At 29.5% G+C, this 53,361-nt stretch carries 83 protein-coding genes and 1 tRNA gene (1 of these 84 running past the window's edge); 74 read left to right on the top strand and 10 right to left on the bottom strand.

What is annotated here, in order from left to right; genetic code table 11:
* Window positions 1–122, top strand: the 3' portion of a protein-coding gene (locus tag ABID14_RS01310; RefSeq protein ID WP_354366642.1) for a helix-turn-helix transcriptional regulator. 97 nt of this gene lie to the left of the window's left edge; the window shows 122 of its 219 coding nt (coding positions 98–219); the start codon falls outside the window, past its left edge; its stop codon occupies window positions 120–122.
* A 167-nt stretch (window positions 123–289) separates the two neighbouring features.
* On the opposite strand, the gene ABID14_RS01305 is transcribed toward ABID14_RS01310, so the two are convergent.
* Complete coding sequence (locus ABID14_RS01305; protein ID WP_354366641.1) at window positions 290–724, bottom strand: hypothetical protein; 435 nt, start codon at window positions 722–724, stop codon at window positions 290–292.
* 73 nt (window positions 725–797) lie between these two features.
* On the opposite strand from ABID14_RS01305, the gene ABID14_RS01300 reads away from it, so the two are divergent.
* Both ABID14_RS01300 and ABID14_RS01295 read left to right on the top strand, forming a co-directional pair.
* Window positions 798–980 (top strand): helix-turn-helix transcriptional regulator, encoded by a 183-nt coding sequence (locus tag ABID14_RS01300; RefSeq protein WP_354366640.1) that lies wholly within the window; start codon window positions 798–800, stop codon window positions 978–980.
* Window positions 981–1,123: 143 nt separating this feature from the next.
* The gene (locus ABID14_RS01295) at window positions 1,124–1,375 is read left to right on the top strand and encodes a hypothetical protein (protein WP_354366639.1); all 252 of its coding nucleotides are present in this window, start codon (window positions 1,124–1,126) and stop codon (window positions 1,373–1,375) included.
* On the opposite strand, the gene ABID14_RS01290 is transcribed toward ABID14_RS01295, so the two are convergent.
* Window positions 1,346–1,591: a hypothetical protein gene (locus ABID14_RS01290; RefSeq protein WP_354366638.1), complete on the bottom strand. Its 246-nt coding sequence runs from the start codon at window positions 1,589–1,591 to the stop codon at window positions 1,346–1,348. The genes ABID14_RS01295 and ABID14_RS01290 overlap by 30 nt on opposite strands.
* Window positions 1,592–1,752: 161 nt before the next feature.
* Window positions 1,753–2,082: a DUF6173 family protein gene (locus ABID14_RS01285; RefSeq protein WP_354366637.1), complete on the bottom strand. Its 330-nt coding sequence runs from the start codon at window positions 2,080–2,082 to the stop codon at window positions 1,753–1,755.
* An 81-nt stretch (window positions 2,083–2,163) separates the two neighbouring features.
* Here ABID14_RS01285 and ABID14_RS01280 point away from each other — a divergent pair, with 81 nt between their 5' ends.
* Entirely contained in the window at window positions 2,164–2,298 is a 135-nt protein-coding gene (locus tag ABID14_RS01280; RefSeq protein WP_354366636.1) for a hypothetical protein, read from the top strand.
* Here ABID14_RS01280 and ABID14_RS01275 read toward each other — a convergent pair.
* Window positions 2,282–2,557, bottom strand: coding sequence for a hypothetical protein (locus tag ABID14_RS01275; protein ID WP_354366635.1), 276 nt, complete (start codon window positions 2,555–2,557; stop codon window positions 2,282–2,284). The two genes, ABID14_RS01280 and ABID14_RS01275, sit on opposite strands and share 17 nt — an antisense overlap.
* Before the next feature lie 86 nt (window positions 2,558–2,643).
* On the opposite strand from ABID14_RS01275, the gene ABID14_RS01270 reads away from it, so the two are divergent.
* Together ABID14_RS01270 and ABID14_RS01265 are read left to right on the top strand one after the other, a co-directional pair.
* Window positions 2,644–2,835, top strand: coding sequence for a hypothetical protein (locus tag ABID14_RS01270; protein WP_354366634.1), 192 nt, complete (start codon window positions 2,644–2,646; stop codon window positions 2,833–2,835).
* Window positions 2,836–2,875: 40 nt separating this feature from the next.
* Window positions 2,876–3,067 (top strand): hypothetical protein, encoded by a 192-nt coding sequence (locus tag ABID14_RS01265; RefSeq protein WP_354366633.1) that lies wholly within the window; start codon window positions 2,876–2,878, stop codon window positions 3,065–3,067.
* Here ABID14_RS01265 and ABID14_RS01260 read toward each other — a convergent pair.
* Window positions 3,064–3,300 carry a hypothetical protein gene (locus tag ABID14_RS01260; RefSeq protein ID WP_354366632.1) on the bottom strand — a complete coding sequence of 79 codons (237 nt, stop codon included), beginning with the start codon at window positions 3,298–3,300 and terminating at the stop codon, window positions 3,064–3,066. The genes ABID14_RS01265 and ABID14_RS01260 overlap by 4 nt on opposite strands.
* Window positions 3,301–3,505: 205 nt before the next feature.
* Window positions 3,506–3,667: a hypothetical protein gene (locus tag ABID14_RS01255; RefSeq protein WP_354366631.1), complete on the bottom strand. Its 162-nt coding sequence runs from the start codon at window positions 3,665–3,667 to the stop codon at window positions 3,506–3,508.
* 236 nt (window positions 3,668–3,903) lie between these two features.
* On the opposite strand from ABID14_RS01255, the gene ABID14_RS01250 reads away from it, so the two are divergent.
* Together ABID14_RS01250 and ABID14_RS01245 are read left to right on the top strand one after the other, a co-directional pair.
* Window positions 3,904–4,101 (top strand): helix-turn-helix domain-containing protein, encoded by a 198-nt coding sequence (locus tag ABID14_RS01250; RefSeq protein ID WP_354366630.1) that lies wholly within the window; start codon window positions 3,904–3,906, stop codon window positions 4,099–4,101.
* A 56-nt stretch (window positions 4,102–4,157) separates the two neighbouring features.
* A complete protein-coding gene (locus ABID14_RS01245; protein ID WP_354366629.1) occupies window positions 4,158–4,496 on the top strand; it encodes a hypothetical protein in 339 nt (112 codons plus the stop codon).
* A 2-nt stretch (window positions 4,497–4,498) separates the two neighbouring features.
* Here ABID14_RS01245 and ABID14_RS01240 read toward each other — a convergent pair whose 3' ends face one another.
* Window positions 4,499–4,711: a hypothetical protein gene (locus ABID14_RS01240; RefSeq protein WP_354366628.1), complete on the bottom strand. Its 213-nt coding sequence runs from the start codon at window positions 4,709–4,711 to the stop codon at window positions 4,499–4,501.
* Between the two features lie 154 nt (window positions 4,712–4,865).
* Here ABID14_RS01240 and ABID14_RS01235 point away from each other — a divergent pair, with 154 nt between their 5' ends.
* From ABID14_RS01235 to ABID14_RS00985, 51 genes are all read left to right on the top strand, one after another.
* Complete coding sequence (locus tag ABID14_RS01235; RefSeq protein WP_354366627.1) at window positions 4,866–5,027, top strand: hypothetical protein; 162 nt, start codon at window positions 4,866–4,868, stop codon at window positions 5,025–5,027.
* Entirely contained in the window at window positions 5,027–5,227 is a 201-nt protein-coding gene (locus tag ABID14_RS01230) for a MerR family transcriptional regulator (RefSeq protein WP_354366626.1), read from the top strand. Before ABID14_RS01235 ends, ABID14_RS01230 begins: the two co-directional genes overlap by 1 nt.
* Window positions 5,224–5,397, top strand: coding sequence for a hypothetical protein (locus tag ABID14_RS01225; protein WP_354366785.1), 174 nt, complete (start codon window positions 5,224–5,226; stop codon window positions 5,395–5,397). Before ABID14_RS01230 ends, ABID14_RS01225 begins: the two co-directional genes overlap by 4 nt.
* Before the next feature lie 79 nt (window positions 5,398–5,476).
* Complete coding sequence (locus ABID14_RS01220) at window positions 5,477–5,728, top strand: hypothetical protein (RefSeq protein WP_354366625.1); 252 nt, start codon at window positions 5,477–5,479, stop codon at window positions 5,726–5,728.
* A gap of 66 nt (window positions 5,729–5,794) precedes the next feature.
* On the top strand, window positions 5,795–6,034 hold the full coding sequence (locus ABID14_RS01215; protein WP_354366624.1) for a hypothetical protein: 240 nt from the start codon (window positions 5,795–5,797) through the stop codon (window positions 6,032–6,034).
* Entirely contained in the window at window positions 6,031–6,291 is a 261-nt protein-coding gene (locus ABID14_RS01210) for a hypothetical protein (RefSeq protein WP_354366623.1), read from the top strand. Before ABID14_RS01215 ends, ABID14_RS01210 begins: the two co-directional genes overlap by 4 nt.
* Window positions 6,291–6,761: a siphovirus Gp157 family protein gene (locus ABID14_RS01205; RefSeq protein ID WP_354366622.1), complete on the top strand. Its 471-nt coding sequence runs from the start codon at window positions 6,291–6,293 to the stop codon at window positions 6,759–6,761. The genes ABID14_RS01210 and ABID14_RS01205 overlap by 1 nt, the downstream gene beginning before the upstream one ends.
* A 10-nt stretch (window positions 6,762–6,771) precedes the next feature.
* Window positions 6,772–7,614, top strand: a complete 843-nt coding sequence (bet, locus tag ABID14_RS01200; RefSeq protein WP_354366621.1) for a phage recombination protein Bet — start codon at window positions 6,772–6,774, stop codon at window positions 7,612–7,614.
* 57 nt (window positions 7,615–7,671) lie between these two features.
* Window positions 7,672–8,514 carry a DUF4373 domain-containing protein gene (locus ABID14_RS01195; RefSeq protein WP_354366620.1) on the top strand — a complete coding sequence of 281 codons (843 nt, stop codon included), beginning with the start codon at window positions 7,672–7,674 and terminating at the stop codon, window positions 8,512–8,514.
* Window positions 8,514–8,879, top strand: coding sequence for a RusA family crossover junction endodeoxyribonuclease (locus ABID14_RS01190; RefSeq protein WP_354366619.1), 366 nt, complete (start codon window positions 8,514–8,516; stop codon window positions 8,877–8,879). The genes ABID14_RS01195 and ABID14_RS01190 overlap by 1 nt, the downstream gene beginning before the upstream one ends.
* 53 nt (window positions 8,880–8,932) lie before the next feature.
* The gene (locus ABID14_RS01185) at window positions 8,933–9,283 is read left to right on the top strand and encodes a MazG-like family protein (RefSeq protein ID WP_354366618.1); all 351 of its coding nucleotides are present in this window, start codon (window positions 8,933–8,935) and stop codon (window positions 9,281–9,283) included.
* Between the two features lie 15 nt (window positions 9,284–9,298).
* Window positions 9,299–9,457, top strand: a complete 159-nt coding sequence (locus ABID14_RS01180) for a hypothetical protein (RefSeq protein ID WP_354366617.1) — start codon at window positions 9,299–9,301, stop codon at window positions 9,455–9,457.
* A gap of 131 nt (window positions 9,458–9,588) precedes the next feature.
* The gene (locus ABID14_RS01175) at window positions 9,589–9,984 is read left to right on the top strand and encodes a hypothetical protein (protein WP_354366616.1); all 396 of its coding nucleotides are present in this window, start codon (window positions 9,589–9,591) and stop codon (window positions 9,982–9,984) included.
* Window positions 9,985–10,074: 90 nt separating this feature from the next.
* Window positions 10,075–10,410, top strand: coding sequence for a type II toxin-antitoxin system RelE/ParE family toxin (locus ABID14_RS01170; RefSeq protein WP_354366615.1), 336 nt, complete (start codon window positions 10,075–10,077; stop codon window positions 10,408–10,410).
* Complete coding sequence (locus ABID14_RS01165; RefSeq protein ID WP_354366614.1) at window positions 10,403–11,479, top strand: HigA family addiction module antitoxin; 1,077 nt, start codon at window positions 10,403–10,405, stop codon at window positions 11,477–11,479. The genes ABID14_RS01170 and ABID14_RS01165 overlap by 8 nt, the downstream gene beginning before the upstream one ends.
* 150 nt (window positions 11,480–11,629) lie before the next feature.
* On the top strand, window positions 11,630–12,094 hold the full coding sequence (locus ABID14_RS01160; RefSeq protein ID WP_354366613.1) for a terminase small subunit: 465 nt from the start codon (window positions 11,630–11,632) through the stop codon (window positions 12,092–12,094).
* A complete protein-coding gene (locus ABID14_RS01155) occupies window positions 12,084–13,337 on the top strand; it encodes a PBSX family phage terminase large subunit (RefSeq protein WP_354366612.1) in 1,254 nt (417 codons plus the stop codon). Before ABID14_RS01160 ends, ABID14_RS01155 begins: the two co-directional genes overlap by 11 nt.
* An 8-nt stretch (window positions 13,338–13,345) precedes the next feature.
* Entirely contained in the window at window positions 13,346–14,749 is a 1,404-nt protein-coding gene (locus tag ABID14_RS01150) for a phage portal protein (protein ID WP_354366611.1), read from the top strand.
* Entirely contained in the window at window positions 14,712–16,211 is a 1,500-nt protein-coding gene (locus ABID14_RS01145; RefSeq protein WP_354366610.1) for a minor capsid protein, read from the top strand. Before ABID14_RS01150 ends, ABID14_RS01145 begins: the two co-directional genes overlap by 38 nt.
* Window positions 16,201–16,473 (top strand): hypothetical protein, encoded by a 273-nt coding sequence (locus ABID14_RS01140; protein ID WP_354366609.1) that lies wholly within the window; start codon window positions 16,201–16,203, stop codon window positions 16,471–16,473. The genes ABID14_RS01145 and ABID14_RS01140 overlap by 11 nt, the downstream gene beginning before the upstream one ends.
* A 52-nt stretch (window positions 16,474–16,525) precedes the next feature.
* Window positions 16,526–16,621: a YjcQ family protein gene (locus ABID14_RS01135; RefSeq protein ID WP_494338275.1), complete on the top strand. Its 96-nt coding sequence runs from the start codon at window positions 16,526–16,528 to the stop codon at window positions 16,619–16,621.
* Window positions 16,622–16,627: 6 nt separating this feature from the next.
* The gene (locus ABID14_RS01130) at window positions 16,628–16,996 is read left to right on the top strand and encodes a hypothetical protein (protein ID WP_354366608.1); all 369 of its coding nucleotides are present in this window, start codon (window positions 16,628–16,630) and stop codon (window positions 16,994–16,996) included.
* A gap of 164 nt (window positions 16,997–17,160) precedes the next feature.
* The gene (locus ABID14_RS01125; RefSeq protein ID WP_354366607.1) at window positions 17,161–17,700 is read left to right on the top strand and encodes a phage scaffolding protein; all 540 of its coding nucleotides are present in this window, start codon (window positions 17,161–17,163) and stop codon (window positions 17,698–17,700) included.
* 11 nt (window positions 17,701–17,711) lie between these two features.
* Entirely contained in the window at window positions 17,712–18,629 is a 918-nt protein-coding gene (locus ABID14_RS01120) for a hypothetical protein (protein ID WP_354366606.1), read from the top strand.
* Between the two features lie 9 nt (window positions 18,630–18,638).
* A complete protein-coding gene (locus tag ABID14_RS01115) occupies window positions 18,639–18,881 on the top strand; it encodes a hypothetical protein (protein ID WP_354366605.1) in 243 nt (80 codons plus the stop codon).
* Between the two features lie 7 nt (window positions 18,882–18,888).
* Window positions 18,889–19,314: a hypothetical protein gene (locus ABID14_RS01110; protein ID WP_354366604.1), complete on the top strand. Its 426-nt coding sequence runs from the start codon at window positions 18,889–18,891 to the stop codon at window positions 19,312–19,314.
* Window positions 19,293–19,664, top strand: coding sequence for a hypothetical protein (locus tag ABID14_RS01105; protein WP_354366603.1), 372 nt, complete (start codon window positions 19,293–19,295; stop codon window positions 19,662–19,664). The genes ABID14_RS01110 and ABID14_RS01105 overlap by 22 nt, the downstream gene beginning before the upstream one ends.
* On the top strand, window positions 19,664–20,053 hold the full coding sequence (locus ABID14_RS01100; protein ID WP_354366602.1) for an HK97 gp10 family phage protein: 390 nt from the start codon (window positions 19,664–19,666) through the stop codon (window positions 20,051–20,053). The genes ABID14_RS01105 and ABID14_RS01100 overlap by 1 nt, the downstream gene beginning before the upstream one ends.
* Window positions 20,050–20,643 carry a phage tail terminator family protein gene (locus ABID14_RS01095; protein ID WP_354366601.1) on the top strand — a complete coding sequence of 198 codons (594 nt, stop codon included), beginning with the start codon at window positions 20,050–20,052 and terminating at the stop codon, window positions 20,641–20,643. The genes ABID14_RS01100 and ABID14_RS01095 overlap by 4 nt, the downstream gene beginning before the upstream one ends.
* Window positions 20,633–20,821: a hypothetical protein gene (locus tag ABID14_RS01090; protein ID WP_354366600.1), complete on the top strand. Its 189-nt coding sequence runs from the start codon at window positions 20,633–20,635 to the stop codon at window positions 20,819–20,821. Before ABID14_RS01095 ends, ABID14_RS01090 begins: the two co-directional genes overlap by 11 nt.
* Complete coding sequence (locus ABID14_RS01085; protein ID WP_354366599.1) at window positions 20,821–22,158, top strand: phage tail sheath family protein; 1,338 nt, start codon at window positions 20,821–20,823, stop codon at window positions 22,156–22,158. The genes ABID14_RS01090 and ABID14_RS01085 overlap by 1 nt, the downstream gene beginning before the upstream one ends.
* A 10-nt stretch (window positions 22,159–22,168) precedes the next feature.
* Window positions 22,169–22,651 carry a phage tail tube protein gene (locus ABID14_RS01080; protein WP_354366598.1) on the top strand — a complete coding sequence of 161 codons (483 nt, stop codon included), beginning with the start codon at window positions 22,169–22,171 and terminating at the stop codon, window positions 22,649–22,651.
* 3 nt (window positions 22,652–22,654) lie between these two features.
* Window positions 22,655–23,059: a phage tail assembly chaperone gene (locus ABID14_RS01075; protein WP_354366597.1), complete on the top strand. Its 405-nt coding sequence runs from the start codon at window positions 22,655–22,657 to the stop codon at window positions 23,057–23,059.
* Window positions 23,060–23,275: 216 nt separating this feature from the next.
* A complete protein-coding gene (locus ABID14_RS01070) occupies window positions 23,276–25,315 on the top strand; it encodes a tape measure protein (RefSeq protein WP_354366596.1) in 2,040 nt (679 codons plus the stop codon).
* Window positions 25,305–25,904 carry a hypothetical protein gene (locus ABID14_RS01065; protein WP_354366595.1) on the top strand — a complete coding sequence of 200 codons (600 nt, stop codon included), beginning with the start codon at window positions 25,305–25,307 and terminating at the stop codon, window positions 25,902–25,904. The genes ABID14_RS01070 and ABID14_RS01065 overlap by 11 nt, the downstream gene beginning before the upstream one ends.
* Window positions 25,894–27,315: a C40 family peptidase gene (locus ABID14_RS01060; RefSeq protein ID WP_354366594.1), complete on the top strand. Its 1,422-nt coding sequence runs from the start codon at window positions 25,894–25,896 to the stop codon at window positions 27,313–27,315. Before ABID14_RS01065 ends, ABID14_RS01060 begins: the two co-directional genes overlap by 11 nt.
* Window position 27,316: 1 nt before the next feature.
* The gene (locus tag ABID14_RS01055) at window positions 27,317–27,772 is read left to right on the top strand and encodes a hypothetical protein (protein ID WP_354366593.1); all 456 of its coding nucleotides are present in this window, start codon (window positions 27,317–27,319) and stop codon (window positions 27,770–27,772) included.
* An 8-nt stretch (window positions 27,773–27,780) separates the two neighbouring features.
* Window positions 27,781–28,215, top strand: a complete 435-nt coding sequence (locus tag ABID14_RS01050; protein ID WP_354366592.1) for a DUF2634 domain-containing protein — start codon at window positions 27,781–27,783, stop codon at window positions 28,213–28,215.
* A gap of 11 nt (window positions 28,216–28,226) precedes the next feature.
* Window positions 28,227–29,324, top strand: coding sequence for a baseplate J/gp47 family protein (locus ABID14_RS01045; protein ID WP_354366591.1), 1,098 nt, complete (start codon window positions 28,227–28,229; stop codon window positions 29,322–29,324).
* Window positions 29,317–30,069: a putative phage tail protein gene (locus ABID14_RS01040; protein WP_354366590.1), complete on the top strand. Its 753-nt coding sequence runs from the start codon at window positions 29,317–29,319 to the stop codon at window positions 30,067–30,069. Before ABID14_RS01045 ends, ABID14_RS01040 begins: the two co-directional genes overlap by 8 nt.
* Window positions 30,066–30,377, top strand: a complete 312-nt coding sequence (locus ABID14_RS01035) for a hypothetical protein (protein ID WP_354366589.1) — start codon at window positions 30,066–30,068, stop codon at window positions 30,375–30,377. The genes ABID14_RS01040 and ABID14_RS01035 overlap by 4 nt, the downstream gene beginning before the upstream one ends.
* Window positions 30,364–30,831: a hypothetical protein gene (locus tag ABID14_RS01030; protein WP_354366588.1), complete on the top strand. Its 468-nt coding sequence runs from the start codon at window positions 30,364–30,366 to the stop codon at window positions 30,829–30,831. The genes ABID14_RS01035 and ABID14_RS01030 overlap by 14 nt, the downstream gene beginning before the upstream one ends.
* Before the next feature lie 59 nt (window positions 30,832–30,890).
* A complete protein-coding gene (locus tag ABID14_RS01025; protein WP_354366587.1) occupies window positions 30,891–31,127 on the top strand; it encodes a type II toxin-antitoxin system RelB/DinJ family antitoxin in 237 nt (78 codons plus the stop codon).
* On the top strand, window positions 31,124–31,507 hold the full coding sequence (locus tag ABID14_RS01020) for a type II toxin-antitoxin system death-on-curing family toxin (RefSeq protein ID WP_354366586.1): 384 nt from the start codon (window positions 31,124–31,126) through the stop codon (window positions 31,505–31,507). Before ABID14_RS01025 ends, ABID14_RS01020 begins: the two co-directional genes overlap by 4 nt.
* A 57-nt stretch (window positions 31,508–31,564) precedes the next feature.
* A complete protein-coding gene (locus ABID14_RS01015; RefSeq protein ID WP_354366585.1) occupies window positions 31,565–33,118 on the top strand; it encodes a hypothetical protein in 1,554 nt (517 codons plus the stop codon).
* Window positions 33,118–33,348: a hypothetical protein gene (locus ABID14_RS01010; protein WP_354366584.1), complete on the top strand. Its 231-nt coding sequence runs from the start codon at window positions 33,118–33,120 to the stop codon at window positions 33,346–33,348. Before ABID14_RS01015 ends, ABID14_RS01010 begins: the two co-directional genes overlap by 1 nt.
* Window positions 33,345–33,500, top strand: a complete 156-nt coding sequence (locus tag ABID14_RS01005; RefSeq protein WP_354366583.1) for a CD1375 family protein — start codon at window positions 33,345–33,347, stop codon at window positions 33,498–33,500. Before ABID14_RS01010 ends, ABID14_RS01005 begins: the two co-directional genes overlap by 4 nt.
* A gap of 67 nt (window positions 33,501–33,567) precedes the next feature.
* The gene (locus ABID14_RS01000; RefSeq protein WP_354366582.1) at window positions 33,568–33,732 is read left to right on the top strand and encodes a CD1375 family protein; all 165 of its coding nucleotides are present in this window, start codon (window positions 33,568–33,570) and stop codon (window positions 33,730–33,732) included.
* A 72-nt stretch (window positions 33,733–33,804) separates the two neighbouring features.
* Entirely contained in the window at window positions 33,805–34,149 is a 345-nt protein-coding gene (locus ABID14_RS00995) for a hypothetical protein (protein ID WP_354366581.1), read from the top strand.
* Window positions 34,150–34,163: 14 nt separating this feature from the next.
* Entirely contained in the window at window positions 34,164–35,351 is a 1,188-nt protein-coding gene (locus ABID14_RS00990) for an N-acetylmuramoyl-L-alanine amidase (protein WP_354366580.1), read from the top strand.
* Between the two features lie 105 nt (window positions 35,352–35,456).
* Window positions 35,457–35,696: a hypothetical protein gene (locus ABID14_RS00985; protein WP_354366579.1), complete on the top strand. Its 240-nt coding sequence runs from the start codon at window positions 35,457–35,459 to the stop codon at window positions 35,694–35,696.
* A gap of 303 nt (window positions 35,697–35,999) precedes the next feature.
* Here ABID14_RS00985 and ABID14_RS00980 read toward each other — a convergent pair.
* Window positions 36,000–36,075, bottom strand: a tRNA-Trp gene (locus ABID14_RS00980).
* 195 nt (window positions 36,076–36,270) lie between these two features.
* Here ABID14_RS00980 and ABID14_RS00975 point away from each other — a divergent pair.
* The 4 genes from ABID14_RS00975 to ABID14_RS00960 all read left to right on the top strand — a co-directional run bounded on the left by ABID14_RS00975 (window position 36,271) and on the right by ABID14_RS00960 (window position 39,969).
* Window positions 36,271–36,549, top strand: coding sequence for an autorepressor SdpR family transcription factor (locus ABID14_RS00975; protein ID WP_354366578.1), 279 nt, complete (start codon window positions 36,271–36,273; stop codon window positions 36,547–36,549).
* The gene (locus ABID14_RS00970) at window positions 36,539–37,168 is read left to right on the top strand and encodes an SdpI family protein (protein ID WP_354366577.1); all 630 of its coding nucleotides are present in this window, start codon (window positions 36,539–36,541) and stop codon (window positions 37,166–37,168) included. The genes ABID14_RS00975 and ABID14_RS00970 overlap by 11 nt, the downstream gene beginning before the upstream one ends.
* A gap of 406 nt (window positions 37,169–37,574) precedes the next feature.
* Window positions 37,575–39,356, top strand: a complete 1,782-nt coding sequence (locus tag ABID14_RS00965) for a thiamine pyrophosphate-dependent enzyme (RefSeq protein WP_354366576.1) — start codon at window positions 37,575–37,577, stop codon at window positions 39,354–39,356.
* A gap of 28 nt (window positions 39,357–39,384) precedes the next feature.
* A complete protein-coding gene (locus ABID14_RS00960; protein WP_354366575.1) occupies window positions 39,385–39,969 on the top strand; it encodes an indolepyruvate oxidoreductase subunit beta in 585 nt (194 codons plus the stop codon).
* A 202-nt stretch (window positions 39,970–40,171) separates the two neighbouring features.
* Here the strand turns inward: ABID14_RS00960 and murC are convergent, their stop codons facing one another.
* Complete coding sequence (gene murC, locus ABID14_RS00955; RefSeq protein WP_354366574.1) at window positions 40,172–41,569, bottom strand: UDP-N-acetylmuramate--L-alanine ligase; 1,398 nt, start codon at window positions 41,567–41,569, stop codon at window positions 40,172–40,174.
* A gap of 203 nt (window positions 41,570–41,772) precedes the next feature.
* Here murC and spoVG point away from each other — a divergent pair, with 203 nt between their 5' ends.
* Window positions 41,773–42,099 carry a septation regulator SpoVG gene (gene spoVG / locus ABID14_RS00950; RefSeq protein WP_354366573.1) on the top strand — a complete coding sequence of 109 codons (327 nt, stop codon included), beginning with the start codon at window positions 41,773–41,775 and terminating at the stop codon, window positions 42,097–42,099.
* A 165-nt stretch (window positions 42,100–42,264) separates the two neighbouring features.
* Here the strand turns inward: spoVG and alr are convergent, their stop codons facing one another.
* Complete coding sequence (gene alr / locus ABID14_RS00945; RefSeq protein WP_354366572.1) at window positions 42,265–43,425, bottom strand: alanine racemase; 1,161 nt, start codon at window positions 43,423–43,425, stop codon at window positions 42,265–42,267.
* Between the two features lie 141 nt (window positions 43,426–43,566).
* Here alr and ABID14_RS00940 point away from each other — a divergent pair, with 141 nt between their 5' ends.
* The 10 genes from ABID14_RS00940 to ABID14_RS00895 are packed head-to-tail and all read left to right on the top strand — an operon-like array spanning window position 43,567 to window position 53,299.
* Entirely contained in the window at window positions 43,567–44,292 is a 726-nt protein-coding gene (locus ABID14_RS00940) for a YebC/PmpR family DNA-binding transcriptional regulator (protein WP_354366571.1), read from the top strand.
* Window positions 44,293–44,294: 2 nt separating this feature from the next.
* The gene (gene deoC / locus ABID14_RS00935) at window positions 44,295–44,951 is read left to right on the top strand and encodes a deoxyribose-phosphate aldolase (protein ID WP_354366570.1); all 657 of its coding nucleotides are present in this window, start codon (window positions 44,295–44,297) and stop codon (window positions 44,949–44,951) included.
* 5 nt (window positions 44,952–44,956) lie between these two features.
* Window positions 44,957–45,709, top strand: coding sequence for a prolipoprotein diacylglyceryl transferase (gene lgt / locus ABID14_RS00930; RefSeq protein WP_354366780.1), 753 nt, complete (start codon window positions 44,957–44,959; stop codon window positions 45,707–45,709).
* A 44-nt stretch (window positions 45,710–45,753) separates the two neighbouring features.
* On the top strand, window positions 45,754–46,380 hold the full coding sequence (locus ABID14_RS00925; RefSeq protein WP_354366569.1) for an epoxyqueuosine reductase QueH: 627 nt from the start codon (window positions 45,754–45,756) through the stop codon (window positions 46,378–46,380).
* Window positions 46,370–47,515: a CapA family protein gene (locus ABID14_RS00920; RefSeq protein WP_354366568.1), complete on the top strand. Its 1,146-nt coding sequence runs from the start codon at window positions 46,370–46,372 to the stop codon at window positions 47,513–47,515. The genes ABID14_RS00925 and ABID14_RS00920 overlap by 11 nt, the downstream gene beginning before the upstream one ends.
* Window positions 47,508–48,197, top strand: coding sequence for a tRNA1(Val) (adenine(37)-N6)-methyltransferase (locus tag ABID14_RS00915; RefSeq protein WP_354366567.1), 690 nt, complete (start codon window positions 47,508–47,510; stop codon window positions 48,195–48,197). The genes ABID14_RS00920 and ABID14_RS00915 overlap by 8 nt, the downstream gene beginning before the upstream one ends.
* Window positions 48,194–48,988, top strand: a complete 795-nt coding sequence (gene rsmI, locus ABID14_RS00910) for a 16S rRNA (cytidine(1402)-2'-O)-methyltransferase (protein WP_354366566.1) — start codon at window positions 48,194–48,196, stop codon at window positions 48,986–48,988. Before ABID14_RS00915 ends, rsmI begins: the two co-directional genes overlap by 4 nt.
* Window positions 48,985–49,923 carry a DNA double-strand break repair nuclease NurA gene (locus ABID14_RS00905; RefSeq protein WP_354366565.1) on the top strand — a complete coding sequence of 313 codons (939 nt, stop codon included), beginning with the start codon at window positions 48,985–48,987 and terminating at the stop codon, window positions 49,921–49,923. The genes rsmI and ABID14_RS00905 overlap by 4 nt, the downstream gene beginning before the upstream one ends.
* Before the next feature lie 9 nt (window positions 49,924–49,932).
* Window positions 49,933–51,768 carry an ATP-binding protein gene (locus ABID14_RS00900; RefSeq protein WP_354366564.1) on the top strand — a complete coding sequence of 612 codons (1,836 nt, stop codon included), beginning with the start codon at window positions 49,933–49,935 and terminating at the stop codon, window positions 51,766–51,768.
* 10 nt (window positions 51,769–51,778) lie between these two features.
* The gene (locus tag ABID14_RS00895) at window positions 51,779–53,299 is read left to right on the top strand and encodes a YifB family Mg chelatase-like AAA ATPase (RefSeq protein ID WP_354366563.1); all 1,521 of its coding nucleotides are present in this window, start codon (window positions 51,779–51,781) and stop codon (window positions 53,297–53,299) included.
* Window positions 53,300–53,361: the final 62 nt, after the last annotated feature.

Below are 53,361 nucleotides of genomic sequence, written 5' to 3'. Positions count from 1 at the left end.
GTAAAGAAAGAGGAGAGAGAGAATTTACTAGAACAGAAATAGATAATTTAGCTAGAGCTCTTGATTTAACAAATGATGAAGTAAATAAAATTTTTTTTGATAGTAGAATAACCAATCGTTAAAGTTGCAAATAGGAGGAGTGTACGGAAGGTGAGAGATAAACTTGATGATTTTTTATTGGATGTAGAATTATTTGTTGATCAGTTAATAGCTCATAGAGATGATTGGTGGTATTTGATAATTTTTAATTTTTTAATTCCGCTAATAGTTTCAGTGGGGACAACCATTTTTACAGTGATTGTATTAAAGAGGTTATCCATATTGTAAGAAGGGTTGTTAGAAATGCTATGAGCATTGGAAAAAAGAAAGATCTAATAAATTCTGACATATGTTTTTCCCGAGATGTAGTTTTATAGTTTTGGAGAAATTTTTTACCTAGGTCGCTTACGTAATAATAACCTGTAAATTCTGAACTTGTAACTTTAGTTTTTTTGTCTTCAAGATGAACATATTCTTTATTTAGGTATGAGGTGTTATCAATAGGTAGTTGTATTCTGCCGTTATAGTGCCTTGAATAGTTTTGTTCACTTAAGCAATCCAACCTATATTTAGTTGAGTATTTTTTATCCGGATATTTTTTCATAATTTCATTTATGTGTACTTTTGTGTGTTTATTTATATAGTTTAGAATCTTTACATCATAAGTTTCTAGATTTTCTAACATTGATTGCATCTCCTTTATAGTATGTTGATAACTATATTATACAATATGTAGTATTTTTGAACAAGGAGGACAAATGAATAGACTAAAGGAATATAGGCTAAAGGCTAATATAAGCCAAAGAGACTTATCAAAAATTACTGGGATATCTGAAGGTAGATATAACCACTATGAAATTGGGAGAAGGGAACTTCCGGTGAGTATTGCCAAGAGGATTGGAGAAGTGCTGAAGATTGAATGGTGGAAGTTGTATGAATGATTTATTAGATTAAGAGTAATTAGAGAGGTTATATGGAATTAAAGGAATTAAAATTTTTATTGATAAATTTTTATTGATAGTAGAATAACCAATCGTTAAAGTTCGCAAATAGGAGGTAGTGATGGAATTAAAGGATTTAGAAAATGAAACTCTTTGATACAGATTATGGAATAAAAGGAATTAAAATTTTTATTGATGATGAAATCTATCATATTTATGTAAGGAAAAAAGGACTTTCTGTTGAAATGGTAGATATTTTTAAAGTTGTTGAAGGGGAAAGTATTCCTACAAGATTTAAGCAAGAACAAATAATGGATTTCACAATCAGTAATATAGCAAAATCCATCATTTTTGATATTTTCAGATTATTCAAAATATTTTTTGGCAAGACTTAAACCTGATTCAGTCAAAATAAGTTTACTCATACCTAGAGCTTTATAGCCAGGTTTAATAAATGAGTGTGCATACATTTCATCAAGGGTATCAAACCAATTTTGTCTGATTTCATTATCGAAACCAAATACAAATTCTCCTGAAGGAATGCCAGTTTTTAAATAGTTGTTATAACACTTTTGGAGTATTTCATTTTGGATTTTATTAGAATATGACATATAATCACCTCCTTTAGATAATTATATCAGAGGTGGTAATGGAGAAGTAATTAATTGTTAAAGTTGTAAATAGGAGGGGTGGATATGGAAGATGAGGGAATTTAAAGAAATGGTTCACTTGTTAGAGCAAATGAACCAAAACTTAGAAAAGCTAGTAGATGTTAATCAATTTCTCCTAAAAAGCCTATTGATTTCTTTGGCTTTTCAGAATTATGGTTTTTCAGAACAATTAGGTTCATATTTAACGAATTTATATGAATCAATTTTCGAACCTGATTTTCTTGAGAATCTTTGCAATAAAAAATGAGCATGTGAGGATTATGATATCCAACGTCTGTTATTGCTAGACTATCAATAGTGACTAGTATATGTTCATCTGAATTAATTTCAGATAACAAATCATCAATTTGAGATTTAATTCTTTTATACATTCCACTAGCCATTTCAGCAGTTGATAAGTCTTGCAAACTAGAAATATCAAATGTGTCCATTATAATCACCTCCTTTAGATAATTATATCAGAGGTGATGAAGTAATTAATTGTTAAAGTTGCAAATAGGAGGGGTGAAAGTATGTGGAAAATATTAGAAGAATTAAAAGAAATAAAAGAATTGCTCCGTATTATTGCAAGTAATACAGAGCAAGAAGAATATGACGTAATAAATATAACCTCTAAAATTACTAACGTTACTAATCAGGAAGATTAATTATAGCGTTAGGATTTTTATAAGTGATTATTGGCAAAGTATTAGTATTTAATGTTCCATATAAATTGAATATTCCCATATTATTTATCTCTGCATTAGCTGTACCATGAAGATTAAATATAGATGTGGAATCAATTGTAATTTTTCCATTTACAATCCCATGATTATTAAAGATGGATTTGTTCTTTAGAATTATATGGACATCATTTAGAGTTTTATAATTTTCTAAGGTTTCATTGTCGATAATTATTTGTTTCATTATAATCACCTCACTTTCTAAAGTGATTATAGTACAGGAAATATATTGAATTATGAAATATTTATAGTTGGCAAATAGGAGGCTATATGGAAGATTTGATTAAATTAGGATATAAACGTTCTGATGATGATTTTAAAAAAGAAGCTGTTAAAGAATTTAAAAAAGAAATATCTAACATGACTGAGGATGATTTGGTAGGGCATCTACAGACTGTTAGATATAGCATAGTTGAAAATAAGTTTACTTTTCTCTTTGATTTTGTTGCTGATAAAGAGTAGACAATTTTTCAGTAAAGTTGTAAATAGGAGGTAGTGATGGATGGAAAAGAAAGATATTATTGATTTTTTAAAATTTAGACAAAAGTTTACGCCTTTAGAATGGTTTGAATTGAATAAGGCTATCTCAGATAGAGAAAAAGAAAAAGCCGCCAAGTTAGAGCTTGACGACTTTGATGTTGACTTAATAGTTGATAGGTTGGAGTCACTTCCATTTGTAGACGTTGAAGACTAAATGCCTGCAACTTGAATGAAGATTGGGTTTATTCTGTAATCTATTCCTTTGTAAAAAACATGAACATAATCTAGCTGTGTATAAATATGTTCGGTTTTGCGTTTGAATGGAGCCCAGATTTCACCGTTTTCTTTGTACCAAGTAATTGGTGATTGACCATTATTACCTATAGTGGCATCTGGGTCATCATTTAGGCAAACCCATTGTCCTATTAGACAAGCATATATTTTCATTATTGTTCACCTCCTTTAGTTAATTATATCAGAGGTGATGGAAAAGTTAGAAATTTATCAAACGCTAAATTAAATATAGGAGGAGTTATGGAATTAAATATAGAATATTGTTTTGAAGAAATTGACGAGATTAAAGAATTAGTAAGGAAAATCAGTGAAATTGAAAAAGAGTACAGCTGCAACTGCACTCTTAAATTGATTAGAATTACTCCTTGTCCAGATTTTCAAGAGTTTTATAAACTCCCTCAATAATGTTAATTATTGACTCAAGTTTTAGTGTAGTTGTGTTAGCTCCGTTTTTAATTTCTACTTTGTCTAAAACTTTTAGAGCTACTTCTACTGCAAGTTCTTTGTTTAAGTCAGACACTTGTAATCACCTCCTTTGAACTAATTATATCAAAGAGGTTTGGAGGAGAGTTGCTAAAAAAGTTGAAAAAGTGCTGGAAGTTAATTGCTGGGAGTTATATGAATAAGGAAGACGAGCTTCAAGGAGGTGAACTACGAACTCTATCTATTACAATTATTATCCCATAATGAGTATGGGATAGAAAAGAAAATGTAGTTTTTTTAACTACAACATTATTATACGAGGAGGTAAAAAGAATGGCAAATATTATTTCATTTCCACAATTTTATGAAAAATATAGAGATGATTTAAACATTGGAAGGGAATCACTTAGAAAAATAGCTAAGAAGCCTAATTTTCCAAGTTTTAAAATTGGGAAAAAATTAATGATTTATGAAGATGAAATAGAAGAATATTTTAGGAATGTTGATAAGAGTAGTTTACAAATAAGGTGATAGATAATGGTTAAGTTTAATAGATATTTTGATTAGATGTTTTGGGGGGTGAAAGTATGTGGAAAATAGATGGAGTTATGCTTAGTGATTTTATTAATAAAAATTTTAAAAGTTATTTAGAGTTTTCAAGAGAAATAGGGATATCTTATTCACATTTATATTACATTGTGAAGGAACTTGTTTTAATAAGAGATGGAACTTTAACGAAGTTAGGCGAGGTTTTAAATAAATATAATGAAAATATTTTTGATTATGTATATCCTGAACCATTAATAATGAATAATGAAAAAATTAGTCAAATTGATATATTCATGGATGATGAACTGATTTGTTCTATAACTTCAAGAAATATTATTTACAAGGACGATATAAAAGTGAAGTGTAGACCATACTAAAGTTAATCTAAGTTATTATTGGAACTTTTATCAGGGTTAGAAACTGGAGTTTCTATTCCATTAATTACACGGACATGGTAATTATCATAATTTCCACTTTTAATTTCTCTTACAAATTGGTTTCTTGTCATATTTTTACCATTGTAATTATCGTGGAATGTTGTATTTCTTCCGTTAGGATTTTCTGAAGTTACTGAAACACGTTTACGAGCCATAATAACACCTCCTTTATACGAAATAAGTTTAAATCAATTTAGGAGGTCTACACTAGATATAATAATATCATTATTCAATAAAAAACACAATATATAGTATATATACTTGAAATTATTAGAATGGAACACGATATATATAATAAAAATATAGAAGGTGGGTGAGAATATTAAAGATGCTCTTATTGAAATAACTGCAGATGGGGTTATTACTGAAGATGAAAAAGGAAAATTGGAAGATATTATGAAGCAATTGCAGAAGATTACTAAAGTTGCTGGAGAGTTAAAAATATGGGTTAAGAAAAATTTGGAGGTTTAATGATGGCAGATTTAAAAGATTTAACAATGAGTGTAAAAGAAGCTGCTGAAAGGCTTGGTAAATCAGAGACATTTGTTAGAGAGGGATTAGCTAGAGGGCTACTACCTTTTGGTACTGGTTTTAAGATTAATGAAAGTAATAAGAAGAGATGTTTTATTATTTATAGAAAACAGTTTGAAGAAATTGTAGGTGAAGCTTGATGGTTAAGTTTAATAAATATAATTTGGTTTTAACTATTAAAAGATTAATAGGTATTGCTGCTGCAATGATACTTGGTTATCTGGCTTTTAATTTTGGTATTAAGTTAGTTTTTTATTTTTTATATGTAGGAACAAGCTTGATTGATGCATTGTTTGCTAGTTTGGTTTAAGGAGGTAATATGAGTTATTTATCGTTAGTTTTTTTGTTGATAGCGTTGATTATGCTAAATAGATCTTAGGGGGTAAGGAATGAAACTATTAAATAAAAATATATTAGTTATGCAAGTGTTAGTAGAGAAAATTGAGGACGAACAAGACAAGGGCGAACTAGACGGAGTAGATAAAATTTGCGTAGGAATGAGTCAGAATCCAATAATAAATTTTACAGATGGAACTAAAGTAATTTTTAGTTGGGAAGAATTGTGCAAAATGGCGGTTAATTTTAAGAAAAATGAAAAGGCAAATGAAAAAAGTCCTGCAGCGACTAAACAACAGGACTAAATAATAAAGAAATATTTTATTTGCTTTTATTATATCACAATTTAAAGAATTAATGGAGGTAATTTTATGAATCAAGTACAAAGAATTATTAAAAGATGGGAAGATATTGTGCCTGAAAGTCAAATGTTAACTATGGAGCTAAAAAAAGCAGAGTATTTATATTTGAAATGTACAGACGAAGGTTTAAGAGTTGAGATAAAGAAAAATATTAATGATATTAAGGGCAAGATTAGACAATTGGAATCTGAATATGAATATTTATCTGAACTTGTTAGTATGATTTCTAATCGTGAGGTAGCAATATGAGTGTTGCTAGAAATATTTATCTTAAATTAAATAAGGGAGATAAGAGTTATTATTTTAAACAAGTTTTTAAGGTTTATGCTTGTGATGGTAATGTGCAGGTTAGACCTATTGTTAAGGAAACATATGCTAAAAATCTTTTAAGTAAGAATCATAGTAAGAAGAAATTCGAAGAGTATGACTATGAGGACGCAAGTCCTTGCATGCAAAGAATTGTTGATGAAATTGAAGAAACTGGAAAAATAAGAAAGGTATATTGATGAAATTATATGAGTTAACAGAAATTTATAATAATCTTTTAGATATAGATTTAAATGATGATGATTTGAAAAGTGCTTTATCAAATATTGATGATGAGATTGAGATTAAAGCTGATAATATCGCAAAAGTTTTAAAAAATATGGATGCTGATATTGTTGCATTAAAAGCTGAGGAAGACAGACTAAAAAATAAAAGAAAATCTATAGTAAATAGAAGTAAAGATTTAAAAGAATATCTACAAAAACAAATGGAGCTAATTGATAAGAAAAAGTTTAAAACTACATTATTTAGTTTTAGTATAGCCAAAAATAGAGCCAGTATAGATATTATAGATGAGAGTAAGATACCTGAAGATTATTTTAACGTAACAAGAACTCCAATGAAAAGTGATTTGCTTGAAGCATATCAAAATGGAGTTTTAACCGAAGGTTTAGAATTAGTACAAACTGAAAGTTTGAGAATTAGATGAGGTGTAAAAAATGACAAATGCAATTGTAAAGTATGAAACATCTAGTGGTGAAGTAGCACTAGATAAGCAAACTATAAAAAACTATTTAGTATCTGGAGATGCTAATAAAGTAACAGATCAAGAATTAGAACTATTTTTAAATTTATGTAAGTATCAAAAGCTTAATCCGTTTTTAAGAGATGCTTATTTGGTTAAATTTGGTAATAGTCCTGCGAATATTATTACTGGCAAAGATTTCTTTATTAAGAGAGCCTACGCTAATAAAAATTTTAAGACTTACACTGCAGGAATTATTGTATTAGATAAAGAGGGCAATATTAATGAAAGAGCAGGCTCTTTTTATGCAAAGCAAGTTGAAACGCTTGTTGGTGCATGGTGCAGAATAACACGTACTGATGGAAGTGAATTTTATCATACTGTATCTTTTGATGAATATAATACTGGACAGTCTACTTGGAAAAAAATACCGGCAACAATGATAAGAAAAGTTGCGTTAGTACAAGCTCTTAGAGAGGCTTTCCCAGAAGATTACCAAGGTTTATATGATAATTCTGAAATGGGAGTAAATGAGGAAATAATTTCTGATGAGAAAGTTGAAGTAAAAAAGAATACTGTAACACAAGAACAATTTGATCAACTTTTAAAAGCAGTAGGGGAGAATAGAATTGTAGAGTTCTGTAAAGAGAGAGGATATAAGGACGCTTGTAAGATTACAATTGATGAGTATTTACAACTTATGTCTGAACTTGATATTACAGATGCAGAAGTTGTTGAAGATGAAGATGAAGTACATTCTCAAGATGAAAGTTTTAAAGATTTAGAAGATATTGATGAGGAAGATTTACCTTTCTGATAGATATATAGAAGTTTAAACTATTTTTAAATAAAAAATTAAATATGAGGAGGAAATATGGCAAGAAAAATTGCAGTGGGTATTAGCTACTTTCCACTTGATACAAGTTTTTTAAGAGACATCAAGATTAGGCGGGTGCTAATGGCTTGCGGTGCAAATTCTATAGCCGTTATAATAGCTCTCTTATCTTCAATTTATGAAGATGAGGGCTATTATATCAAACTTAACGAAGATTTGCCTTTTGTAATTGCTGACCTAGTTGGGATTACCGAGGGTGCCGCTAAAGAAATAATTAATAAGTTAGTACAAGTTGGTTTCTTCGATAAAAAACTCTGTAGTAAATTCAAAATATTAACTTCTAAAGGCATTCAAGAAAGGTATTTAAAAGCTTGTGAGCGAAGAAAAGAAGTTAGGATTATAAAAAATTATTCTTTAATAAATTCTAGTGATTATACAAATATTATTTATGTAGACATTAATGGGATTGATGTATACATGAATAAAGAAAATGTAGACAGAAGTACACAAAGTATAGTAAAGGAAAGTATAGAAGAGGATAGAGAGATATATAAAGACTATGTATCTAGATTAAATAAGATTTTAAAAATTAAGATTTCTTCTGATTTTCTCTCAAAAATTAATAAAAATATTGATATAGAAGCACTGATTGACGGTATTTCTAAAAGTAAATGGATTCAAGAGAATTTAAATTTAAATACTGTTTCTAACACAACTCTTGTAAAGATATCACAAGGGTTTTATAGGGATTTTACGTCAAGAGAGAATAATAAATTTAAAAATTTTGAACAGATTACAGACAGTTACTCAGAAGAAGAACTTGAAGATATCGCTATGCAAAAGCAGCAAGAGGGGTTTAAAAAGTTAGGAGTTGATATTTAGTGCATTTAACACTTTATGGTAGACCTATTACTAAAAAAAATTCTTCTAGGATTGTTAAATGTGGTGCTTTTCATAAGCTACTGCCTTCTAGGGCTTATGTGGCTTATGAAAAGGACTGTTTAAAGCAAATTACAGGCATCTACAAGCAAAAATTAAACGGTAAATATAATCTTAAATGCGTTTATTTTATGCCAACTAGACATAGGGTTGATCTAGTTAATTTACTTGAGGCTACATGTGACATCTTGGTTGCTGCAGATGTTATTGAAGATGATAATGCTAAAATTATTGCAAGTCATGACGGTTCAAGGGTTTTATATGACAAGGTTAATCCTAGGGTTGAGATTTATTTGCAAGAAGTTTAGAAATTGAAAATGTTAAGAAATGTTAATTATTTTTTAAATATAAGGAGATATTTATGAATTTTGAAGAATTAAGAATAGAAGTTTTAAAGTGGGCAGATAGTAAAGATTTGTTAAAAAAAGAAAATGCTGATAAACAATTTTTAAAATTTGTAGAGGAAGTTTTTGAATTTAAGACCGAGATGGACAATGTTTTAAACTATGGAGATGTATTTGACGAAGAAGACCACGAAGAAGCTATTGAAATAATGATGCTTGAAATGGGAGATATATTTGTAACATTAATCATACTATGCAAGCAATTAGGAATTAGTCCTGAAAGGTGTTTAGAGATTGCATACAATAAAATTTCAAAAAGAACAGGAAAAACAATTAATGGAATATTTATTAAGGAAGAAGATTTGTAAGAGGGAGAGAAAAAAATGACAGTTAAAGAATTAAAAGAAGAACTTGCAAAGTATGATGATGACTATGAAATTTATGGCAATAGTTATATTGAAGATGATGAATTTGTGTTAGAGATTTTAAATTTGGAAGAAGGCATTGATAGTGTTTATATTGTGATGCAAGATATGGTATAAGATGTGATTAAAGTTTTAGCTATACCTTTTAAAACATTTAGAGATAGGATACGAATTGTAAATTATTATTATAACAGAGGTTATTACGTGGAAGTTTGGGAAGACTATATTTATGTGGAATGGAGGAAGTAATGGATAAAGATAAGCTTGCACAATATTTAGTTTTACAAAAAGAAATTGCAGATATAAATTTTAAAATTAATTGTTGTAAAGATATAGTTGTTACTGATATAACAAAAGGCTCAAATACAGAGCACCCTTATCAAGAGATACACATTCCGATTACAGGCGTTGTAGAAAACAAACAAAAAAGGAAACTTTATAGAATACTTAAAGATAGGCTTGAAAAAGCTAGAGATATAAGACTAGAGATAGAGGACTTTATAAGCGGTATAGATGACAGTTTAACTAGATACATTTTTGAGAAGAGATATATTGATGGATGGAGCTGGGTAAAGATTAGTAAAGCACTAGGAAGTACTCATGAGTCTTATGCAAGGATGATTCATAATAGGTTTTTAAAATAAAATCTGATAATTAAGCATAAATTTTGACTTTTTATGTAAATAAATGTATAATTAAATTACCGAAAAGGTAATTTAGAATTTGGAGAAATAATGCAAATAAGTTATGATAATAATAAGATAAAGAAATTATGCACTGATTATAAGTTTGCAAAAAAGAATTATATAGAAAAAATAGCTAAGAAACTTTATCAAGCAATTAACTTCATAGAAAACGCTGAAAACTTGAAATCAGTTATGGAGTATAGGCCTTTTTATTTTCACGATTTAAAGGGAGACAGATCAGGTCAGTATGCAATTGATATAGGATCGAGAAAAGATGGTTATAGATTAATAATTTTGCTTGAAAAGCCTAAAGATGAAGTTTTTAATAATGCTATAAATATTACAGAAGTTATATTTAAAGAAATGGGGAAACATTATGAGTAATATAATTAAATATGATGGATTATTAGCTTTTCATCCAGGATCTTACATTGAAGATGTTATTGATGATTTAAATATTACTCAAAATGAATTTGCAGCTAGGTTAGATATTAATCCTAAAGTTTTGAGTGAATTGATTAATGGTGAAGCAAATTTAAAACCTGAGGTAGCATTAAAATTAGAAAAGCTAACAGGTGTTGATTATCAATCTTGGATGAATTTACAAAATTCCTATGATAGAAAAAAATTAGAGATTGAAAAGAAAATGTTAGAAGATGAAAAAAGGATTTCTAAATTAATAGATTTAAAATATTTTAAAGATAATAAATTTATTATAAATAAGAGATATTCTTTAAAGGAAAAAATTGAAGAATTAAGAAATTTATTCAACGTTTCTAATTTGTGTTATTTAACAAATTTTAATCCTTCTGTGAGCTATAGAAATGTAAATTCTTTTAACGAAAAGACAATTGTTAATTCAAATGTAATGTTAGAAATTGCAACTAATAAAGCAAGAAATAAGACTGAAATAAAGTTAGATAAGAAAAAATTAGAGTCTATGCTGCCACTAATAAAAAAAATGCTTAGCAAAACAGATAGTGATTTTTATCCTAGGCTAAAAGAAATTTTATTAGAATGTGGAATTGTTTTAATTGGGTTGCCAAATTTAAAAAATTCCAGTCTACAGGGAGCAACAAAAAAATTTAAGAATGGATCAGTATTGTTGCTAATAACTGATAGAAATAAGTCAGCTGATATATTCTGGTTCTCTTTAATGCATGAAATCGCCCATATCTTAAATAATGATTTTTATACCGATAAAGATAATGAGGAAGATTATAATTTGAAAGAAGCAAGGGCAGATAAATGGGCTGCGGATTTCTTTATAAATGAGAAAGCTTATAAAGAATTTGTTAAGATGTCTAATTTTGATAGTAATTCTATAAAGGATTTTGCTGATAGATTAGGGATATTGCCATGTATTGTAACTGGAAGATTAAAAAGAGATAAATATATTAATTATAATCAATTAAATGGATTTAACATTAATTATGAGATAGTTTTAAATTAAAATTACTGAAAATTATAATTTTGTGCGTTTTGTGCGATTTTAATTTGATAATATATAAAGTGAAGAAATGTATTGGATTTCTGTTAATACTTCCGAAGATACCTCATTAATTTGGGGTATCTTTTTTAATGCTTAAAGGTGGGTGATGATATGGCATTAACAATTAAACAAAGACAAGTTGCTGACGATTATATTATCACTGGCAACAAGACTGAGTCTTACTTAAAAGTATATAAAAGTGTTAAAAATAGAGGGACGGCAGCTGCTGCAGCGAGTCGTCTTTTTAGTAATCCTGAAGTTAAGGAATACATCGAGCAAAAGATGAAAGAGCTTGATGAGGAACTTATTGCAGACCAAAGAGAAATACTTAGAATGCTTACAAGACAAGCGAGAAGACAAGAAATTGATTATCAACTTGTTTTAGCAAAGAAACCTGCTTTTGATGAAAATGGAAATTTTTTAGGTATTGAGGAAAAGCCGGAGGTTGTAAAGTTACCTACTCAAAATAGGGATAGTATAAAGGCTGCTGAACTTTTAGGGAAAAGATTTGGCATGTGGACTGATAAAATAGAGCTGGATGCTGATACAAGTGTTGTGATTGTAGATGATATCTAAGCCTAGACTATCAAATATAATATTACCAGCTTTCCAAGATATTCATAAAGATATTAAGTCTAATAATTATCTAAAATATGTTTTCAAAGGCGGAAGAGGTTCAGGAAAATCATCAAATATTGCGATTGAACTAATTCTTGATATTGTGCAAAAGCCAATAACTGCTTTATGTGTTAGAAAAGTTGGAAACACTCTGCAGGAGTCATGTTATGAGCAATTAAAAGAAGCTATAGGCATATTAAACCTGGAGCCTTTTTTTAAATTTAATATTAGTCCATTAAAAATAACTTATACTCCGAGAGGTAATACAATAATCTTTCGTGGTGCTGATGACCCTTCAAAGATTAAATCTATCAAGGTTGCCAAATTCCCTATTGCTACACTATGGATAGAGGAGTTAGCGGAATTTAAGACTGAAGATGAAGTCAGTATGATAGAAAATTCAGTTTTAAGAGCAGAACTTCCAGATGGAATTAATTATAAATTCTTTTATTCTTACAATCCACCTAAAAGAAAGCAATCTTGGGTTAATAAGAGATATGAAACTCAGTTTATACCAAAGAATACAGTAGTTCATCATTCTACTTACTTAGACAATACTTTTATTTCTAAAGACTTTATTGATGAAGCTGAGCATATAAAAGAAACAAAGCTTAATAAATACAAATGGGAATACTTAGGCGAACCTATAGGGAGTGGTGTAGTGCCTTTTGATAATTTAACTTTCAGAGAAATTACTACAAAAGAGTTACTTAATTTTGACAATATTAGACAAGGTATCGACTGGGGTTATGCTAATGATCCATTTTCTTTTGTTAGACTTCACTATGATAAGACTAGAAGAAAAATTTATATATTTGGTGAGATTTACGAAATTAAATTATCCAATAGGTTAGCTGCACAAAGAATTAAAGCTAATGGCTGGAATGACACAAAGATAATTGCAGATAGTGCAGAGCCTAAGTCTATTGATGAATGTTGGGACTATGGTCTTAGGATATACGGAGCAAACAAGAGACCAGGCAGTGTTGAATATGGCGAAAAGTGGCTTGATGATTTAGAAGAGATAGTAATAGATCCAGTGAGGTGTCCAAACATTGCAAGAGAATTTGAAAATATAGATTATCAAGTGGATAAAGATGGAAATACAAAAAATAAGTTAGAGGATAAAGACAATCATGGAATTGACGGAGCTAGATATGCACTATCTGAAGATATGAGATCTAATTTAATAGGTTTTTAAGGTGAATTATGGATTTAAAAAATTTAACTAAAGAGCAACTAATTAAATATATTGAACTTAAAATTATTGCTCATGAAGAAAAAAGAATTGAGATGAGAAGAGGCATTGATTATTACAATTACAAACATGCTATCGACGAGAAGAAGAGGGCTGTAATAGGTAAGAGTGGAGAACTTAAGACTATAAGAGGACTACCAAACACAATAATAAAAGATAATCAGTATGCACGAGCACTTGACCAGAAAAGAAATTATCTTTTTGCAGAAAAACCTAATATTGATTCGAAAAACACAAATGCTATGAAGTTTTTAAATGAATTTATAGACAAAAGATTTATGCGAACAATGAACTATCTTGCAATTGATAGTTATAATTGTGGAATTGCTTGGCTTTTTATGTATACAGATGGAGAAGAAATTAAATATAAAAGACTATCTCCATTAGATGTAATACCTATCTGGAAAAATGATAATAATGAAAGTCTAGAAGCAGTAATTTTGCAAGTAACGAAAAACAAGTTTGAGGGTAATGAAATTAAAAAAGAACTATATTATTATTTTTACACAGAAGAGACTGTAAAAATTTATAAATATGATAATGGACATTTGGAATATAAAAAAGAAGAAGCTTACTTAGAAAAAGATGGATTAGTTTATAGTTATAAGAAAATACCATTTGTATATTTTAGACAACCTTATGAACAGCCACTTTTAAATAGAGTGATGTGTTTACAAGATGCACTTAACCTACTCCTATCTAATTATGCTGATAATATGTTTGAAAATCCTATGAATTCAATACTTATACTCAAAAACTATGATGGGGAAAACTTAGAAGATTTTAGAGAAAACCTTGCAGAGTATAAAGCTATAAAAGTTAGAACAGCAGATGGAAGCCAAGGTGGTGTTGATACATTAGAGGTAGAGGTTAATTCTGAAAATTATAAAGTAATTATCGAACTCATTAAAAAAGCTATTGCACACAATGCAAGGAGTTTATATCTAGACAATGAAAAAACTTCTAACGCTCCAAATACTTTAAATATAAAAGCAATGTATGCTGATCTAGAACTTGATGCCAATGCATTAGAGCTTGAATTCTCTGCAAGTTTTGACTATATGTTTGATTTTATTGGAACTGTAAAAAATATTGATTTTTCTGATGTCGATATAACATTTAAGAGAAAAATGATGATTAATGATGAGTCAGTCGTTGAAATGATAAGAAATTCTATAGGTATTGTATCTAATGAAACGCTACGAGCGAGCCACCCTCTTGTTACTGATGCAAGAGAAGAAGAAAAGAGAATCAAAAAAGAAAGAGAAGAAGCTTTAAAATACTATGATGATTACGCAGGCTTAGGTGGTGAAGTTCATGGCGAACTACTGGGACAAGAGAATAGAAAATCTTAATAAAGAAATATTTAAAGATTCTGATGCGTATGTAAGAGAACTAAGAAAATTTTATAATGAAGAAATAAATGAAATACAAGAGAAAATTTATAACCATCTGTTGAAGTTACAAAAAGAAGCAGGTGGTATTTCTTTATTTGAAGCAAAGAAATTATTAAATAATAAAGAGCTCGATTCCTTTAAGATGGGTCTAAATGAGTTTATGAAAAAATCAAAAGGTAGCATTACTCCAGAAATTGAAAGAGAACTCAATATTGTATCAAGAAGAGTAAGGATATCAAGACTGCAAGCAATGGAAATAGAAGTTAAAAAGACTGTTGCAGGTCTAATGAGTAGAGAAGAAAAAGGGTTATTTGCACACCTTGGTAACACTTTTAAAAAAAGATATTATAAAGAACTATATGAGCTTCAAAGAATCACTGGTTATCGAAGTGTACAAGCAATTAACAAAGATAAATTAAAGATAGTCTTGAATAATCCTTGGACAAGTGACGGGAAAGAATTCAGCGAAAGAATTTGGGGAAGAGGCAATAAATTAACATCAAAGTTAAGAGACAACTTAATGAAAGACATTGCAAGAGGTGCATCCCCTGAAGAGTCTATAAAGATTATAGAAAAAGAATTTGGAGTATCAAAGGCAAATGCTGCAAGGCTTGTGTATACAGAGACAGCAGCAATTAGTTCTATGGCCACTAAAAAATTATATGAAGATGCAGGGGTAAAAAAGTATCAGATACTTGCAACACTTGATTTAAAAACTAGTGAGATATGTAGACATATGGATGGCAAGGTATTTGATACCAAAGACTATATGCCAGGGATTACTGCCAATCCATTTCACCCTAATTGCCGTACTGATACAGTACCTTATTTTGATGATGATATACAAAGACGAATGGATACTACAAGAATGGCTAGAAATCCTGAAACTGGCAAAAGTGAAAGAGTACCTTATATGAATTATAAGGAGTGGTTTGGAAGATATGTTACTCCTTATAATGATGAAGAGGAGTATAATAGAATTATTTCAATTTTAGGCTATAAAGTAGTTGAAAATCTTGAAAAATACAGATATATCAAATATAATAATGTTGATAGATACAACCAAATAAATCGTGAAGTCAATACCATGAATATGATAAATAATAAAAAATGGGAAGAGCCATTCAAAGAAAAACTAAAAGACGAATACCATGATTTTAGAAGATATGGATATGAATTTAATATGCACGGGCTGGAGAGAACTTATAGTAGAATACAAAGAGGTAGTTATACTAAAAGTGAAGTCTTAGAAGTGTTAAAGAAAGATTTTAATATGAAACAAATATCCGATGATAGGCCAGTGAAATTTTATAAAAATATTCAAGCTATTTATACAAAAAAGGGTATTGAAGTACACAATATAATAAAAAGGAAAAAAGAATGGGACTACGAAGGGAGGTTAAAGAAATATGAAGAATGAGCAATTAAACGGATTTTTTGAGATTATTGAAATAATTTTAAATAAAAAGCCATCAATTGTTGATTCTTTTTTATTTGATAGTTTAGAGTATTATATTGAAGTATATTATCCTAATACTACAGATGAAATTGATTCTTTAGTTGATGATATTATTGATATTTGTTCTGAAGTGACATCTGGTGATGACTGCAGTAATGAAAGAAAAGAATTAGAAAAAATATACAATAAAATTAAAAGTAGATTAATATTTGAAAGTAAATAATATGTAATCTTAAAAAGCACACTGACGAGTAATTGTTAGATGTGTTTTTTTATTGGAGGAAATAATGGCTAAAGGAATTGAGTATCTGGAAGAGAATAGATTAATGAAAAAAGCTTATGAAATAGTTAAAGATTTTAAACCGTGGTGAGTAAATATGAAAACATTAATAAGAAGATTAAAGACAAAAAATCCTAAAATTTATATTACAAGAAATGGTATTAGGGATTTTGAAATTTTAGACTATGCAGAAATAAATTTGTTTGAAGAAAAAAGAGAAATTAAAGTTTTAGGTGATAAAAAATGTCTAACAAGAAGTAATAAAATATCCATAGTACTAACAGATCCAATTGAAGAACTGCCAACAATTGGCGATAGTTTTTCATTAGAAGTAGATTTAAAAAGGAGTGATGGAATTTATGAGAGGATTTATATAAATAGTATTATTCCAATAAATATTAAAGAAAACGGTGAGTGGGAGTTTGAAATAGATCCAAGAGTTTTGGACTGGTCGAGATTTATATAATAAATAATCGTGAGTTAATCGTGTGAAAAAATGATAAAAACTAGATAAATACAATTATTAATCGTGTGATAATCATGCGATTTTTTTATTGTCCTGGAATTGACGTAAAACTTATCCAACCTATGAGAATGTAACACTCGTATAAAAAACGTAAGGAGCAAGATATGAAAAGAGAGTTTTTAGAAGAACTAGGTTTAGAAAAAGAAGTAATCGATAAGATTATGAACGAAAATGGGAAAGACATAAATGTAGAAAAAGCAAAAGTATCTGCTAAAGATAAAGAAATAAAAACTTTAGAAGAACAGATAAAGACGGCAAATAAAGAAATCAAATCATACAAAGATATGAATATTGAAGACATACAAAAGTCTGTTGAAACATGGAAATCAAAGGCAAAAGAGCATGAGGAAGCTCTTAAAAACTTAAAGAATGATACTGCACTTAAAGATGCGGTAAGGACATATAATTCAGTAGACGAAGATGTGCTATTAAAACTTATAGATAGAGAAAACATTAAGTTTAATGATGATGGTATTGATGGACTTAAAGAGCAGGTAGAAAGTTTAAAAGAATCTAAACCTTATCTTTTTAAAGAGGTAGAGAATAGTAATGATGACAGATTTAATGCACATACACCACCTGATAGCAGTGGAAGAGATATTAGTGAGATGGAATCTGAAATCGCAAATGTATTTAATGAATAACGGAGGGGAATATGCCAATTAATACTTTAGAATATTCAAAATTAATGATGAAACAGTTAGATCAACATGCAGTTAAAGGTCTAACTTCTGGATGGATGGAAGCTAATGCAGGACAAGTAATTTATAATGGTGGAGACGAAGTAAAGATACCTACAATGTCAACGGTTGGTCTTGCTGATTATGATAGGGACAAGGGTTTTGTGCAAGGCGGAGTTACTTTAAAATATGATACTTATAAGATGACACAAGACAGAGGTAGAACTTTTCAACTTGATGCAATGGATGTTGATGAGAGTGGCTTTGTGGCAACTTCTGCTAATTTGATTAAAGTTTTCCAAACAGAACAAGTTATCCCAGAAATAGATTCTTATAGATATTCTAAGATTGCTTCTATTGCAGAAAAAGCTAATCAAATTGAAAAAGTGGAGATAACTGCTGATAATGCACTAGATAAAATTAGAGAACATATTAGAGCTGTTCAAGATATTGTGGGGGATAATGTTCCACTAATTTTAACAATGTCTACAACAACAAGAGCTTTAATTGAAAATTCACCTAAAATCGGTAAATCAATTAATGTTGCTGATTTCAAACAAGGAACAATGAGCTTTAAAGTAAAAGCACTTGATGAATGTCCTATTAGAATAGCACCATCTGCAAGGCTTAAAACTTTATATGATGCACAAGATGGGACAAGTTTAGGTCAAGAAGCGGGTGGATTAAAAGCTAATGAAGAAGCTAAGGATATTTATTGGATAATCACACCGGCAAATGTGCCTATCGGTATTAACAAGACTGATAAATTAAGAGTTTTTACTCCTGATGTTAACCAAAAAGCTGATGCTTGGAAAATAGACTTTAGAAAATATCACGACTTATGGATTAAAAAGCAAAAAGAAAATCAAATCTTTGTATGTACTAATGTATGAGGTGATTAGATGAAACTAAAACTCAATAATTTAGTTTATACAACAACAGATGAGAATAAAATACTGGAACTTCAAGAATTAGGTGCTATTGTAATTGAAGATACTGATATTAAAGATGAAACAACTAAAATAGATAAAACTTCTAATCTTAAAAATTTAACTGTTGAAGAGCTTGAAGCTTTGATTGATGAAAAAGGAATAGATAGAAAAGGCATAGTAAGAAAAGCTGATTTAATTGCTTTGTTAAAGTAGGTGAACTATGTTTGAGGATCTAGTGCCTATGGATTGTTTTTTTGAGAGTATATATGCGAGTCAAATCTTAGAAACTTTAAAAGATGCTGGATTTGATGATATTGATTCTAGCATAAAATTCATAGCTGTTAAAGAAGTTATGAGACTTAAAAATTTCTGCAATACAGATTTTGTGCCTATAAGACTTTATTATTTACTGTATGAGATGATTTTAGGAAGTTTCTTGGAGAGAATGTTTCAGTCAGGAAAGCTTCCTGAAAGTTTTGATTTTGATAGTCTTGGTGGAAGGATTACTCTTGGTGATACTTCTGTTGAACTTTCTGACAACTCAAATATCAACGATATGAGCGAAAAGAAACTAATGATTTGGATTTCATCTTTAAAGAGTAATTGGCAGAAAGAGGCGATTACATGCAGAAAACTAGAGTGGTAGGTGCCTATAGAAAGGCAATTGAAACTTTATATATAGGGATTTGTAGTGTTATAGTTCGAAAAACTATAAAAAATCCAGTAACAAAAGTTAGTGAACTTAAAGAAAAGACAGTTTATGAGAATTTACCTTGTAGACTGTCTTTTTCTTCTGCCAAAAATAATGAAGAGGAGTTAGTGACTTCTAGTGAGAATACTTTTGTGCTCTTTGTTGCTCCTGAAATTGATATACCTATTAATTCTAAGATAATTGTTACTCAAAATCATTTTGAGTATAGGTTATTAAATGCTAAAGTAAAATCTTATGCAACACATAATGAGTATATATGCAGCGAATTTGTGAGGTGGGCATAATGAGCATAGAGTTTGACGTTAGTGAATTAAAACAATTTAGAGATGCTCTCAAGGATTTTGGATTGCAAATAGATGGCATTATAGAAAAGGCAATAAGAAATATTGCTATGAGAGAACTTAGGGATGTAAAACATAATACACCTAAAGATACAAAAACTTTAATAAACGGTTGGAGTATAGGAGATTTAAAGAAAAACGGTTCAGAATTTGAAATAACTTTATACAATAATACTGAATATGCAGACTATGTTGAATTTGGTCATAGGACAAGAGACCATAAAAAGTGGGTTCCTGGTGTATTTATGCTTACAATTGCAGAAAACAAAATTGATAGAGAGATAGAAAATATAGTGGATAAATATTTGGAGGAGGCTTTTAGTAAATTATGATAAAACTCTTAAGAGCAGTAGTTAATCGTATTGATAAACTTTTTCCGAATATTAACATATATGTAAGGGATGTAGAGCAAGGTTTAGTTGAACCTTGCTTTTTTGTGAGTATTGTTAATACAGATATAACACCTGAATTTCAAAAGAGATACAGAGTTGATAGTTTAGTAAATATTGTTTATTTAGACCAGAGAGCAGATGCTTTTTTAAAAGAAGAGATTGAACAAACACTCTTATACAGAATGCATGAAGTATTTTTAGATACTGGTGGTGTGTATAGTTTTAAATCAGAGTCTAGAATTAAAGATGATTCGATAAATTTTGTAATTAATTATAGATATACTACTAAAGAAAAAGTATTTAAGGAACCATTTATGATGGAAATAGAAAATATTATTCACTATACAGAAAAAGAGCCTTATAAAAAGGCTACTGACAAATCTAATCCTGGTATGTGGGAATCAGAGCCATGGCCAGATAATAATAAAGTTTTTCCTGGAATTAATCCAATGGACCCAAGATATGAAAATGATGAAGATGATGAAGAAGATTTAATGAGAAAAAAGGAGGTCAATATTCATGGTAGATAAAAAGACAAGCACAGATAAAACACAAGCTGCTAAATATACAAAAGATGCTATCTTAAGAGCAGATAAACTTGTTTGGAATAGAGATGTGCTTTCAATTTTACTAGAAGATGATAAAGAATACACTTTGAATGAAGTTGACAAGTTAGTAAATGATTTTAATACAAGGGAGGTTAAATAATGGCATACGGAGCATTAGGTGGAGGAACTTTTCTTACACAGAATAAAGTTTTACCTGGTTCATATATTAACTATGTTTCTGTTCCAAGGGCATCTAACTTCTTTTCTGACAGAGGTTATGCAACCATTGGTATGGAACTTGATTGGGGTGAAACGGGCAAAATAATTACTCTTGAAGCTAGTGACTTACAAAATGAATCATTAGAATTATTAGGTTATTCTTTTACAGACGATAAAATGAAGCCTTTAAGAGATTTAATGCAAGGTGCAAAGACTTTGTATTTATATAGGTTAAATGATGAAGGTGGTAAAAAAGCAACTGCTACTATAGGAAGTCTTACAGTAACGGCCAAATATGAAGGTATCAGAGGAAATGATATACAAATTATTATCGAAAAAGATATCGACGAAGATGGATATTTAGTAATTACTAAAATGGGAGATGCTACTATTAATGAACAGCTAGTTAAAAAAGCTACAGAACTTAAAGAAAATAGTGCAGTAGTATTTTCTTCTGAATCTGATGAACTTGAAACTACTGTTGGTACAAAGCTTACTGGTGGTGAAAATGGTAAAGTAGTTGGAGAATCGCACTCAAGATATTTAGAAGAAGTTGAGAAGTATGACTTTAATGTAATTGGTTATGCTGGTACTGATGAAACTGTAAAACTTCTTTATAAGGAATTCATGAGAAGAATGAGAGAAGATGAAGGAGTAAAATTTCAACTTGTGCTCTACAACATGAAAAAGGATAAAGCAAATCATAAAGGACTCATCAATGTATTTAATAAAGTAACTGATGATGAAAATGAAGCTGCTGTGGTTTATTGGGTGACTGGCCAAGAGGCAGGGTGCCCTATTAATCGTTCCCTAACAAATAAAATTTATGGCGGGGAATATGTAATCGATACGGGTTACAAGAAGAGAGAAGCTGAACAAGCTATTAAAAATGGTTATTTCTTCTTCTATGGAAGAAATGACGAGGTTAGAGTTCTTGAAGATATTAACTCATTTACAGAATTTACTTTATATCAAAATTCTGACTTCTCAAAGAATCAAGTAATTAGAGTTCTTGATCAAAGAGCAAAAGATATTGCTATAATCTTTAACAAATATTATCTTGGAAAAGTTCAAAATAATGAAGATGGCAGAATTGGTTTTTGGAATGAACTTGTTAAACACGCAGAAACTTTAACAGAACTTGGTGCAATTGAGGATTATGAGTCTAACGATTCAACTGTTGAAAAAGGCTTTGAAAAAGATGCAATTGTTGTACATGACTTTTTGATGCCAGTTATGGCAATGCAAAAACTTTATATGACAATACACGTGAGATAGGAGGTAAAAAATGCCTAATTTAAATCAAGCAATAATGCATGCTAGAGAGCCTATTCATGGGGCCGAAGGTTCTGCATATGTGACTATAGAAGGTAATAGATATTTATTATTTCAATTGAAAGATTTTGAAGGTTCTTGGGAAAAAGGGAAAAGTGAAATTCCAAGACTTGGAACTAGAATTAAAGGAAATAGATCTAATACCCTTTCAGGTAAGTGGTCTGCGACTTGTTATTACAATACTGATATTTTTAGAAAACTAATGATTGTTTACACAAAAGAACATAAAGATATTTACTTTGACATCCAAATAACAAACGAAGATCCAAATAGTAATGCTGGAAGGCACACTGTTATTTTTAGAGACTGTAATATTGACGGCTCTGTCATGGCTAAACTTGATATAACTGCTGATACACTAGAAGAAAAAATTACAGGTACTTTTGAAGATTGTGATATGCCTGAAGAATTTAATATATTAGAAGGGATGATTTAATAAATGAGTTTAACTGCTTTTTTAAAAGAAAATGTTGCTAATCCATTTGAAGAAGTTGATTTTATTGTTTCGAATAGATTTAAGAATGAAGATGGAGCTATATCCTGGAAATTAAGAGCAATGTCGCCTGACAGTGCTTTGTTAGCTACAGATAGAGCTACAGTCATACAAGGGAGGCAAAATAAATTTAAAACTGATAAATATTTTAAAGATATAGTGACTGAGACTGTTATATATCCTAATTTAAGAGACAAAGAATTGCAAGATAGCTATGGTGTAATGGAACCGGGACAATTATTAAATAAAATGTTAAATGCACAAGAGTTTAATAGGCTTTTGGAAAAATGTATGGAAATTAATGGGCTCAAAAAAAGTTTTGATGAGTTAAAAACAGAAGCAAAAAACTAATAGGGGAGGATTTAGAAACCTCCCTTGCTTATTATGTTTTTGTATGTAGTAAGTTCCAAGTTAGGCCAGAGGAATTTATCAAATTTGATGAACCTACAAAAGCAATGTATGTAGCAATGCTTGAAAAATATGCTGAAGATACAAAACTTGAGTAAATAATAATATATTTAAGAGAGGGGAGCCTCTCTTTTTAATACATAAGAAAGGAGTGAAAGTTTGGGGGTTTTATCAAGTACTATTATTTTAAAAAATCAAATGACTGGAGTTTTAAATAGTATTACTGAAAGTATGAATATGGTAATTAGTTCTGCTTATGATGTTGAAACTGCTGGTAAAAAAGCTTTTGATGTTGATAGTTTAAATGCTGCAAGGGACAAGATAAGAGAGACTCAAGCAGCCATTCAAGAAACTGCTTTAGAACAAGAAAAGTTTAATAAAAGGGTTGAAGAGGGTTCTAAAAGTGCTGATAAACTCAAAGGCTTTATTAAATCCGCGTTAATAACTTATGGATCTTTTAGAAGTGTTAAGGCTTTTGTTGGATTATCTGATGAGATGACACAGATAAGGGCAAGGCTTGATAGTATTAATGATGGTCATCAAAGTACACTTGAACTGCAAAATATGATATTTGAATCTGCCCAGAGGGCTAGAGGAGAATATAAGATGACAATGGATATTGTCTCTAAGCTTGGAGCACAAGCTAAGGATGCATTTGCTAGCAACAAAGAAACAATTGCCTTTGCTGAAAACTTAAATAAACTTTTTACTATATCTGGAACTTCTGCTCAAGGTGTTGAATCAGTAATGTATAACTTAACTCAAGCTATGGCTAGTGGAGTTTTGAGAGGGCAAGATTTAAATGCTGTTATGTCAAATACTCCTCAATTAATACAAATAATAGCTGACTATATGGATAGTCCTATTGGTCAAATTAGAAAACTTGCTGAAGAAGGGCAGTTATCTGCTGATGTTGTTAAAAACGCTTTACTTAATGCAAGTGATGATATTAATTTGGAATTTGAAAAAATGCCTAAAACTTTTGGGCAGATTGCTCTTGATATGAAAAATAGGTTTGTAAAAAATATTGAACCTGCTCTTGCTAGACTTAATGAATTTGCCAATTCGGAAGAATTTCAAATTTTTGCAGATAGAGCAATAAATGGAGTTACTACTGTTGCTAATATGATATTTATTGCAACTGATATTGCCATTAAAGGATTTAATTTTATAGCTGACCATTGGGGAATTATTGGGCCAATAATTTGGGGAGCAGTTGCAGCTTTTGGAGCTCTTGAACTTTCTACTTTAGAATTAAATGCTGCTTTTTTATCTAATCCTATATTTCGGATTGGAGTAGTAATTGGGGTTATTATTGGTTTATATCTAAAATGGGCGAACTCAGTTGGTGGAGTTGGTGTTGCACATTTAATAGTAATGAATAATATTAAAAACTATTGGGCAGATTTTGTGATAAATAATAGAAAACAAATTAGCGTGATTTTATATCAATGGGATATGTTTAAAATTGGCATTAAAAAAGTTAAAAATGGAGTTTTAAACACTCTTGATAATATGAAAGTAGATGGTTTAAGAATATTAACGGATATGGTTAATGGAGCAATTGGACTTATTAATAAATTAATAGGTTTAGTTAACAATATTCCTGGTGTAAGTATTGAAGCATTTGATAAGGTTAATTTATTTGCAGGTGCTAAAGTTGATGCTGAAAGAAATAAAAAACAAAGAGACGACGAAATTCAATCTGCTGTAGAAAAAGCCAACGAAAATCAATCTATAAGAGATGAAAAGACTAAAGAGTTGCAATTAAAATATGATATGGAAAAATTTGAAAGAGAAAAGGAGATTGCAAAAAAACAAGCTGAAAAACTTGGTGGAAATAAAGACAAAAACACCAAGCCTACTATGAATTTTGACATACCAACTTATACAGATATGCCTGGAATTGCTAAAGATATCCAAGAAGCTAAAAATGCTGCTAAGGGCACAAAGAAAAACACAGAAAAATTAAAAGATGGTTTAGAGGTTAAAAATGAAGATGTTAGCCACTTAAAAGATTTATTAGAACGTAGAGCAATACAAAACTTTACTTTTGAAAAGCTTGAAGTTATTGCTAATAATAGTTTTGGAGATATCCATGAAACCGCAGACCTTGACGGATGGATGGAAGGTCTTACTGACGATTTAGCAGAAGCTGTTGAATCCACTATGGGAGGTTTACCTGCTTATGAGCACTAAAAAGGGTTATGATTTTTATATTGATGATTTACTACTTCCTATTACTCCGGCTAAAATAAATACTAAAATTAAAAATAAAAATAAGATTGTAACTCTCTTAAATGGGGAAGAGTTAAATCTTTTAAAAAAGCCTGGACTAACAGAGTTTAATTTTGAGTTTAGAGTACCTTCTGAGGATTTTCCTTCGGTTAAACAGTTTATAAGTCCTCAAATTGTTTTGAACAAGCTAGAAGATTTAAAAATAAATAAAAAGTCTTTCCAATTTATAATTTTAAGAAGTCAGTATCAAGAAAATTTGAATAACTCTATCAATAAATCTGTAACTCTTGAAGATTATGAAATAATTGAGGATGCTGAAAATGGTGCTGATTTAATTATTTCCATTTTTTTAAAGCAATATATACCCATTAAAACAAAGGTGATTAATGTAAATGCTGATAGTTCAAAAGGTATCAGTTCAAATAAGGGTAATATAGCCATGAGAAATGGTAAACAGAATGGGAGTCTCGCTTCTAAAGTTATTCATGGTATTAAAAGCGGAGTTAATGCTTTTCTTGATAAAACTTTTGGTGGTGCAAATGCAAGATAGATTTAAAGTGATTATTGATAACAGAGGTAAAGTCCAAGAAGTATTAGTTGAAGGTGAAGTTAGAGTTACCTGGTCACGAGATGGGGCACCTGGGCAAATGGTTTTAAATATAGTTAAAGATGAAAACTTGGACTATCAAGAAGGCAATCCAATTGCATTTTATGTTGATGGGGAAATATTTTTCTATGGTTATATTTTTACTAAATCTAGAACTGGTGAACAGATTATAACAACAACTTGTTACGACCAGTTGAGATATCTTAAAAATAAGGCTACTTATCAATATAAAGACTGGACTTATAAAGAATTATTAACAAACATCTGTAAAGATAGAAATTTGCAAATAGGAGATATTGAAGATACAAAATTCAAAATACCAGCTAGAATTGAAGAAAATAAAGAGTTCTGGGAAATTTTAAGATTTGCAAGCGACATTACTACTGCTAATACTGGAAAACTTTATACAATGTTTGATAAAGGTGGGAAAATTTGTCTAAAATCTATTGAAAACATGAAAACTAAGGATGTTATTGACTATGATTGTACAGAAGATTTTGATTATGAAACTTCTATAAATTCAAACACTTATAATAGAGTGCATTTGAAACTGCTTGACGATAACAAAAAAGAGATTAAGTCTGCAACTGCTGAAGATACTAAATCTATTAAGAGATGGGGTCTTTTATCATATACAGACACAACTAACAATGAAGAATTAGATATTGAAGCAAAAGCGAAAGAACTTTTACAAGTTTTAAATAAGAAACACAGAAAGTTAAGACTTAAAAATATTGTTGGACGTCTTGATGTAAAAGCAGGAAGCTTAGTTCCTGTTCATATGATGGCTATTGGAGACATTGACATTAATTCTATGATGTTAGTTCAAAATGTCACTCATAAATTTCAGGAGGAACACCATTTTATGGATTTAGAGGTTTACAACAAGGATATTAGTCCTGAAATAGCTCCTCAAAAACTTGAACAAAATCATAAACAAAAAAGTGGAAATGACATAATTATAGGTTCTAATAGTTCTATAGGAACTAATTCTGTAACTCAAACAGCAAAGAAATATCTAGGTGCTAAATATGTTTGGGGTGGTGAATCTATGTCTGAAGGTGGGGTTGATTGCTCTGGTCTTGTTGTAAGGACGTATAGAGATATGGGAATTAATATGCCACGATTTAGTTCAAGTTCCCTTGCATCAAATCCTAAAAGATATGGTTTTGTTGAAATACCAGTTAAACAGGCACAACCAGGTGATGTTATGTGGAATAAGGGACATGTTGCTATCATGTTTGATGGTAAAAATGTTATAGAAGCATCTCAATCTAAAGGAAAAACTGTAATTCAAACAGCGTGGAATAGATACAAAAACTTTACTAGAGCGTATAGATATGTAGGAGGTTAAGTTGAGTGATTATAATGTAACTAAATTAAAAAAGATAATGACAAAAATTACTGCTGATTATATTGGAACTCTTAAATCCGCTACTATAGTTCATGCAAAACTTGAGAAATTGGAACCTCTTACTTTTAAGAGAGATGACGATATAGAATTAAAAGAAGAATGGCTTGTTGTGCCCAAGTATAGGAAGTTTACTGAAGAAGAAATTGGACATTATTTTGTTTTCCAATCTAATCAGGAGGGACAAGTTTGGTACTACTTATATGAAGCTTCAAGCCCTCAAGGATCTAACGGTGTAGATTATTATTTTGATGGAACGCATAAATTAAAGGGCAAAGTTAAATGCAATTTAAAGGGAAATTGTTCTGATGGTTCTACTACTTTGGTGACTGAAGGTACAATAGAGCTTTTTGAAGGAGAAATTATTGAAATCAAACACGATAAGGGGATTAAAAAGTAGGTGATTATATGATTCCTGAACAAAATGATATAAACTTAGCCATGCAACAAGGATTAATAGAAGAAATAGATCCAACTAAGACTTATAGAATGCATGTTAACTCTGAAAGGATTTATGGCAATATTGATGGTATCGAAGCTTTAAAACAGATGATTTATAAAAATATTAATACTGAATATGGGATCCATTTAATTTATCCAACTTTTGGTATGCCTTTACAGGATCTATTTGGTCAACCTAAAAATTTTGCCTATGTGGAACTTACAAGAAGAATTGAGGAATGTTTAATTAAAGATGATAGAGTTATTGCAGTTACCGATTTTAAATATTTAAAAGAGAGATCCCCAAAAGATGAACTTAGCATAGCTTTTACAGTAAATTCTATTTATGGAGATATTGAAATTGAAAATGCTTGGAAATTTGACTATGACAACATAGAGTAGGAGGTGTTTAAATGGCACAAAGAGAATATAAACATCAATTTGATGAATTTTCTGCTGATTTTCTTTTAGAAAGAATGCTATCAAGAGTTGATGATACAAGAGATAAACGTGAAGGTTCTATAATATATGATGCACAAGCACCAGCTTCAATAGAACTTTCATTAGTATATATGACTCTTGATTGGATTTTAAAAAATATGTATGGGGATACAGCTGACAGAGAAGGACTTAAAGCAGTTGCAAGAGATAGAGCACTTACACCTTTTCCAGCAACACAAGCCATAGTTAAGGGAGAATTTAATATAGAACTGCCTTTAAATTCACGATTTAATTTTGATAGTCTTAACTTTATGGCCACTAAGTTTTTAGGAAAGGAAAAAGAGCTTTATTATTACGAACTTACTTGTGAAGAAATTGGAGAAATAGGAAATGTTCCTTATGGGAAATTAATTCCTATTGAAAATATAAATGGACTTAAACACGCAGTTATAGTTGGAGTTATAAAACCTGGAGAAGAAGAGGAAGAAACTGAGGATTTTAGGGAAAGATATTTTAGACACATAAATACCAATGCTTATGGCGGAAATATTGACCAATATCTTGATTGGTGTCACGCTACCCAAGGTGTAGGAGGTGTTAAAGTATATCCTGTTTGGAATGGCGGTGGAACTGTAAAGATAGTATTTACTGATTCAAAGTATAATGCACCTGCAACAGAACTAGTAAGCAAAGTACAAGAAATATTGGATCCAGTACCTAATAATCAAAAGGGTTTTGGGCTTGCTCCAATTGGACACTTAGTAACTGTTGAGGGTGCTGGTAAAAAAGATTTAAACTTATCTTTAAATGTAACTTTAAGAGATAACTTTGAAAAAGATGAGATTGAAAGAAAAATAAAAAATATTCTAGAACCTTATTTCTTGCAATTAAGGAAAGAATGGGAGAAAGAAAAGTCAACAATTGTTAGAGTATCAAAATTAGAATCTTTGATATTAGATATTGATGGAGTAATTGATGTATATAATACAAAATTAGAAAACTATGAGAGAAATGGAATCTTAGAAGAAAATGAGATTCCTTTTTTAAATGCGGTGAAAGTGAATGGCTAAAGGTAGAGAAATTGAAGAACTTTGGTATTTTGATACTGAAGGAGACTTTAGTGGTAGAGAAATAGAAGTAAAAAGAAAAGTTGATTTAGCTGCTTATAACGACTATGAAACTATTGCAAAGTCGCCTGACTGGATAGACTGGACAGATAGTGAGAGTCTAGAATTTGATTTTTTAACAAGAAGAATCCTTAAAACTTATGCAGATAAATTTATTCTACAGGCTAGCGAATATGGGATATATAGATATGAAAAAATACTTGGGATAGAAGCTAGAGAAGATGAAACGCTTAATGACAGAAGAAAAAGAGTTTATCTTTTGTGGAATAAAAAAATAAGGTGGACTCATAGGACTCTTTTGAAGTGGATGGATGCGGCTGTAGGTAAAAATAATTATGAAGTTGAGCTTTTGTATAACGACTATGAAATAATATTTGAGTTAAAAATACAAAAAGCTGAATTTGATATACCATGGCTTGAGAAGGAACTTAGAAAGATAATACCAGCAAATCTTTTGATGTCATTTAGGCTTTATATTTTAGATGAATTAGTTATTAAAGATAAGACAGACACTTACACCAATCCTTTTTATCCTGTAGGGCATCATCATAAATGCGGTACTATTTTTAAACATCAATACACTGGTAAAAAGATTGTTAACAGTATTAATGTTAAAAATAATGGGGCAGCTAAAAGGCAAAGACAGTTTAATGTTGGAGAGATTAAAAGTGGGGTTGTTAAGAGATGATACCTAATAATCAGTTAAATAAAATTGCAAAAAAGTTATACGACAGAATTGCAAGTGCTAAGGTATACATGGGTGATAATGTTATTGATGGCACTATCAAGAAAAAAACTATTGATAAAAATGTTATTAAAGTATTTGTTAGTTTATCGTCTAAAGATGGTGAGATAACAAAGATAGATATTATTGATACTGATGGTGATATTTTACAAACGCAGGACATGGAGGTTGTAAAATCAAGCAGATATAAGTTTTTAGCGGTTGTTGAAATTAGGGTAGAAAATGAGGTGATTAGTGATGGCAGATATTAATGGATATACGGGTCTAAGTGTTGTTGAAAATCCTTATTTTGGTATAGATGAGGTTTTAAAAAATTTTCAAAAATACAACACTTATATGATGACAGGTTTTGCTGACAGAATTGTGGAATTGCCTTGGACTTTTGAGGTTGTAGATATGGGTGTTGCTGATAATGGCAATAGATTAGTACATCTTAAATTTTACGAAGGAGAAGTAATCGAAGAAGGTACTGACCTTAGTGAAATGAATCTTGGCAATGTTGATGTGGCAGTTGCAATATTATATGAATGGAGAAAGTATGTTGACAATGTATTATTACAACAGGCTTTAAAAACAGATGGTTTAGAGATGACAACGCTAAATGGACTTATTGCTAATGCTTTTGGTGTAACTTTTGACGATTTGGATAACATTAAAGTTATTAGAGGTTATTATGATGAGCCTAGAGGGGAGGTTTGGAGTTAATATTACATTGTATTGACATTGTCGTAATATTTGATAAAATAACATTAAGGAGTGATATTATGGCAAATACAACTATTAGTGTAAGAATAGACAATGAAGTAAAAGAACAAGCAGATAAGTTATTTAGTGAACTTGGGATGAATATATCAAGTGCGGTTAATGTATTTTTAAAACAAGCTATACGAGAACAAGCCATACCGTTTAAAATATCTATAAATGATGAAACTAGGATATATAATGAAGCTGAAAAATTCGTTGATGAACATATTGACGCTTTTAGGGAACTTGCTAAATGAAAAGATTAAATAAAGACTTTGTTATACAACTACAAGAAATGATTATTGATAAATCTGGAGGATGTAAAGGTTTAAGAGATGAGGGACTTCTTGAATCTGCAATTGGAGGTGCTTTTCAAACTTTTGGAGGAAATGAACTTTATCCAGATGATTTAGATAAAATTATAAATATTTCATATTCTCTTATAAAAAATCATTCTTTTATAGATGGAAATAAGCGTATAGGAGTATTGATTTTAGTTATTCTTTTAAAAGAAAATAATTATATTTTAAAATGGAGTGATAAAGATTTAATAAAAATTGGTCTTGATGTTGCTAGTGGGAAGATGGATAAAGAAGATTTTAGAAAGTTTATTGAAAAGAAAATAAATAATAGGTAATTGTAATAAGGCAATCCAATGTGGGTTGTCTTTTTTGATGCAAAAAGGAGTGATTAAATGCCTAATTATATTTGGCGGAAATTTTGGAAAGATAGTAATTATAGAACTGAGAAATCATGGGGTCCTGAACAAACTATTACTTTATATACAGCTAATATTAACCCAAGAGTAGATGTCAGTTGGCCTTTTGATGATACGAGTAAATACCAGGTAGTAAGTGTTGATTTTTTAGGGCATGAGAGTCGTAAAAGAGATGGGGAATGGGAAAACAATGCGGTTAATAAAGTCACTTACAGAGTTGCTACTACAGAAAGAGTTTTCTCCCACTATTCAAAAGGCTCTTACATTGAAGATGTAAAATCAACATCAAGAAATGCTTATCCTAACAATAATTACAGTGGCAGTTACTGGTATGTATATAAAGGTGTAGACAATCAAGCACCTACTATATCAGGCAGTAATTTAAATTTAGGCAGTAAAACAGAAGATTTTGATATTGAGTATATAGTATCTGATGCAGATAGTGACAAATGTACTGTAAGTATTACTGTAGATAATGTAAAAAAAGTTACTGATAAAAGTGTAACATTAAATGCAAAATACACTTATAAAATTAAAATATCTGATTTTACATTAGGTAAACACAATATAAAGATAACTGCTAAAGATAGCAAAGGTGCAACATCAAGTACAAGGACATATACTTTTACTAAATCTAATACTGCACCAACAATCGACGGTCAAGATAGTGATTTAGGTGGCAAAAGTACAGCATTTACTAAAGAATATAGAGTAACTGATAAAAATAACGATGACGTAAAAGTAACTGTAATTTTAAATGATACTGAGATTGCAACCGTATCATCTGCACAGGATAAAGACCTATCTTTTACTATCACAGATGAGCATTTAAAAAACTTTGAAATAGGCTCAACTCATACAATTACTATTAAAGCAGATGATGGCAAGGGTGGTGTGGCTTATAGACGATATACTTTTACTAAAATTAATCGCCCACCTATCATAAGCGACAGTGATGGAGATTTAGGAGCAAAAAAAGATACATTTACTCAAAAATTTAGTTTGACTGATGTAGAAAAAGATAAAATCTATTGTCGTGTTTATCTAGATAACAAAAAAATATACGAAAATTTAGAAGTAGAGGACAGTAAAGAATATAGTTACTCAATACCTCATGATGACTTTTTAAAACTTAAATATGGCAAACACACAATTAAAGTAGAAGCGTGGGACGATTTTTCAGTCGATAATAAACAGTATAGGGTTTATACGTTTGAGCGTGTATCAAACGGACTAGAAGTTGAAATCAAGATAAATGAGTTTGATGTAAAACCTGGTAAAGTTATAGCAGTACCACACGGGATTTTTGCAAGTGATGCGGTTATAACTGTAAAAGCTTGTAATAATTATAATGACACAAAGCCGACTTGGGAAGATATGAGTACTGAGAGTAAAGCGGCCAGAGCCTACGCTTTTAAAAATAGCACAAAAACTGCCGATAAATGGGCAATTGGTATTAAAATCATTGCAGAAAATGGCGAGAGTGATGTAAGCTCTGTATTAAGAGGTGTTAAAGGGGGTTATGAATAATGGGCGTTAAAATTTATAATGAGGCTGATTTAGAGACTATACAAAAATTAAAAGGGGCAGCAAATGCAGACAATAAACAAACTTTAGAATCTTTAGATACTATCGAGGGTGGAACAGCGGACATAGCTGAAGCTGTTGCAACAATTTATGAGGATGGTTTAAATCACAATAATAAAATGGAAGAGGTACTTGCAACTATCTACGAAGAAATATTAGGGGGTCAAGAATGATAGATTTATACGTTAGATTAGTAATAAATGGCAGAAGAACTTGTGATGAAAAGAATAAAAAGATAAAGCTTGTGCCAAAACATTTAAGAGAAGATGTTATAAATGCTCTTAAAGAAAAAGGTTATGATGGCAATGGAAATGAAATTAAATAAGGTATTGATAGGGTCTGCAATCGCAGGTCTATTTTTATACAAATTTTTAAATGGGGAGGTGGAAAGAATGTTAGATTTATACGTTGGATTAGTTTCAAGACAAAGAAGAACTTGTAATCCTGATAATAAAAAAGTTAGACAAGTACCTGGTATTTGGAGAGAGGCAGTACTTGAAGATTTAAAAGCACTAGGACTTGATGCTGATGGTATGCCTGTTGATATTGATGCTTAAATAAAAAATTATTGTTATAAGTGTGTGGGAGGTTAAATCCTCCCTTTTTTAATACTTAAAATGGGGTGACAAATGGAGTATAAGACAATAGAAGAACTTTACGCATCTTTAGGAATTGCAGGGGCAGTAGTTGTAGTTTTTTTAGGAATTTTTGTATATACAATAGTACAGAATGATAAACGTCGTAGTAGAGAAATGAAAGAAATTATAGAAAAACTAGGGAATCTGCAAATAAATGACACAAACTTTCAGAATGCTATGACTAATCTTGCTGATGCTGTAAAAGAGTTATCAACTACTAATCGTATAGTAGCTGATACTGTAAGTAAGCTTGATTATTATAACAAAGATTTTAATCGCAAATTAGACAAACATGATGATAAATGTGACAAGATATTAGATGCATTGAGAAAATAAGAGAGGAGGGTATCTTGTTAAAATTTGAATTTTTACCAGTACGAGGAAATAATTATTCTCGCATGGGTAGTAAAATTTTATATATAGTTATACATGATACGGGTAATAGAAATGCTGGTGCTACTGCTAGAAATCATAGAAATTATGTAGGTACAAACTCTAGAGGGGCATCTGCTCACTATTTTGTTGATGATACAGAAATATGTCAATTTATTGGTGATAGTAGATCTGCAGGAGCTGTTGGTGATGGTAAAGGAAAGTATGGCATTACAAATAGAAATAGTATAAGTGTAGAGATATGTATTAATTCAGATGGGGATTATAGCAAGACTTATTTTAATGCAGTGGAATTAGTAAAAACTTTGATGCTAAGATTTAACATAAAATCAGATAATGTTGTAAGACACTTTGATGCAAGTAGAAAAATCTGTCCAGGTCATATGTTTGGACGAAATTGGGAAAAGTGGAAACAGTTTAAAAGAGACATAGAAGAACCAAGAAGAATAAACATAAATCTTAATGGCACATCTGTAGCGACATCTATTAATCGTGGTTCGGCGGCGGCAAAACCTAAGCTTTTTAAAAAGTCAGATAATTATATGCATCACGGTTTATTTATTATAGAAACAACCGTAGATAAACTATACACTCAGTTTATTAATGGTAAAACTATTAGAGATACTGGAGCATATGGCATAAATGGAGTATTTTTTGATACAACAACTGCACCAGTAACAAGTGCTAATAGTATTTGTGCAATTGCAATTAACGGTGGTAAACCTATAGGACCAAATGCTGATAAAAATCATTATAAAAAAAATATCAAACGTGCTACTTTTATTTATGGGGAAAATAATATTACCATTGAAAGAATTAACAATATCAATGAAGTAAAAAGAAAGGTAGACTTTGCTGTTGGCGGTGTTGGACTTTATCCATCATTTGACCCTAAGTTAGAAAAGATACCAGCTGATATTTTAAGAAAAACTAATCATACTGGAGTCGCTTTTAAAGGTGATAAAGTATTTTTAATAAACTCAATTCCTATGACAATGGCAGAATTTAAAAATAGAGTTATTGAATTAGGAATAGACGGAGCTGTAGCTTTAGATGGTGGTGGAAGTACACAAATGTATTATAAAAATAATTTTGGTATTCACACAAGTAGAAAATTGCCATCTATTGTGGGAATTAAGGCATAGGAATACATTAGATAATAATAAAAATGAGATTTAGAGGGTATTTAGACAATAGTAGCTAAAGTGTTGTATTTAACAGTGTCATAGAGATTTTAAAGGAGTAAAATTGTGAAAAAAGAAGATTTAATCAGGAAATTAGGTAGTCGTAAATTTTGGGCTTGTGTGAGTGCAGTTATAATTGCATTAATTGCATTTTTTAATGCGAGTCCCGAAACAACGGAGCGTATAGTTGCACTTGTAAGTGCTGTTGGTGGATTATGTATTTATATGCTAAGCGAAGGTATAGCAGATAGTAAACCGACTGATGTTACTAACATAATAAAAACAGAAGATTATAAAGATGAGTAATTAATTTAAAAAAATTTACTTTTGACAAGGTAAATAAAAATCAATAATGTCTCATCAAAAGTAAAATTGTATTTTAATAATATTATAGCTTAAAATCAAAATGTACATTCCAGTATGAAATTGTATGAAATTCACACCGTAAATTGATGTATATTAATGCATGATAATGAATACTACAGAACATAACAGAATATAAATTTTAATAAAAAATAAAGTCGCTAATGGCTTAAAATCAACAAACTTTGATAAATAGCCAATCTAGCGACTTTTTATTTAAAATCATTAACTATAGATTTTAATCAATGGCAGGGGTAGCAGGACTCGAACCCACGACACCTGGTTTTGGAGACCAGTGTTCTACCAACTGAACTATACCCCTAAGACAACATATATCTTAACAAATATTTCATGGATTGTAAAGTTATTTTTACTATTTTTTAACGATTTGTATAAATTTTAAGTTTAAGAAGCTAACTATTTTAAAAAAATTCAAATTAGGTTTGACAATAACATAATTTTATCGTACAATCTATTTAGAAATTAATCTAAATAGATTAATAATCGAGGTGATGATTTGAGTTTAGAGAATACTTTTAAGGCACTTTCTGATGTAAATAGGCGTGAAATTCTAAGTTTATTAAAGAAAAATAGTATGACTGCAGGTGATTTAGCGTCTAAATTTGATATGTCTAATGCTACAATTAGTTATCATCTTCAAATATTAGTTGATGCTAACCTAATTACTTTTCGCAAAGAGAAAAACTATCGAATATATTCTCTTAACGCATCTATATTTGAAGAATTGATTAATTATATTTTAAGTTTTAAAAAGGAGGATTTTAATGAGAAATAAGAAATTTGTTATTATAAGTTTATGCATGATGTTAATTCCATTGGCTATAGGTTTATTCTATTTTGGTAAGTTGCCTGACTCTATACCCACGAACTTTGACCTACAAGGAAATGTAATATCCTATGAAACGAAGTTTAAAGCAATGTTTACCACTCCTATTGTTATGATTTTTGTACAGATGTTTTTAGTTTTTATGTTGAATAAAGATCCTAGAAAAAAGTTCCAATCTGATAAATTATATATTATATCTTTATTTATTATTCCTGTTATCACAACAATAACTACTTCTATTAGTATAATGTATACTTTTAATTCTAAAATAAATATAGCTAGAGTATTATCTATATTTATAGGATTTATGTTTATAATCACTGGTAATTTCTTGCCCAAGGCAAAAAGAAATTACACTATGGGAATAAGAACACCATGGACTCTAGATAGTGATTATGTTTGGGAAAAAACTCATAGACTTGGTGGTTATACTTTTGTAGTAGGTGGCATTCTGCTATTAATTGCTTCTTTATTATTAAAAACAGAGTCAAATATTATATTTTTTATTCTAATTTTTATACCAAGTATTATTCCACCAATATATTCATATTTTGTATCTAAAAACTAATGAATATATTTTATATTTTGATTATAAAATTATTTAACACCTGATTTTTAATAATTATCAACTAATAGTATTTTGTTCAGGTCAGATTGATATAAAAAAATAAATATTGAGAATATATTATATATAATATAGTACCATTCTCATCTGCTACCCCCTTCATCTGAAACGGATTTAGGGGGTTTTTATATGGATAAATATGTACTTGAAATAGAATTAGAAACTGTACAAACGATGACTTAGAATAGTAATGTAATCTTTTAAATTTTATTAATTATATTATATAAATATATTTAATTCTATAGATGAATTTATTAATAAAAGGTATAATAGAGATGTATAGTTTTATTAATTTATTAGATTAATGTATATTTATTAAGATTTTAACGAATTTAAAGGAGTGTTTATTTTGACAAAGAAAGAAGTTTTATCAGGCAATCAAGCGATTGCTAGGGGATTTTATGAAGCTGGAGGCCAAGTAGCTACAGCTTATCCCGGTTCTCCTACGGTAGAAATTATCGATAGCATGAGAAAATATGATGAAATATATTCTGAGTTTTCTACTAATGAGAAAGTAGCGTTAGAAGTAGGCATAGGAGCTACTTTTGGTGGTGTGAGATCTTTAGTTGCTATGAAGCATGTTGGGGTCAATATTTGTATGGATCCACTTATGACTTTTGTTCAATCTCCAATTGAATCTGGTTTTTTACTTATCACTGGGGATGATCCTGGAATGGCAAGTTCTCAAAATGAGCAAGATAATAGAATACTAGGAAAGTTTGCTAACATGGCTATATTTGATCCTAGTGATTCACAAGAAAGCAAGGATTATGTAAAGATAGCATTAGATTTGAGTGAAAAATATAATTGCCCAATGATGATGAGGATCACAAGTAGACTGTGTCATTCACGTTCATTAGTAGAACTTGAAGACAGAAAACAACATGATGGAAATCCATTTAAAGCTGATCCTACTAAATATTGCATGTTACCTCCACATACTTTTGCTCATCAATACAGCATGAAAGAGCGAATTGAGAATATAAGTGAGTGGTCTAACGATAGTTCAATAAATAAATTTAAAAATCATGATGGAGACACTTTAATTATCACATCTGGAATGGCATATAATAATTTTAAGGAAGTAGCGTCAAATATTTCAGTTTTGAAATTAGGAATGATTTATCCACTTCCTATTAAAAAAATAAAAGAAATTTCTAAAAACTTTGATAGAATTATTGTAATAGAAGAAATGATGCCTTTTATTGAAAATGAATTAAAAATTAATGGTATTTCTTGTGAAGGTAAAAAATATTTTTCTTTTACTGGAGAATTAATGGTAGAAGATATTGAAGATGGTTTAATTAAAGCTGGAGTGCTAACTAAAAGGACAATACCAGAAGTTGTTGAGGATGATACAACAGTTAGAGGACCTTTATTTTGTGCAGGATGTCCACATAGACCTGTTTTTGATATCTTAAAAAAAGCAAAAGTAACGGTTGTTGGTGATATTGGTTGTTATACTATGGGCTTATTATACCCCTTTGAAGTAATTAATATGAATATTTCTATGGGAGCGTCTGTAGGTATGATTAAGGGGCTAAGATTTGCACTTGATAAATTAAATGATGATAGACCTTTGGTGGGAGTAATTGGAGATGGTACATTCTTTCATAGTGGTTTACCTGGTTTTGCTAACTTACGCTATCAATTAAAGGGGAATGAGAAAATTACAATGATAGTGCTAGATAATGGTACTACAGCTATGACTGGTGGGCAGCCAACTGCAAGTTCTTATCAAAGAGATAATATAGGTCAAGATATATCAATTGATGATATTTTAAAAGATATGGGATATAAAGATATTGAAAGAATAGATCAGTTTAATTATAAAGAGGCTAAACAAAAAATTAATGACGCCATCAATAGAGAAGGAGTTTCTATTATAATTACGTCAAGACCATGCGCACTTAAATTTAAAATTAAAGAACCTAATTTCTATGTTGATCCAAAGGTGTGTATAGGCTGTAGGACTTGTATAAAAACCAATTGTCCACCTCTTAGGATGAAAAAATATAAAGGTATAGATAAAAAGAAATCCTCTATAGATCCAAAACAATGTGTAGGTTGTTCAATTTGTGCTCAGGTTTGCCCAGTTGGAGCTATTAAGAGAAGAAATATTAACAAATAGAAAATTAACCATAGTGAGGAGGTTTAATGTGGATACTAAAAATATACTTTTAGCAGGAGTAGGCGGGCAAGGATTAGTTCTTGCAACTCAAATCATTGCTGATGCAGCGAACTTTGATGGGATTGATGTCAAAACAAATGATGTTGTAGGTTTATCTCAAAGAGGAGGAAAAGTTTGGGGAAGTGCAAAACTTGGAAAAAAAGTTTATTCACCGAATATAAATCCAGGGGAAGGAGATTTATTAATAGCATTTGAAAAGCTTGAAGCAAAGCGATTTAGACATATATTAAAAAAACAAGACTCAAAAGTTATTATTAATGATTATGAAATGGCTCCTTCAAAAGTTCAACAAGAAGCTGAAGAATATGATGAAAATGTAATAGAAAAAATGCAAGAATTTGCCAATGAAGTAATAGTAGTTAATGCTACAGATGGAGCGGCAAAATTAGGTAATCCTCAAGTAGCTAATATTATAATGCTTGGAGTTGCTGCAAGATTTATTACAAATATATCTCATGATGCTTGGATTTCTGCTATAGAAAAAAATGTTCCTGAAAAATTTATTGATTTAAATATTGAAGCATTTGATAAAGCGTTAAATGATGAATTATAAAAACCTATTTTTATAGATTTAACTCTAAAACATATAATCTATAATTTATATTTTTATTTCATTTTGTCATGGTAATATATTTAAAATTAGTATCAAAATAACTAAATAAAAAAAGAATTGGACCTTCACTTTATCTAAATAGTGACTATAGAAGGTCCAATTGTTTTTTTATTTTATAATTTCATTGTGTATTTACAAGTTTTTATTTTTTATGATTATTAAAACGAAGGAGCAATTCTCCAATTTTATATACATCACCAGCTCCCATTGTCACAACAACGTCATCTTTTTTAAGATTTTCTTTTAGATATTCAACTATTTCTTCAAATGTTTCAATGTAATAAGCATTATCTTTATGTTCTTTTATCGCATTAATTAAAGTTTTGGAGTGGATATCTCCGTAGTCTTTTTCGCGAGCAGCATAAATATCAGTAATAATAATTACATCAGATTCATCAAATGATTTAGAGAAAGAGTCTAGCAACAATTTAGTTCTTGTATAAGTATGTGGTTGAAATACTGTAATTAAATTTCTTTTGCAAGACTTTTTTAGTGCATGAATTGCCGATTTAATTTCAGTAGGATGGTGGGCGTAATCATCCATTACCATTGCGCCATTAAAATCGCCTTTATACTCTAATCTTCTTTCAACACCTTTATAAGACTTTAAACCTGATATAATCTTTTCGATAGGTATATCATTAATATATGTGGCTGCTATGGCGGCCAGGGAATTTAAGATATTATGCCTTCCTAAAACAGATAATTTAGCACTGCTAATATTTTTGTCATTTAAGAAAATATCATAACTTGGGTAACCCTCTTCATCAAATGTAATATTCTTAGCCATTAAATTTGCATTATTTTTTATACCGAAAGTAAATACATTAGTATTATTTATAGGAAATAATTGAGAAATATTTTCGTCATCTGCATTTAAAATAGCATAATCATTATCACTTAAATTATCAATATAACCTTTAAAAGTACCAATAATATGTTCAATATTATCAAAAAAATCCAAATGATCTTCATCAATATTTAAAACTATTGCAGTAGTAGGAAAATATTTTAAAATATTTGCTTTATATTCACAAGCTTCTGTTAAAAAAAGCTCGTCTGAACCTATTTTTATATTTCCATCAATATCTTTGAGCTGTCCTCCTAACATTATAGTTGGATTTGAGTTTTCATCTTTAATAATTTCAGCAATCATGGAAGTGGTAGTTGTTTTGCCATGAGTACCTGAAACGGCTATTGAAGAGTCAAAGTTTTTCATTATAGCTCCTAAGAAAGAGGCTCTATCGACCAAATCAATTTTATCTTTTATAGCTTGCTTTAACTCCACATTGTCAAGGCTGATAGCATCAGTATAAATTACTAGATCCATATCTTTTATATTATTCCTATCATGACAAAAATATACAGTAGCTCCATTTTTTTGAAGTTTATCTGTGTTGATAGAATGATTCCTATCACTACCATAAACTTCATATCCCTTTGAAAGCATTAATTCAGCTAAAGCTGACATAGAGATACCACCAATACCAATAAAAAATACTTTTTTATAATCACTATTATCTATATCAAATTCAAACAATTTACTTCCTCCAATACTAATTTAATTATATCATAAAAGATTTCTACTTTATATTTATATGGGTATATTGTTGCGTAATATTTTTAAAAAATTTAAGAATATTAATGATAGTGATTGAAAATATCTACAATATTTAATATAAAATATTTATTTCGTATAATTTTTATGCTATAATATGGTAAAGAAAGAGATGGTGACAATATATGAACATCACGGATATTAGACTTCGTAAATTACCAACCGAAGGAAAATTAAAAGCCATAGTCTCAGTAACGTTTAATGATGAAATCGTTATTCACGACATTAAAATCATTGAAGGAAGTGATTCTCTATTTTTAGCCATGCCTAGCAGGAAGCTACCAAATGGAGAGTTTAGAGATATAGCACATCCTATTAATGCGGAAGCTAGAAAAGAATTAGAAGATGCGATTTTTGCAGAATATTATCAGGTCAAAGAAAAACTTAATTCTGAGGCTTTAGAAGACTCTGAAGAAATCGAAAATGATAACTCTAATGAAGAACATGCTTAAAGTATTTGCGAAAGACAAAACTACTTATGAGATATAAAAATCATAAGTAGTTTTGTTATTTCATATTAGTTTATATTTTAATAATAGATTAATTAAATTCATAAATAATCTGTATAGTTATTATTTAAATTCCATTTAATGCGATTTTAGTTTTATGAGAAGTTTTTAGATTACTTCAATCACTTTATTATCTTTATAATATAATCTAGGGAGTCTCTTATCAAAGTGAGTAATAAAAGATGTCTCACAATCTCCACTTAAATTACATATATCTCTAACGCTAATTTCTTCTCTGTCTTGTTTACCAATAATTACTGCTTCATCACCAATCTCACAATTAACGCCTGTAGCATCAACCATTAATTGATCCATGCAGATATAACCAATTTGAGGACATTTTATACCATTAATTAGTACATTTATCCTATCAGATAAAATACGAGGAAAACCATCAGCATATCCTATAGGAAGAGTTACAACTTTTGTTTTCTTACTAGTATAATATTTTCGTGAATATCCAACAGACTGACCATTTTCTACATATTTGACATTAGATATTTCGGCTTTTACACTAAGAATTGGTTCAAGCCCGTAAATTTGTGCACATTCTTTAGTATCGGTATAACCGTATTGAATTACACCTGGCCTGGCCATATCTAAGTCATATTCACGAGTATATAAAATAGCAGCTGAATTTGCAATATGTTTGAATTTGAAATGACAACCGTTAAAAATTAATGTATCTGTAAATTTTTTAAATTTAACAAATTGTTCTTTAGTAAAATTTTTATCAGAATCAGCGGCAGCGAAATGTGAAAAAATTCCTTCAATTTCTAGATTCTCAAGCTCAAAAATTTGTAAAATCTTATTTAAAGAATCTTCATTTGGAATAAATCCAATTCTGGACATTCCCGTATCTATAGATATATGTACTATAGCTTTTTTATTTAAAGATTTAGCAATTTTATCAAATTTCTCAGCTTGTTCTACAGTATAAATTGTAGACGCAATATCTTCTTTAATACTTTCCTCTATAAGATAATCAGGAGTATAGCCCAATTTTAAGATATGAATATTAGAGAATTCTTTTTTTAAAATCAATGCTTCTGAGAAAGTTGCTACGGCGAAATAACTTATTCCTAAATCAACAGCCTCTCTTACTAGAGGTATAGCTCCATGTTTATAACCGTCAGCTTTCACAACACTCATAATTTCAGTACCTGGAGTAAGTCTATTTTTTATAGAAACTATATTATTTCTAAATTTATTTAAGTCAACTTCTATCCAAGCAGGCCTACTATAAAAATTATTCATATTAATCATCATAACCCCTTCTTTTATGATATTATATCATATTTTAAAAATTCTTAACTTAAATGTTTTGACAGTGAACTAAAATAATATATACTATAAGTTAGAGTAAATAATGTTAATTATTGACAATTAGATATATGGAAAGGTGATATTATGGCAGGTCATTCTAAATGGAATAATATTAAAAATAAAAAAGGAAAAGAGGATGCCAAAAGAGGTAAAATTTTTACAAAATTAGCAAGACAAATTACGGTTGCTGCTAAAGAAGGAGGACTTGATCCTGAATATAATTCTTCTTTAAAAGTTGCAATTGATAAAGCTAAAGCGGAAAATATGCCTAATGATAATATAGAAAGAGCAATAAAAAAAGGAAGCGGCTCAGAAAGCTCAGATGCTTTTGAAGAAGTCATGTATGAAGGGTATGGTCCTAATGGTGTAGCTGTTATGGTAAGTTGTTTAACTGATAATAGGAATAGAACTGCACCTGAAATTAGACATTTATTTGATAAATATAATGGCAACTTAGGTCAACCTGGTTGTGTATCTTTTATGTTTGATCAAAAGGGAGTTTTGGGTGTTTTAAAAGATGGAATAGATGAAGATGAGTTTACTCTTGAGGTAATTGAATATGGAGCTGAAGATGTAAAAGATATGGGAGAGGGATTTGAAATTATAACATCTCCTGAAGATTATCATCAAGTTAGGAAATCACTCGAAGATGATGGATATACTTTTGTAGAATCTGATATCACATATCTTCCCCAAACCACAGTAGACCTTACAAGTGAAGATGATATTAAGAATATGGAAAAACTTATTGATGCTCTTGAAGATAACGATGATGTTCAAGATGTATATACTTCTTGGGAAAGGAATTAAATATGAAAATGAATAGAATTATTGATCACACATTATTAAAGCCAGAAGTTACTGAAGAACAAATTGATAAACTTATTGAAGAAGCCAAAGAATATAATTTTTGGTCTGTTTGTGTAAATCCAATATGGGTAAAAAAATGTGCTGATTTATTAAAAAATACTGAGGTTAAAGTTTGTACTGTCATAGGATTTCCTTTAGGAGCGAATACAAAGGAAACAAAATTATTTGAAGCTAAAGATGCAATTAATAACGGCGCAAGTGAGATAGATATGGTTATTAATATTGGCCTATTAAAATCAGGCAAATTTTCTGAAGTTGTAGAAGAGATAAAATCTCTTGCTGATGAAAGTCACAAAAATAATGCTATTTTAAAAGTTATATTAGAGAATTGTCTTTTAACCAAAGAAGAAATAGTAAAAGCGTGTGAATTATCTGAAAGAGCTGGTGCTGATTTTGTAAAGACTTCAACAGGTTTTTCTACGTCAGGTGCAGAAGCTTCAGATGTTAAATTAATGAATGAATCTACTTCAAATAAAGTGAAAGTTAAAGCTAGTGGAGGAATAAGAGATTTAGATAAAGCAAAATTGATGATAAAAAATGGAGCTGATAGATTAGGAGTATCTGCAGGAGTATCTATTATGAAGGAGCTAGAATCTTGAATTCTATTAATCCAATAGCAGTAAATTTATTTGGACTAGAGATTCGTTGGTATGGAATTCTTATAGCAATAGGTGCCTTACTTGCTGTATTTATTACAGAAAACATGGCTAAACGTAAAAAATATATTAATGGCATGTATGAAAGTATTAGTACAGATATTTCAATTATTGTATTATTATTTGGTGTGCTAGGCGCCAGACTCTATTATGTAATTTTTGAATGGGAATATTATTCAAAACATTTAGATGAAATACTTGCTATACGAAATGGCGGTTTAGCTATTTATGGTGGAATAATTGCAGGTTTAATAAGCTTATATATTTTTTGTAAAATCAAAAACATTAAGTTTTTAACACTTGCTGATTGTATTGCTCCAGGGCTTGCATTAGCACAGTCAATTGGAAGATGGGGTAATTTTATAAATGGCGAAGCACATGGTGGAGTTACTGATGTTTCTTGGGCTATTATTGTAAATGGTGAAAGAGTTCATCCTACTTTTTTTTATGAATCTTTTGTAAATTTTTGTCTATTTATATTCTTATATTTTTACTTGTCAAAAAGACAAAAATTTGAGGGGCAAATAATGTCTATATATTTTATTGTGTATGGAATTGCAAGATTTTTTATAGAAGGTATGAGAACTGATTCATTATATTTAGGTTCTTTTAGAGTCTCACAAATCGTAAGTATTGTGCTCGTTATTATTGGATTAATTATTTATTTAACTAATAATATATATAAAGTTAATTCGAATTAAATTATAAAGGCTAGCAATCGCTAGTCTTGATTTTTAGGTGCTAAATGAACAAGATTAATTATAACAAAAAGATGGAAAATATTATAAATAATATAGATAATAAAAAGCCAAAATTACTTTTACATTCTTGCTGTGGGCCATGTTCTTCAGCAGTTCTAGAGAAAATTAAGGAATATTTTAAAATTACTGTATTCTATTATAATCCTAATATAGATTCCGAGAGTGAATATAAAAGAAGAAGTAAAGAACAAGTTGAATTATTAAAAGATATGGATTTGAATGATGAGATAAATATTGTAGTAGAAGAATACATCCATCAAGAATTCTTAGAGTATATAAGAGGGTTTGAAAAATATCCTGAAGGTGGCGCCAGATGTTTCAAATGTTATATGCAAAGGTTAGAACAAGCTGCTAAATATGCTAAAAATTATAATTTTGATTATTTTACTACAACTTTATCAATATCTCCTCATAAAGATTCTCAGGTTTTAAATAGAATAGGCCAATTTCTATCGGTAAAATATGATGTAAAATATCTATATTCAGATTTCAAAAAGAAAAATGGTTTTAAACGATCTGTAGAATTGACAAAAGAATTTAATATGTATAGACAGGATTATTGTGGGTGCGAATTTAGTAAAATTGAAAGGCAAAATATAGATGAAAAATAAGTTAAAAGCGATATTTCTATTATTTATTTTATTATTATTAATTTCGTGTGATGTATCAAAAACTGATAATTTATCTAATAAATCTAATATTATTAATGATAGCAAGGTTTCTAAAACTACAGAAATTGAGATACTGGGTATGGGTGATTTGATTTTTCATCAACCAATAATAAAAAACTACAATGAGAATGGGACTTATGATTTTAGCCCTATATTTTCCAACGTTTATGAAGATATTAATTCTGCAGATTTAACAATCGCAAATTTTGAGGGGACTACTAATTTAAATAGAGAATTGAGTGGATTTCCTTTATTTAATTTTCCAAAAGAGAGTATCGATTCTCTTAAAAATGTAGGTTTTGATGCTATGTCCACTGCTAATAATCATGCATTAGATACAGGCATCGAAGGATTAATAGATACGATAAATAATATGAAAGACAATAATATTAGATATTTTGGTACAAATTTAAATGATAGCTCTAAGGGCAAGATTATCGATGTTAAGGGCATTAAAGTAGGGTTAATTTCTTTTACAGATACTTTAAATGGAATGGATTCTATAATAAGAGGAAAAGAATATTTTGTTAATACTTTTTCTCAAGATGTAAAGAGGGATATACAAGAACTAAAGGAAAATAGTGATGTTGTCATTGTTTATCCTCATTGGGGAATAGAATACCAGCATAAACCTAGTGAACGGCAAATTTATTTAAAAGATAAACTCTTCGAATATGGTGCAGACATAATTTTAGGTTCTCATCCACATGTATTACAAAGATATGAAAATATAGAATCCAGTGGTGAAAGTAAATTTATTATTTATTCTATGGGAAATTTTCTTTCTAATCAGAGACAGGAATTTATACACCGTGAAGGAGTAGAGACAGGTTGTATGGTTAAGATTACACTCTTAAAAATTAATGATAAGACTGAAGTAAAGAATGTGAATGTTATTCCTACTTTTGTTAATAGATATTGGGAAAATAATAAATTGACATATAATATAATAAAACTTGAGGACTTTAAAAGTGGTGGTAAATTAGAAAATACTGTGGATTTGAAAAGTAAGAAATTTTTCTTACAAAAACTTGAAGATGCAAATTATGTTTTGACAGGAGTAAAAGATGAATAGGGATCAAGTAATAGGAACAAAGCATATTATCTATCAGAAAGATGATGAATTTAAATATACTACTGATTCTTTAATTTTGTCTTCTCATATAAAAGGTGGAGAAAATTTATTAGATTTAGGATGTGGAACAGGAATTGTTAGTTTGCGTGTTGAAGAAAGGTTCAAAAAAATATATTGTGTAGATAAAAATACCGAAGTAGTTAGTTGTTTAAAACGATCTATAAAAGAAAATAATCTAGAAGAAAAAATATTAATTCTTCAAGAAGATATTTTTAATTTAAAATCGATGTTTAAAACTAATTGTTTTGATAATGTGGTTATAAATCCACCTTATTATGATTACAGTAATATAAAATTTAAGACTACTTTAGCTAAGCATAATTTTGATTTATTAGAAGGATTAGATATTATTAAATATTTGTTAAAAAACTCTGGTACATTTACTATGATATATCCTACTTTTAGACTAGCTGAAGCAATATTTAAAATTAATAAAAATTCTATGAAAGTAAAATCCATTATAAATATACATAATGAATTCAATAAGTCTTCTAAATCATCAATTATAATAGCAAAGAAACAGGCTAATTTTGGAAATACCTTTATAGACTTTTATGTAAACAATGAAGGAGATTATACTGAAGAAATGAAAAAAGTATATGAAAATGAGGTTTTAATATGATATATTTTTGTCCGACACCAATAGGAAATTTGAAAGACATTACACTAAGAACAATTGAAATATTAAAATCTGTTGATATTATTTTCGCTGAAGATAAGAGAAATTCTTTAAAATTATTAAATCACTACAATATAAGTACAAAGCTTTATTCATATCATAAATTCAATGAAAAATCTATGGCACAAAAAATTATAGAATTAGAAAATAGTAATAACATTGCAATAATTAGTGATGCTGGAATGCCTGGTATTAGCGATCCTGGGTATGTTCTTATTGAAGAATTAATAGCTCATAATATAGAGTTTCGAGTGTTGCCCGGTGCTAACGCAGCTTTAACAGCCCTAGTTTTATCTGGACTTGAGACAGAACATTTTTTATTTTACGGTTTTTGTTCCAGCAAATCATCTGCAAGGAAAAAAGAATTAAACGAACTAAAAGATGTAAAGTATACATTAATATTTTATGAAGCGCCTCATAGAATAAAGGAATTTTTAAAAGATGTTTATGAAGTTTTTGGAAAAAGAAATATATCGATATCTCGCGAAATTACCAAAGTTTTTGAAGAAACTATCAGAATCAATACTGAAGAAATACAAGGTATTGATTTAATGGAAAAAGGAGAATTTGTAGTAGTTATAGAAGGTAGTCGTGGAACGATTAATTATGATATAAAATCTTTAATATTACAGGAGATTAATAATGGAAATAGTAAATCAAAAGCCGTTAAAGTAGTTTCTAAAAAGTATAATTTGCCCAAAAATGAAGTTTATAAGGAGAGTTTAGATTTATGATAAATTTAGATAATCTTAAGTCTCAAATAAATGAAGTAAATTTCGATATAAAGAATAAATATAACTCAGTATTTACAATAGATTCGAATAATTTTAAGAATAAGTTAAAAACTGAAATTGGTGAACTTATTAAGCTGAAAAAAATAGATAATGAAAATATAATTCGATATAATTCATTGGTGGGGGTAGATGGTTCTAATAATAGATCTGGTGGTGCTTTTCCTCACTTTATTGAAATTGTTCAAGGCTTAGCTAAATCTACAAATGGTAACGAAGTATTTAATAGTACAGTTTATACACCTGCTTTATCTCAAACAGTTGATGATGGTAATTTATCTCAAAAACTTCTCGCTAGTATTGAAATAGAAACTGCTTTAGAGTATATAGATAAATATGAATTGAAATATTTAATGATGGATGGGGGATTTATAAGATATAAAATCCATTGTCTAGAATTATTTAAAAAATTAAGACAAATTTGTGAGAAAAAAGGGATAATTTTATTTGGTGTTATTAAAGATATTAAGACTAATTTAATAGCTAGCAAGTTAGATTTAGACAAAACTATTTATGATCGAGAAATATTATTTAATAGGTTGGAAATAGGAGAAGCTATACTTATTAACAATGAAATTAATAAAAAATTTCTAGAAAATGGAGATGGATTTTCTTCAGCATTTATGCGAACATCTAATTTTCCAGGAGCTATTGGAGTGGATATATTAGATACACAGCAAACACATTTAAAAGAAATATGCAACTTAATATATACATTAACCCCAATTAATTCTAGAGGAGTACCACTATGGCTTGATATTGTAGATAAAGATGTAAAAATTACTGATGAAATTATTGAAACTTTATTGGAAGAATTCTTAGATAGAGATATTTATGAAAGATTTTTTATTTCTGAAAGAGATAAAAGAACACTGTAGGAGGAAATTATGAAAGTATTAGGCATAACAACCACAAGGGAAGTTTTTATAGGCTCTAAAGATAAAAATTTTAGAAATAATGAATTTTTAATAGTAGAAGATCCTGTTCTAGGAGATATTATTGGAGGCGTTGTAGAATCTAAGACATTTAATAGATTTATTCCTTTGGATATGGGTGGAGATTTTATAGATAGTTCTGTACTCACAAGTTTAAACGCTCTTGGATATAATATAGATAAAGAAACAGTATATGTTTGTAAATTGAGATTTTTTGAAGAACTACTTTATCCACCTTTAACAGGTGATGATGTCAGAACTCCCGAATTTCATGAAATTAAAGATTTACTTATTGATATTGAACCTGAAGATGCATTAATTTTAGGGACAATCAAAAATACAGATAATATTGCCAAAGACATGGATGATCAATATAAAAATTTACTATATACATTAGATAACGATAAATTAAAAGTTCAAAATGAATTACCGTATTTATTTAATTATAAATCTATGCATCAATATCCGCATATAGGAATATTTGGCGGTTCAGGTAGTGGCAAGTCATTTGGGCTTAGAGTAATAATTGAAGAACTTATTGATAAGAATATACCTACAGTTGTGTTAGATCCTCATTATGAAATGGATTTTAGCAATTTATCAGATTATGCTCAAAGAAAATACGATGATAAATTTTCATGTTTAGAAATTGGAGTTAATACTGGGATAAAATTTCAGGACTTGGATAAACGTGATTTAAAAAATTTGTTAAATGCTGTTTCAGAACTTACTGATTCTATGAAGAATGTAATAGATGTAATGATGAAAAATGGTTCTAATTTTGATTCCTTCAGAAATAAATTAGATATGTTGCTGGAAGGACAAGAATATGGCTCTAGAGAAAAAATTATCCAGGCAACAAATGAAACTGGAGACATAGATGAAAAAAAGAGACTACAAATGGTTTTAAATATTTATGAAAGTTATGACAAAATTTGTAATTCTTTAAGTGTCAGAGGTGTGTTATGGAGACTTAACAATTTATTTCATGAAGGAATTTTTTCACACAATATAGATATCATAATGGAATTATTAAAAAATAGAAAACTTGTGGTGTTGCAAGGCTCAACAAAAATTATTAATATTTTTTCAACATATTTGCTTTCTAAATTATATTATCTTAGAAAAGAATATAGAGATGAAATTCATAGAAATTCTAAAAGTACCAAAGAATATTTCCCTCCTTTTATTTTAATAACAGATGAAGCTCATAATTTTGCCCCAAAAGGATATGAAACTCCTTCAAAAACTATTTTAAGAGAAATATCTCAAGAAGGTCGTAAGTATGGAGTTTTTCTTATACTAGCTACTCAACGTCCAACTCTATTAGATGACACTATAACTGCACAGTTGAATACTAAATTAATTTTTAGAACTGTTAGAGCTTCTGACATTGATACTATTAAAGAAGAAACGGACTTATCTTCTGATGAAACCAAAAGATTACCTTATCTAAGTTCTGGTGATGTATTTATATCTTCTGCAAAAAAAGGAAGGACTTCTTTTGTTAGAATCAGAGCAGCTAATACGATTTCACCGCATACTGAAAACCCATTTGATGAATTAGAAAATAGAGACGAGAAAAGATTTGAAGATATATTTTATACGATAAAAGATTTTCTTCCTGTAGATGTAGGGGGTATTAATAATTTAATTCAATCTATAAATAAAAAAAATAGCCTTTACTATTCTTATGATGAAATGAAAATCATCTTAGAAGAATTGGTAAATAGAAATTATATTGTTAAGGAAGAAACTTTTATGGGTGAGATTTATAAATTTAAATAGGAGATTTATTATGTATACTTTTACTAAAACCTGTTCTTTAACAGGATTAAATGGTCATGAGGTTCAAGTCGAAGTTGATTTAGCTAATGGATTGCCAAAAGTGACACTAATAGGATTAGCAGAAGGTGCAGTCCGCGAGTCTATAGAAAGAGTCAGATCGGCTATTAAAAATAGTGGATACGATTTTCCGCGTAAAAAAATTATTATAAATTTAGCACCAGCTGATTTAAAGAAGGACGGAACACAGCTAGATTTGGCAATTGCTATGGCGATTTTAAGTTCTGATGAAGAATTGGGAATTGAAAATAATTCTTTTATTTATTTAGGTGAACTTACTTTAGATGGCAAAGTTAATAAGATTCATGGGGCTCTACCAATGGTTATATCTATGAGGGAGAAAGGACATACTAAATTTATAGTTCCTTATGATAATAGAAAAGAATGTTCTATTATAAGCGATGTAGAAATTTACCCAGTTAAGAATTTAGAAGAGGTTGTATTATTTCTAAGAGGGGAGTTAAAGATAGAAAGATCAATAGGTGAATTTTTTCGTGAAAAAGTGAATTATCAATTAGACTTTTCTGATATTAAAGGTCAAGAAAACTTAAAAAGAGCTATGGAAATTGCCGCAAGCTCTAAGGCCAATATTTTAATAATTGGATCGCCTGGTTCTGGTAAAACTATGGCAGCTAAAAGGTTTCCAACTATTTTACCACCATTAGATTTTGAAGAAGCAATTGAAGTAACTAAAATCTATTCTATTTCAGGACTACTTGAAAATAATAGCCTTATTACTATACCCCCTTTTCGCTCACCTCATCATACAGCATCCGCTGTTTCATTAATAGGAGGTGGGAGAATACCAAAACCTGGTGAAATATCGTTGGCTCATAATGGAATATTATTTTTAGATGAATTGCCTGAATTTTCAAAGTCAGTATTAGAAGTATTACGACAACCTATGGAATCAAAAGAAATCAATATATCGCGTGCAAATGCAAATGTAAAGTATCCTGCAGATTTTCAGCTTATTTGTGCCTTAAATCCTTGTCCTTGTGGTTATCATAATTCAAAAAATCATGAATGTACTTGTAGTCCATATGAAATTTCTAGATATTTATCAAAAATATCACATCCATTATTAGATAGAATTGACATTCACCTTGAAGTAGATGAAGTTAATTATAAAGATATTTCCTCTGATAGAATTGGTGAAACTTCTGAAGAAATAAGAAAAAGGGTTACAGAAGTGCGAGAAATACAGAAAGATAGATATAAAAATAAAAGCTTTAAATATAATTCTGAAATTCCTGAAAAAGATCTTAAAAAATACTGTGAATTAGATGACTCATCAAGGAAAATTCTTGAATTGGCATTTCGTAAATATTCTATGTCGGCTAGAACTTATAACAAGATTTTAAAGACTGCTAGAACTATAGCGGATTTAGATAAAAGCACTAAAATTCAAGAAATGCATATATTGGAAAGTATACAATATAGATCTGTCGATAATAAGTTCTGGGGTGCTTGATGTGAATGATAGAGAATTTTTAATTTTTTTAAATTCAATTTTCTTCAGTAGTGAAAATTCCT

Source organism: Peptoniphilus olsenii, assembly GCF_040545475.1.
Classification (GTDB): domain Bacteria; phylum Bacillota; class Clostridia; order Tissierellales; family Peptoniphilaceae; genus Peptoniphilus_A; species Peptoniphilus_A olsenii.
This window is presented reverse-complemented; position numbering and strand designations above follow the sequence as displayed.

What these genes read in the sequence shown, in the direction of transcription:
- ABID14_RS01185 (WP_354366618.1), top strand. Translation starts at nt 8,933, where the DNA reads ATGAATTTTGAAGAATTAAGAATAGAAGTTTTAAAGTGGGCAGATAGT.
- ABID14_RS01045 (WP_354366591.1), top strand. Translation starts at nt 28,227, where the DNA reads ATGGCACAAAGAGAATATAAACATCAATTTGATGAATTTTCTGCTGAT.
- ABID14_RS01165 (WP_354366614.1), top strand. Translation starts at nt 10,403, where the DNA reads ATGAGTAATATAATTAAATATGATGGATTATTAGCTTTTCATCCAGGA.
- ABID14_RS01305 (WP_354366641.1), bottom strand. Translation starts at nt 724, where the DNA reads ATGTTAGAAAATCTAGAAACTTATGATGTAAAGATTCTAAACTATATA.
- ABID14_RS01150 (WP_354366611.1), top strand. Translation starts at nt 13,346, where the DNA reads ATGGATTTAAAAAATTTAACTAAAGAGCAACTAATTAAATATATTGAA.
- ABID14_RS00895 (WP_354366563.1), top strand. Translation starts at nt 51,779, where the DNA reads ATGTATACTTTTACTAAAACCTGTTCTTTAACAGGATTAAATGGTCAT.
- ABID14_RS00915 (WP_354366567.1), top strand. Translation starts at nt 47,508, where the DNA reads ATGAATAGGGATCAAGTAATAGGAACAAAGCATATTATCTATCAGAAA.
- ABID14_RS01025 (WP_354366587.1), top strand. Translation starts at nt 30,891, where the DNA reads ATGGCAAATACAACTATTAGTGTAAGAATAGACAATGAAGTAAAAGAA.
- ABID14_RS01295 (WP_354366639.1), top strand. Translation starts at nt 1,124, where the DNA reads ATGAAACTCTTTGATACAGATTATGGAATAAAAGGAATTAAAATTTTT.
- ABID14_RS01265 (WP_354366633.1), top strand. Translation starts at nt 2,876, where the DNA reads ATGGAAAAGAAAGATATTATTGATTTTTTAAAATTTAGACAAAAGTTT.
- ABID14_RS01075 (WP_354366597.1), top strand. Translation starts at nt 22,655, where the DNA reads ATGAGTTTAACTGCTTTTTTAAAAGAAAATGTTGCTAATCCATTTGAA.
- ABID14_RS01300 (WP_354366640.1), top strand. Translation starts at nt 798, where the DNA reads ATGAATAGACTAAAGGAATATAGGCTAAAGGCTAATATAAGCCAAAGA.
- ABID14_RS01155 (WP_354366612.1), top strand. Translation starts at nt 12,084, where the DNA reads ATGATATCTAAGCCTAGACTATCAAATATAATATTACCAGCTTTCCAA.
- ABID14_RS01170 (WP_354366615.1), top strand. Translation starts at nt 10,075, where the DNA reads ATGCAAATAAGTTATGATAATAATAAGATAAAGAAATTATGCACTGAT.
- ABID14_RS01195 (WP_354366620.1), top strand. Translation starts at nt 7,672, where the DNA reads ATGGCAAGAAAAATTGCAGTGGGTATTAGCTACTTTCCACTTGATACA.
- ABID14_RS01065 (WP_354366595.1), top strand. Translation starts at nt 25,305, where the DNA reads ATGAGCACTAAAAAGGGTTATGATTTTTATATTGATGATTTACTACTT.
- ABID14_RS01020 (WP_354366586.1), top strand. Translation starts at nt 31,124, where the DNA reads ATGAAAAGATTAAATAAAGACTTTGTTATACAACTACAAGAAATGATT.
- ABID14_RS01230 (WP_354366626.1), top strand. Translation starts at nt 5,027, where the DNA reads ATGATGGCAGATTTAAAAGATTTAACAATGAGTGTAAAAGAAGCTGCT.
- ABID14_RS01015 (WP_354366585.1), top strand. Translation starts at nt 31,565, where the DNA reads ATGCCTAATTATATTTGGCGGAAATTTTGGAAAGATAGTAATTATAGA.
- ABID14_RS00925 (WP_354366569.1), top strand. Translation starts at nt 45,754, where the DNA reads ATGAACAAGATTAATTATAACAAAAAGATGGAAAATATTATAAATAAT.
- ABID14_RS01035 (WP_354366589.1), top strand. Translation starts at nt 30,066, where the DNA reads ATGATACCTAATAATCAGTTAAATAAAATTGCAAAAAAGTTATACGAC.
- ABID14_RS01205 (WP_354366622.1), top strand. Translation starts at nt 6,291, where the DNA reads ATGAAATTATATGAGTTAACAGAAATTTATAATAATCTTTTAGATATA.
- ABID14_RS00995 (WP_354366581.1), top strand. Translation starts at nt 33,805, where the DNA reads ATGGAGTATAAGACAATAGAAGAACTTTACGCATCTTTAGGAATTGCA.
- ABID14_RS01140 (WP_354366609.1), top strand. Translation starts at nt 16,201, where the DNA reads ATGAAGAATGAGCAATTAAACGGATTTTTTGAGATTATTGAAATAATT.
- ABID14_RS01280 (WP_354366636.1), top strand. Translation starts at nt 2,164, where the DNA reads ATGTGGAAAATATTAGAAGAATTAAAAGAAATAAAAGAATTGCTCCGT.
- ABID14_RS01275 (WP_354366635.1), bottom strand. Translation starts at nt 2,557, where the DNA reads ATGAAACAAATAATTATCGACAATGAAACCTTAGAAAATTATAAAACT.
- ABID14_RS01060 (WP_354366594.1), top strand. Translation starts at nt 25,894, where the DNA reads ATGCAAGATAGATTTAAAGTGATTATTGATAACAGAGGTAAAGTCCAA.
- ABID14_RS01250 (WP_354366630.1), top strand. Translation starts at nt 3,904, where the DNA reads ATGGCAAATATTATTTCATTTCCACAATTTTATGAAAAATATAGAGAT.
- ABID14_RS01120 (WP_354366606.1), top strand. Translation starts at nt 17,712, where the DNA reads ATGCCAATTAATACTTTAGAATATTCAAAATTAATGATGAAACAGTTA.
- ABID14_RS01240 (WP_354366628.1), bottom strand. Translation starts at nt 4,711, where the DNA reads ATGGCTCGTAAACGTGTTTCAGTAACTTCAGAAAATCCTAACGGAAGA.
- ABID14_RS01145 (WP_354366610.1), top strand. Translation starts at nt 14,712, where the DNA reads ATGGCGAACTACTGGGACAAGAGAATAGAAAATCTTAATAAAGAAATA.
- ABID14_RS01095 (WP_354366601.1), top strand. Translation starts at nt 20,050, where the DNA reads ATGATAAAACTCTTAAGAGCAGTAGTTAATCGTATTGATAAACTTTTT.
- ABID14_RS01105 (WP_354366603.1), top strand. Translation starts at nt 19,293, where the DNA reads ATGCAGAAAACTAGAGTGGTAGGTGCCTATAGAAAGGCAATTGAAACT.
- ABID14_RS01010 (WP_354366584.1), top strand. Translation starts at nt 33,118, where the DNA reads ATGGGCGTTAAAATTTATAATGAGGCTGATTTAGAGACTATACAAAAA.
- ABID14_RS01285 (WP_354366637.1), bottom strand. Translation starts at nt 2,082, where the DNA reads ATGGACACATTTGATATTTCTAGTTTGCAAGACTTATCAACTGCTGAA.
- alr (WP_354366572.1), bottom strand. Translation starts at nt 43,425, where the DNA reads ATGATGATTAATATGAATAATTTTTATAGTAGGCCTGCTTGGATAGAA.
- ABID14_RS01030 (WP_354366588.1), top strand. Translation starts at nt 30,364, where the DNA reads ATGGCAGATATTAATGGATATACGGGTCTAAGTGTTGTTGAAAATCCT.
- ABID14_RS01215 (WP_354366624.1), top strand. Translation starts at nt 5,795, where the DNA reads ATGAATCAAGTACAAAGAATTATTAAAAGATGGGAAGATATTGTGCCT.
- ABID14_RS01050 (WP_354366592.1), top strand. Translation starts at nt 27,781, where the DNA reads ATGATTCCTGAACAAAATGATATAAACTTAGCCATGCAACAAGGATTA.
- ABID14_RS01180 (WP_354366617.1), top strand. Translation starts at nt 9,299, where the DNA reads ATGACAGTTAAAGAATTAAAAGAAGAACTTGCAAAGTATGATGATGAC.
- ABID14_RS01005 (WP_354366583.1), top strand. Translation starts at nt 33,345, where the DNA reads ATGATAGATTTATACGTTAGATTAGTAATAAATGGCAGAAGAACTTGT.
- ABID14_RS01260 (WP_354366632.1), bottom strand. Translation starts at nt 3,300, where the DNA reads ATGAAAATATATGCTTGTCTAATAGGACAATGGGTTTGCCTAAATGAT.
- ABID14_RS01130 (WP_354366608.1), top strand. Translation starts at nt 16,628, where the DNA reads ATGAAAACATTAATAAGAAGATTAAAGACAAAAAATCCTAAAATTTAT.
- ABID14_RS00905 (WP_354366565.1), top strand. Translation starts at nt 48,985, where the DNA reads ATGATAAATTTAGATAATCTTAAGTCTCAAATAAATGAAGTAAATTTC.
- ABID14_RS01090 (WP_354366600.1), top strand. Translation starts at nt 20,633, where the DNA reads ATGGTAGATAAAAAGACAAGCACAGATAAAACACAAGCTGCTAAATAT.
- ABID14_RS01115 (WP_354366605.1), top strand. Translation starts at nt 18,639, where the DNA reads ATGAAACTAAAACTCAATAATTTAGTTTATACAACAACAGATGAGAAT.
- ABID14_RS01085 (WP_354366599.1), top strand. Translation starts at nt 20,821, where the DNA reads ATGGCATACGGAGCATTAGGTGGAGGAACTTTTCTTACACAGAATAAA.
- ABID14_RS00970 (WP_354366577.1), top strand. Translation starts at nt 36,539, where the DNA reads ATGAGAAATAAGAAATTTGTTATTATAAGTTTATGCATGATGTTAATT.
- ABID14_RS01210 (WP_354366623.1), top strand. Translation starts at nt 6,031, where the DNA reads ATGAGTGTTGCTAGAAATATTTATCTTAAATTAAATAAGGGAGATAAG.
- ABID14_RS01080 (WP_354366598.1), top strand. Translation starts at nt 22,169, where the DNA reads ATGCCTAATTTAAATCAAGCAATAATGCATGCTAGAGAGCCTATTCAT.
- ABID14_RS01245 (WP_354366629.1), top strand. Translation starts at nt 4,158, where the DNA reads ATGTGGAAAATAGATGGAGTTATGCTTAGTGATTTTATTAATAAAAAT.
- ABID14_RS01040 (WP_354366590.1), top strand. Translation starts at nt 29,317, where the DNA reads ATGGCTAAAGGTAGAGAAATTGAAGAACTTTGGTATTTTGATACTGAA.
- deoC (WP_354366570.1), top strand. Translation starts at nt 44,295, where the DNA reads ATGAAAATGAATAGAATTATTGATCACACATTATTAAAGCCAGAAGTT.
- ABID14_RS00940 (WP_354366571.1), top strand. Translation starts at nt 43,567, where the DNA reads ATGGCAGGTCATTCTAAATGGAATAATATTAAAAATAAAAAAGGAAAA.
- ABID14_RS01125 (WP_354366607.1), top strand. Translation starts at nt 17,161, where the DNA reads ATGAAAAGAGAGTTTTTAGAAGAACTAGGTTTAGAAAAAGAAGTAATC.
- rsmI (WP_354366566.1), top strand. Translation starts at nt 48,194, where the DNA reads ATGATATATTTTTGTCCGACACCAATAGGAAATTTGAAAGACATTACA.
- ABID14_RS01220 (WP_354366625.1), top strand. Translation starts at nt 5,477, where the DNA reads ATGAAACTATTAAATAAAAATATATTAGTTATGCAAGTGTTAGTAGAG.
- ABID14_RS01110 (WP_354366604.1), top strand. Translation starts at nt 18,889, where the DNA reads ATGTTTGAGGATCTAGTGCCTATGGATTGTTTTTTTGAGAGTATATAT.
- ABID14_RS01100 (WP_354366602.1), top strand. Translation starts at nt 19,664, where the DNA reads ATGAGCATAGAGTTTGACGTTAGTGAATTAAAACAATTTAGAGATGCT.
- ABID14_RS01175 (WP_354366616.1), top strand. Translation starts at nt 9,589, where the DNA reads ATGGATAAAGATAAGCTTGCACAATATTTAGTTTTACAAAAAGAAATT.
- ABID14_RS00900 (WP_354366564.1), top strand. Translation starts at nt 49,933, where the DNA reads ATGAAAGTATTAGGCATAACAACCACAAGGGAAGTTTTTATAGGCTCT.
- ABID14_RS01160 (WP_354366613.1), top strand. Translation starts at nt 11,630, where the DNA reads ATGGCATTAACAATTAAACAAAGACAAGTTGCTGACGATTATATTATC.
- spoVG (WP_354366573.1), top strand. Translation starts at nt 41,773, where the DNA reads ATGAACATCACGGATATTAGACTTCGTAAATTACCAACCGAAGGAAAA.
- ABID14_RS01000 (WP_354366582.1), top strand. Translation starts at nt 33,568, where the DNA reads ATGTTAGATTTATACGTTGGATTAGTTTCAAGACAAAGAAGAACTTGT.
- bet (WP_354366621.1), top strand. Translation starts at nt 6,772, where the DNA reads ATGACAAATGCAATTGTAAAGTATGAAACATCTAGTGGTGAAGTAGCA.
- ABID14_RS00920 (WP_354366568.1), top strand. Translation starts at nt 46,370, where the DNA reads ATGAAAAATAAGTTAAAAGCGATATTTCTATTATTTATTTTATTATTA.
- ABID14_RS01270 (WP_354366634.1), top strand. Translation starts at nt 2,644, where the DNA reads ATGGAAGATTTGATTAAATTAGGATATAAACGTTCTGATGATGATTTT.
- ABID14_RS01290 (WP_354366638.1), bottom strand. Translation starts at nt 1,591, where the DNA reads ATGTCATATTCTAATAAAATCCAAAATGAAATACTCCAAAAGTGTTAT.